Origin of the sequence: Bacteroides stercorirosoris (assembly GCF_900142015.1) — a bacterium.
GTDB lineage: Bacteria > Bacteroidota > Bacteroidia > Bacteroidales > Bacteroidaceae > Bacteroides > Bacteroides stercorirosoris.
In genome coordinates, this window is sequence record NZ_FQZN01000001.1 from 115344 (window position 1) to 173014 (window position 57671).

Annotated in this window: 43 protein-coding genes (2 of these 43 cut by a window edge); 20 read left to right on the top strand and 23 right to left on the bottom strand. The window is 47.1% G+C overall.

Translation table 11 applies throughout. The annotated features are described in order from the left end of the window. The 6 genes from BUC01_RS00360 to BUC01_RS00385 form a co-directional block, all read left to right on the top strand. Nucleotides 1-533, top strand: partial view of a TlpA disulfide reductase family protein gene (locus BUC01_RS00360; RefSeq protein WP_073312375.1) — the 3' portion only. Its footprint begins 529 nt before the window's first position; 533 of the gene's 1062 nt are visible here — the last part of the coding sequence; its start codon lies beyond the left edge, outside the window; the stop codon is at nt 531-533. 43 nt (nt 534-576) lie between these two features. Continuing rightward, nucleotides 577-2115 (top strand): YifB family Mg chelatase-like AAA ATPase, encoded by a 1539-nt coding sequence (locus BUC01_RS00365; protein ID WP_073312377.1) that lies wholly within the window; start codon nt 577-579, stop codon nt 2113-2115. Nucleotides 2116-2508: 393 nt separating this feature from the next. Beyond that, complete coding sequence (locus BUC01_RS00370) at nt 2509-5529, top strand: SusC/RagA family TonB-linked outer membrane protein (RefSeq protein WP_025831042.1); 3021 nt, start codon at nt 2509-2511, stop codon at nt 5527-5529. A gap of 22 nt (nt 5530-5551) precedes the next feature. Next, nucleotides 5552-7180, top strand: a complete 1629-nt coding sequence (locus tag BUC01_RS00375) for a RagB/SusD family nutrient uptake outer membrane protein (protein ID WP_025831043.1) — start codon at nt 5552-5554, stop codon at nt 7178-7180. 111 nt (nt 7181-7291) lie between these two features. Continuing rightward, nucleotides 7292-9565: a GH92 family glycosyl hydrolase gene (locus BUC01_RS00380; protein WP_025831044.1), complete on the top strand. Its 2274-nt coding sequence runs from the start codon at nt 7292-7294 to the stop codon at nt 9563-9565. Continuing rightward, nucleotides 9565-10122, top strand: a complete 558-nt coding sequence (locus BUC01_RS00385) for a hypothetical protein (RefSeq protein ID WP_025831045.1) — start codon at nt 9565-9567, stop codon at nt 10120-10122. The genes BUC01_RS00380 and BUC01_RS00385 overlap by 1 nt, the downstream gene beginning before the upstream one ends. Nucleotides 10123-10205: 83 nt before the next feature. Here the strand turns inward: BUC01_RS00385 and BUC01_RS00390 are convergent, their stop codons facing one another. The 9 genes from BUC01_RS00390 to BUC01_RS00430 form a co-directional block, all read right to left on the bottom strand. Further along, complete coding sequence (locus BUC01_RS00390) at nt 10206-10652, bottom strand: hypothetical protein (RefSeq protein WP_025831046.1); 447 nt, start codon at nt 10650-10652, stop codon at nt 10206-10208. Nucleotides 10653-10658: 6 nt separating this feature from the next. Next, the gene (locus BUC01_RS00395) at nt 10659-12581 is read right to left on the bottom strand and encodes a hypothetical protein (RefSeq protein ID WP_025831047.1); all 1923 of its coding nucleotides are present in this window, start codon (nt 12579-12581) and stop codon (nt 10659-10661) included. Nucleotides 12582-12610: 29 nt separating this feature from the next. Beyond that, nucleotides 12611-13342: a signal peptidase I gene (lepB, locus tag BUC01_RS00400; protein WP_034524106.1), complete on the bottom strand. Its 732-nt coding sequence runs from the start codon at nt 13340-13342 to the stop codon at nt 12611-12613. A gap of 18 nt (nt 13343-13360) precedes the next feature. Further along, nucleotides 13361-13609, bottom strand: a complete 249-nt coding sequence (locus BUC01_RS00405) for a 6-bladed beta-propeller (protein WP_025831049.1) — start codon at nt 13607-13609, stop codon at nt 13361-13363. A 185-nt stretch (nt 13610-13794) separates the two neighbouring features. Beyond that, nucleotides 13795-14355 (bottom strand): hypothetical protein, encoded by a 561-nt coding sequence (locus BUC01_RS24880; RefSeq protein WP_025831050.1) that lies wholly within the window; start codon nt 14353-14355, stop codon nt 13795-13797. After that, nucleotides 14339-15499, bottom strand: a complete 1161-nt coding sequence (locus tag BUC01_RS00415) for a 6-bladed beta-propeller (RefSeq protein ID WP_244895719.1) — start codon at nt 15497-15499, stop codon at nt 14339-14341. Before BUC01_RS00415 ends, BUC01_RS24880 begins: the two co-directional genes overlap by 17 nt. Before the next feature lie 80 nt (nt 15500-15579). Beyond that, a complete protein-coding gene (locus BUC01_RS00420; RefSeq protein ID WP_025831052.1) occupies nt 15580-15963 on the bottom strand; it encodes a hypothetical protein in 384 nt (127 codons plus the stop codon). A 31-nt stretch (nt 15964-15994) separates the two neighbouring features. Next, complete coding sequence (locus BUC01_RS00425) at nt 15995-17779, bottom strand: O-antigen ligase family protein (protein WP_025831053.1); 1785 nt, start codon at nt 17777-17779, stop codon at nt 15995-15997. Between the two features lie 164 nt (nt 17780-17943). Continuing rightward, nucleotides 17944-18339 carry a hypothetical protein gene (locus BUC01_RS00430; protein ID WP_025831054.1) on the bottom strand — a complete coding sequence of 132 codons (396 nt, stop codon included), beginning with the start codon at nt 18337-18339 and terminating at the stop codon, nt 17944-17946. Nucleotides 18340-18755: 416 nt separating this feature from the next. Between BUC01_RS00430 and BUC01_RS00435 the strand changes: the two genes are divergently transcribed. Beyond that, nucleotides 18756-19370: an HU family DNA-binding protein gene (locus tag BUC01_RS00435; protein WP_073312380.1), complete on the top strand. Its 615-nt coding sequence runs from the start codon at nt 18756-18758 to the stop codon at nt 19368-19370. Here the strand turns inward: BUC01_RS00435 and BUC01_RS00440 are convergent, their stop codons facing one another. From BUC01_RS00440 to BUC01_RS00470, 7 genes are all read right to left on the bottom strand, one after another. Next, entirely contained in the window at nt 19371-20606 is a 1236-nt protein-coding gene (locus BUC01_RS00440; RefSeq protein WP_073312382.1) for a histidine-type phosphatase, read from the bottom strand. It lies immediately after the preceding gene. Nucleotides 20607-20648: 42 nt separating this feature from the next. Next, nucleotides 20649-22058 (bottom strand): glycoside hydrolase family 28 protein, encoded by a 1410-nt coding sequence (locus BUC01_RS00445; protein ID WP_073312384.1) that lies wholly within the window; start codon nt 22056-22058, stop codon nt 20649-20651. A gap of 20 nt (nt 22059-22078) precedes the next feature. Next, entirely contained in the window at nt 22079-24406 is a 2328-nt protein-coding gene (locus BUC01_RS00450; RefSeq protein ID WP_025831055.1) for a GH92 family glycosyl hydrolase, read from the bottom strand. Beyond that, nucleotides 24407-25534 (bottom strand): acyltransferase family protein, encoded by a 1128-nt coding sequence (locus BUC01_RS00455; protein WP_073312386.1) that lies wholly within the window; start codon nt 25532-25534, stop codon nt 24407-24409. 57 nt (nt 25535-25591) lie between these two features. Beyond that, nucleotides 25592-27748: an alpha-N-acetylglucosaminidase gene (locus BUC01_RS00460; protein ID WP_073312389.1), complete on the bottom strand. Its 2157-nt coding sequence runs from the start codon at nt 27746-27748 to the stop codon at nt 25592-25594. 149 nt (nt 27749-27897) lie between these two features. Beyond that, entirely contained in the window at nt 27898-32118 is a 4221-nt protein-coding gene (locus tag BUC01_RS00465; protein WP_073312391.1) for a hybrid sensor histidine kinase/response regulator transcription factor, read from the bottom strand. A gap of 2 nt (nt 32119-32120) precedes the next feature. Further along, nucleotides 32121-34184, bottom strand: a complete 2064-nt coding sequence (locus BUC01_RS00470) for an acetate--CoA ligase family protein (protein WP_073312394.1) — start codon at nt 34182-34184, stop codon at nt 32121-32123. 513 nt (nt 34185-34697) lie between these two features. Between BUC01_RS00470 and BUC01_RS00475 the strand changes: the two genes are divergently transcribed. The 8 genes from BUC01_RS00475 (at nt 34698) to BUC01_RS00510 (ending at nt 44679) form a co-directional block, all read left to right on the top strand. Further along, nucleotides 34698-35651: a PorP/SprF family type IX secretion system membrane protein gene (locus tag BUC01_RS00475; RefSeq protein ID WP_025831056.1), complete on the top strand. Its 954-nt coding sequence runs from the start codon at nt 34698-34700 to the stop codon at nt 35649-35651. Between the two features lie 16 nt (nt 35652-35667). Further along, entirely contained in the window at nt 35668-37125 is a 1458-nt protein-coding gene (gene porK, locus BUC01_RS00480) for a T9SS ring complex lipoprotein PorK/GldK (RefSeq protein ID WP_117988173.1), read from the top strand. A 21-nt stretch (nt 37126-37146) separates the two neighbouring features. Continuing rightward, a complete protein-coding gene (porL, locus tag BUC01_RS00485) occupies nt 37147-37863 on the top strand; it encodes a type IX secretion system motor protein PorL/GldL (RefSeq protein ID WP_073312496.1) in 717 nt (238 codons plus the stop codon). Nucleotides 37864-37950: 87 nt separating this feature from the next. Then, entirely contained in the window at nt 37951-39522 is a 1572-nt protein-coding gene (gene porM, locus BUC01_RS00490) for a type IX secretion system motor protein PorM/GldM (RefSeq protein ID WP_025831057.1), read from the top strand. A 36-nt stretch (nt 39523-39558) separates the two neighbouring features. Further along, complete coding sequence (gene porN, locus BUC01_RS00495; RefSeq protein WP_025831058.1) at nt 39559-40578, top strand: type IX secretion system ring subunit PorN/GldN; 1020 nt, start codon at nt 39559-39561, stop codon at nt 40576-40578. Between the two features lie 76 nt (nt 40579-40654). Next, a complete protein-coding gene (locus BUC01_RS00500; protein WP_025831059.1) occupies nt 40655-41200 on the top strand; it encodes a porin family protein in 546 nt (181 codons plus the stop codon). A gap of 421 nt (nt 41201-41621) precedes the next feature. After that, nucleotides 41622-43247 (top strand): AAA family ATPase, encoded by a 1626-nt coding sequence (locus BUC01_RS00505; RefSeq protein ID WP_025831060.1) that lies wholly within the window; start codon nt 41622-41624, stop codon nt 43245-43247. Next, the gene (locus BUC01_RS00510) at nt 43219-44679 is read left to right on the top strand and encodes a vWA domain-containing protein (RefSeq protein WP_025831061.1); all 1461 of its coding nucleotides are present in this window, start codon (nt 43219-43221) and stop codon (nt 44677-44679) included. The genes BUC01_RS00505 and BUC01_RS00510 overlap by 29 nt, the downstream gene beginning before the upstream one ends. Before the next feature lie 24 nt (nt 44680-44703). Here BUC01_RS00510 and BUC01_RS00515 read toward each other — a convergent pair whose 3' ends face one another. Then, complete coding sequence (locus BUC01_RS00515) at nt 44704-45396, bottom strand: HAD family hydrolase (RefSeq protein WP_025831062.1); 693 nt, start codon at nt 45394-45396, stop codon at nt 44704-44706. Between the two features lie 608 nt (nt 45397-46004). Between BUC01_RS00515 and BUC01_RS00520 the strand changes: the two genes are divergently transcribed. The 4 genes from BUC01_RS00520 to BUC01_RS00535 all read left to right on the top strand — a co-directional run bounded on the left by BUC01_RS00520 (nt 46005) and on the right by BUC01_RS00535 (nt 51859). Beyond that, complete coding sequence (locus tag BUC01_RS00520) at nt 46005-47057, top strand: MAC/perforin domain-containing protein (RefSeq protein WP_073312397.1); 1053 nt, start codon at nt 46005-46007, stop codon at nt 47055-47057. A gap of 141 nt (nt 47058-47198) precedes the next feature. Beyond that, nucleotides 47199-49238 (top strand): methionine--tRNA ligase, encoded by a 2040-nt coding sequence (gene metG, locus BUC01_RS00525; protein ID WP_073312400.1) that lies wholly within the window; start codon nt 47199-47201, stop codon nt 49236-49238. A 123-nt stretch (nt 49239-49361) separates the two neighbouring features. Further along, complete coding sequence (locus BUC01_RS00530) at nt 49362-50807, top strand: lipopolysaccharide biosynthesis protein (RefSeq protein WP_025831063.1); 1446 nt, start codon at nt 49362-49364, stop codon at nt 50805-50807. Then, nucleotides 50804-51859, top strand: a complete 1056-nt coding sequence (locus BUC01_RS00535; protein ID WP_244895720.1) for a glycosyltransferase family 2 protein — start codon at nt 50804-50806, stop codon at nt 51857-51859. Before BUC01_RS00530 ends, BUC01_RS00535 begins: the two co-directional genes overlap by 4 nt. A gap of 35 nt (nt 51860-51894) precedes the next feature. On the opposite strand, the gene BUC01_RS00540 is transcribed toward BUC01_RS00535, so the two are convergent. The 6 genes from BUC01_RS00540 to BUC01_RS25340 all read right to left on the bottom strand — a co-directional run bounded on the left by BUC01_RS00540 (nt 51895) and on the right by BUC01_RS25340 (nt 56217). Beyond that, nucleotides 51895-52392: a KdsC family phosphatase gene (locus BUC01_RS00540; protein ID WP_073312402.1), complete on the bottom strand. Its 498-nt coding sequence runs from the start codon at nt 52390-52392 to the stop codon at nt 51895-51897. A 25-nt stretch (nt 52393-52417) separates the two neighbouring features. Beyond that, complete coding sequence (locus BUC01_RS00545) at nt 52418-53281, bottom strand: glycosyltransferase (protein WP_073312405.1); 864 nt, start codon at nt 53279-53281, stop codon at nt 52418-52420. Beyond that, on the bottom strand, nt 53278-54324 hold the full coding sequence (locus BUC01_RS00550; RefSeq protein WP_025831065.1) for an N-acetylneuraminate synthase family protein: 1047 nt from the start codon (nt 54322-54324) through the stop codon (nt 53278-53280). Before BUC01_RS00550 ends, BUC01_RS00545 begins: the two co-directional genes overlap by 4 nt. Before the next feature lie 39 nt (nt 54325-54363). Further along, nucleotides 54364-55116 (bottom strand): cytidylyltransferase domain-containing protein, encoded by a 753-nt coding sequence (locus tag BUC01_RS00555; protein WP_025831066.1) that lies wholly within the window; start codon nt 55114-55116, stop codon nt 54364-54366. Beyond that, on the bottom strand, nt 55113-55964 hold the full coding sequence (locus BUC01_RS00560; RefSeq protein ID WP_073312407.1) for a hypothetical protein: 852 nt from the start codon (nt 55962-55964) through the stop codon (nt 55113-55115). The genes BUC01_RS00555 and BUC01_RS00560 overlap by 4 nt, the downstream gene beginning before the upstream one ends. Nucleotides 55965-56055: 91 nt before the next feature. Continuing rightward, nucleotides 56056-56217, bottom strand: coding sequence for a hypothetical protein (locus BUC01_RS25340; protein ID WP_175560847.1), 162 nt, complete (start codon nt 56215-56217; stop codon nt 56056-56058). 182 nt (nt 56218-56399) lie between these two features. Between BUC01_RS25340 and BUC01_RS00565 the strand changes: the two genes are divergently transcribed. Then, on the top strand, nt 56400-57671 hold the 5' portion of the coding sequence (locus BUC01_RS00565) for a glycosyltransferase (RefSeq protein ID WP_025830553.1). 6 nt of this gene lie beyond the right edge of the window; 1272 of the gene's 1278 nt are visible here — the first part of the coding sequence; its start codon is at nt 56400-56402; its stop codon lies off the right edge, out of view.

Consider the following 57671-nt stretch of genomic DNA (forward strand, 5'->3'; position numbering starts at 1 on the left):
TGACCGGAGAGTTGAAAGACCGCCCGTATATGCAGGCGCTGTTAAGCCAGATCGATGAAGATGAAAAGGTAGCCGTCGGAAAAACGGCACCTTACTTCCGCCTGCGCAATGTGGAGGGCAAAGAAATAACCCGTTCCACTCTGAAAGACCAATACCTGTTAATACAGTTTTGGGCTTCGTGGGACACCATCAGCCGGGAACAGAACGCTATGTTCCGCCGCATTTATAAAAAGGAGCAGAAGAATAAAGACTTCACACTGATTGGCGTATCACTTGATTTAGATAAAGACAAGTGGAAAGAAACCATCAAAACCGATACACTGAAATGGGAGCAAACCTGTGACTTCGCCGGCTGGAACGGAGAAGTTGTCAAGCAATTCGCCATACAAAAGCTTCCTGCCAACCTGCTTCTCAGCCCTACCGGAAAGATAGAAGGAAAAGACCTGAACGAAAAGGCAATTGAAAAGAAAGTGAAAGAAATACAGGAAGAAAAAGAAAAGAAAGAAGCGGCAAAGAAAAAGAACAAACGATAAGGTCCCCGCTAATCATCAATAATTAATAATTAAAATAAGACACGTGCTAATCAAAGTTTTCGGAGCGGCTGTACAAGGCATTGATGCAACCCTCATCACAATTGAAGTAAACAGTTCGAGAGGTTGCATGCTCTATCTTGTCGGACTGCCGGACTCCGCTGTCAAGGAGAGCCATCAGCGTATCATCTCCGCATTGCAGGTAAACGGTTACCGGATACCGACCAGTAACATTGTCATCAACATGGCACCTGCCGATATCCGGAAAGAAGGTTCCGCTTATGATTTACCTCTTGCCATCGGTATGCTTGCTGCCGGAGAAGTTATCCAATCGGAGAAATTAAACCGCTATCTGATGATGGGTGAGTTGAGTCTGGACGGAAGTCTGCAACCCATTAAAGGCGCTCTTCCCATAGCTATCAAAGCCCGGGAGTTAGGATTCGAGGGAATTATTGTGCCCTGTCAGAATGCCCGTGAAGCGGCAGTAGTCAATAATATCAAGGTATATGGAGTTGAAAATATTAAGGAGGTAATTGAGTTCTTCAATGGTAAACAGGAACTTATCCCTACCATTGTAAACACCCGCGAAGAGTTTTATGCCCGGCAAAGCAGCTTTGACCTGGACTTCTCCGATGTAAAGGGACAGGAAAACGTGAAACGTGCACTGGAAGTTGCCTCGGCCGGCGGACACAATATTATTCTCATCGGTGCCCCGGGCAGCGGAAAGTCTATGCTTGCCAAACGTCTCCCTTCCATCCTTCCCCCCTTGTCTTTAGGAGAAAGCCTTGAAACCACGAAGATACATTCCGTTGCGGGAAAGCTGCAAGAGAATGCAGGACTTATCTCAAAACGTCCGTTCCGCGATCCACACCATACCATTTCAACGGTGGCCATGACGGGTGGAGGCAGTTATCCGCAACCGGGAGAAATCAGTCTTGCCCATAATGGAATCCTGTTTCTGGACGAATTGCCGGAATTTAATCGAAGTGTATTGGAAGTACTCCGCCAACCGTTGGAGGACCGAAAAATTACGATCTCCCGTGTGAAAAGCAATGTAGAATATCCTGCCAGTTTTATGTTGGTAGCTTCTATGAATCCATGCCCCTGCGGATATTACAACCATCCTACGAAAGCCTGCGTATGCAGTCCGGGGCAGGTACAGAAATACCTGAACCGTATATCCGGTCCCCTGCTCGACCGCATCGACCTGCAAATCGAGGTTGTGCCCGTTCCTTTTGAGAAGATGTCCGATGCACGACCGGGCGAGGCCAGCGCTGTGATACGCGAACGCGTGATACAGGCGCGACAAATCCAAGAAAACAGGTATGCAGATCTTCCCGGAATTTACTGCAATGCACAAATGACCAGTAAATTGCTCGCCCTTTATGCCCGCCCGGATGATAAAGGTCTCGCACTGCTGAAAAATGCAATGAACCGTCTCAATCTTTCTGCCCGCGCCTACGACCGTATACTGAAAGTGGCACGCACCATTGCTGACCTCGAAAACAGTGAGTTCATACAGTCTTCGCATCTCGCAGAAGCCATCGGCTACAGGAATCTGGATAGGGAAGACTGGGCAGGATAAACACAGAAAAAGAGCATAGTTCACTATTTTCCCCCTATTTTGCATCATTTTCTCCCTGTTTTACACTCCATTCGCTTAGTTTTGCGGTAATCAAAATCTAAAATACTATGGAGGCAAAGACATTTTTCCGTTTTTTCCCTAAGCTGGTACCTATAATTAAGGACGGCATGGAGACTCTACCCTTATTCTTTACATTACATCCGATTAAGGATTGTAATATAAAGCAAATTTCTATTTATCATCACCCTACCAACATTCTGTATATCAAAATATTACAATAAACTTGTAATATACATGAAATATATTTGCAATAGGCTAAGCCTACTTTTGCAGCCGAAATAATATTCATAAATATAGAGAAAAAGAGATTATTTATAACTAAAACTTTATTTTATGCTGAATGTACAATTAAAAAGAAAGAGAACATTTACACAAAGCGTGCTCTTTGTAGTGTTCTTGCTAAGTAGTACCTTAGCATTCGCCCAAACCAAGGTGACGGGTACTGTAACAGACAAGACAGGTGAACCGCTGGCAGGCGTCAATGTATTAGAAAAAGGTACAACCAACGGGTGTATCACCGACCTTGACGGTAAATACTCTATAGAAGCGAAAAGAGGGCAAACTCTTATCTTTACTTTCATCGGCTTTACTAAAAAAGAAGTGCCAATCAATCAAAGCACTATTAATGTGGTAATGGAAGAAGACTCCCAGACTTTGGATGAAGTGGTAGTTGTGGGGTATGGCAGCATGACACGTAAAGATGTCACCAGTTCTATTACGACGGTGAAAGCAGAAGATTTGAACGTAGGCGTCTATACTAATCCGGCGCAACTGCTACAAGGAAAAGTTCCGGGATTGACCATTGCCAATACCAGTGACCCTAATGGCTCGGCATCTATCTCTCTGCGTGGTACATCTTCTTTACGCGAGGGTGCAGCCATGGAACCATACTACGTAATTGACGGTGTTCCGGGAGTCAGTCTCTCACTTATTGCTCCCGAAGACATTGAAAGCATCGATGTTCTCCGTGACGCCAGTGCAACGGCCATTTATGGTTCAAAAGCTGCCAATGGTGTAATTATTGTCACCACTAAGAAAGGTACTAAAAATGGCAAAACCAATGTAAACTACAGCGGTTATGTAGCCATAGACAACACCTTGAAAACTCTGGATATGATGTCTGCCGGTGAACTGTTGTCATATGCCAATGCAAATAATGTCGACCTTTCCCCCTACTACGATGTAAACAACCCGGCCGACACCAATTGGCAGGATGAAGTGTTGCGTTCCGGTTTCAGCCACAATCATAATATTTCCATCAATGGTGGCAATGAAAAGACTACCTATAGTGCATCTCTCAACTATATTGATCGGGAAGGTGTTGTAAGGGGCACCTCAATGGATCGTATCACAGCCCGTTCTTTCTTACAAACCAAGACGTTGAAAGATCACCTAGATCTATCTTTCAGTGTCAATGCAAGTATTACCAACAAGCAGACAGCATCCACCGAAAACCAGGGACGCAGTGTGCTGGATGCCATGTATTACTATAACCCACTGGTTCCCGTAAAGAATGAAGATGGTTCCTGGTACGCCAACACAAGTATCTCACAAAGTTATAATCCATTGTCAATGGTCTATGAAGACCAATATAAAACGAAAGAGAAAATGTTGCAGGGTATTGCCAAAGCAACCCTCCACATCATTGACGGGCTGGACTGGAATCTGAATCTTTCTTATCAGAACGAACAGTATATCTATAGCAATTATAATACTACACAGTCTCAATTACCCAACATATCTTCCCGCCACGGACAGGCTTCACGGAGCACAAAGGAAAACATCAAGAAACAGATGGAAACCTACATCAATTACAATCACGTCTTTGCCGATAAACACAAATTAGGTCTAATGGCCGGTTATTCTTGGGAACAGAATGATGATAACGATGGATTCGGTCTGACCGCATACAACTTCTATGACGATTACCTGAAGTATTACAATATGGGATTAGCCAACAATATGGATATCGACGGCATCAACAGCGACCACATACTTTCTACTCTGCGTATGATTTCATTCTATGGCCGCGTGAACTACAGCTATAACAGCAAATACCTGTTCCAAGCCACCATACGCCGCGATGGTTCTTCCGCATTCGGTAAGAATAACCGCTGGGGTACATTCCCTTCCGTATCACTGGCATGGCGCATCACAGAAGAAGATTTCATGAAGAATCAAAAAATATTTGATGACTTGAAGTTCCGCATAGGTTATGGTGTGAGCGGTAACTCGTTGGGATTTGATGCCTACACCGCACAACAGACTTACGGTGCATCGGGATGGTTCACTTATGTGGATCCCATCACAGGTTCATCCTCCAGCTACCGTACACTGGCCGCCACAAAAAATGCCAATCCAGACCTGAAATGGGAACGCACAGGTATGTTTAATGTCGGCATTGACTTCGGATTCTTCAACAACCGACTGACCGGTACTATCGAATACTACGACAAGCGCACGAAAGACTTGATTTATGATTATACAGTCTCTACCAACCGCTATCCCTACGGCACAATGATTGCTAATGTCGGAGAAATCAGTAATAAGGGTATTGAACTGACAATCAACGCTACCCCTGTAGTAACAAGAAATTTCACTTGGAGTACTACTTTGAACATCTCGCATAACAAGAATAATGTAGAGTCATTATCCAACGATACTTACTCGGTAGATTATCGTGATTACGGTAACCCCGATTTGGGAGGTTATGCCACCACCAATGTGCAACGCCTGATGCCAGGCAGTCCTGTAGGTCAGTTCTACGTTTGGGAATGGGCAGGTTATAACGAGGAAGGCGGTTCCATTTTCAATGACTATGACGAAAACGGCAATCTGATAGGTACCACTGACGCACCTAATGACGGAGATCGCCGCAAAGCCGGTTCAGCGCAACCTAAGGTTACTTTCGGATGGAACAATACTTTCAATTATAAGAATTGGTCGTTGACCGCCTTTTTCCAAGGCATTACAGGAAACAAGATATTTAATGCTACACGTGCCTTCTACAACAACGTAACCTTGCTCAATACAGGTAAAAATGTTCTTAGTGAAGTAGCCACTATGCAAAAGGCTACCGACACCCGTGCACAAGCTCCATCCGACCGTTATATTGAGAATGGTTCCTATTTCCGTATGGCTTCACTCTCACTGGGATACGACTTTGGCAAGTTAGGTGACTGGGTGAACAGTTTAAAAGTTTATGCAACTTGCAACAACGTATTTACATTGACCGGTTATAAAGGAGTTGACCCTGAAATCAACCTGGGTGGTTTGCAGCCTGGTATTGATTGGCGTAATACAACCTATCCCCGTACCCGTACTTTTATGTTTGGTGTGAACATTAACTTCTAACCCTTTAAAAGAAGATATAAATATGAAAACAAGATATATTTTTTCCGGTGCCCTACTGGCACTTGCAACCGTCAGTTGCACCGATTTGGATGTGGATATCAAGTCTGTTTATACAGAATATCCTGCCGATTCGGAGATTGCTATAGAAGCCAGAATCAGCAATGCCTATTTCGCATTCCGTGATGCTCTTGGCCGCCGCTACGATGAAGGTATTTCATGTAATTCTGATGAATATACAGCAGTCAGTTTCGGTGGAGACTACTTAAATGACCGTGACATGGCTAACTTCTCGCTTCACAGTGTAGACCAGGATGCATGTAAAAACCAGTTAAATGTATATAGCGATATTCAAGGAGGCATTACTAAATGTAACCAGATCCTCATGGATTTAGGTGATGATAATGTATCTGTTTCAGCTCCTGTACGTGCAGCACGCGCTTTCTACACTTTTCTGTTAATGGATAACTGGGGTGATACTCCCATTATCGACTACCATCTATTAGGAGCAGACGGAGTTGTTGAACGTTCTCCACGTGCTGACGTAGCCCGTTGGATTGAATCCGAGTTATTGGCTGTACGTAATAACTGTCCGACAGAAGTTTCCACTTCTACCTATGGCACACCTACTCGTTGGATGGTAGACGCTCTTCTTGCCAAACTATACATCAACTGGAATGTCTATACGCAAGATGTCACCAGCGCCAGCTGGTCATCCACTGCTGCCAATGAGAAACTGAATGATTGTGTTGCAGCGTGTGATGATGTAATAAAATCCGGTTTGTTTGATTTGAGCGATGATTATAAGAGGAAGTTCATGTACGATAATGGCCCCCACATCAAAGATTTCATCTATGCAATGCCATTCGATGCCATTACCCAGCCAGGTATGACGTATGCTCGTTTCCGCACTTGGCGTCAAGGACAAAAGAACAACGGTTTTTACTCTGTCCCATTGGCTTCTTCCGTAGGCGGCAACATGGCTCTAACTCCGGAATTTGCAGAATTGTTCTGTCTGCCGGGTGACCGCCGTAATGACGTGATTGCCGGTGACGCAAATACAGAGACATTCGATGTTTATCAATATGATGCCACAACCGGTGAAAAGACAAATATACGCAACACTTACCAAGGCACTCCTGTCGTCTTCACCAAAAAAATCACGATTATTGCAGAATATGGAGCAGACCTTAACACTGGTAAAGATTTAAACGGATGGGTACAAGGATATAAATCCATCAAATTCTTCCCTAACGTAGAAGAAGTGAATGCCCATAGTCGTAATCAGAGCAACGACATACCTATCTTCCGTTACGCGGACATCCTGCTGATGAAGTGCGAAGCCATCGTTCGTGGCGCATCTGCCACCAATGGAGATACTCCTCAGAGTCTGTTCAATCAGATTCGTTCATATGTAAACGCACCCACTATTTCTGCGGCACCGTCCCTGCAGGATATTTTGGATGAGCGTGGTCGTGAGTTCTTAGATGAACACTGGCGTCGTAATGACTTAATTCGTTTCGGCGATTTTGAACGCGAATGGGGCTTCAAGCATCTGAACCCAAACGCCAATGCTTTGACCAATCGCTTATTACCCTTAAGCCGTGACGTATTGAATGTCAATACCAACTGGGAACAAAATAACGGGTACTAAGTAATTGTTTTCTTTTAGAGTTTCTAAACCCCAAAGCCCCGCATTGCAACCGATACACCCAAACCAGTCGGTTGCAGTGCCCGGCTTTTACCATTAAAAAAACAACAGCCAATGAAAAGCAAATTGCTCGTACTATCTGTCCTGTCACTGTTCGCTGCAAACATCTTTGCACAGGACACCGGACTTACCAATTACGTCGATCCACGCATCGGTTCCGAAGGACTGGGGCGCGTCTTCATCGGCCCTTCCTGCCCCTATGGAATGGTGAAGCCCTCACCCGATTGCACCCCACGCCCCAACAGCGGCTGGTTGCCCATGCCCGAACAAGTAGACGGTTTCTCCCAGATACACGTCAGCGGAACCGGCGGCGGACCTAAGTACGGCAACATCCTTGTGATGCCTTTTGGCGATGGTATGGACCGAATAAAACATATCGACCACCGCAAGGACGAAACCATCAAATTAGGATATTACTCCACCCGGTTCCACTCTTCCGGCATCCGTACCGAAATAACCACTGCATCCCGTGCCTCCTTCTACCGCTTCACTTATCCCGCAGACTCCCTGAAGTCATTGGCTATTGATGCCGGATTCTTCCTGGGAGAAAACCCCGTACCCGATGCACGCGAAGCGCAACAATTCGTCGGTTCCGAAGTACAAATCATCTCCGACCATGAAGTCACTGGCTATACCCGTATCCGTGGCGGTTGGAACAACGGGCGTGCCTATACCGTATACTTCTATGCGGAAACAGACCAGCCTTTCGAGCATACCGCTACCTGGAAAGCGGATAAAATCACAGATGAGAAATCACAGTACGACTCGCACCAGAAAACCGGAGCCTTACTGCGTTTCGCTTCTTCCGCCGATGTAGTACAACTGAAAGTGGGCATTTCATTCCTCAGCTCCCAGAAAGCACGCCGGAATGCACACTCCGATATTCCCCATTGGTCATTCGAGACTGTGCACCGGCAACTCTTAAGCCAGTGGGAAGACCTCTTGCGCAGAATTGAAATATCTCCCCGCACACCCGAAGCACAGAAACGCATGTTCTACACCGGCCTCTACCACACCATGATTATGCCCGTAGACCGTAGCGGTGAGAATCCGCTTTGGGCAGATGATGAACCTTATTATGATGACTTCTACGCCATCTGGGACACCTACCGCACCTCTTCCCCCCTGATCACACTGATAGACCCGAAACGCGAAACTGACATCGTCCGTTCGCTCATCAACATCTACAAGCGCGACGGCTACATGCCCGATGCCCGCAGCGGTAATTGCAACGGGCGTACACAAGGCGGTTCCAACGCAGAAATAGTAATTGCCGATGCTTTCGTAAAAGGTCTGGAAGGCATAGATTACGAACTCGGCCTGCAAGCCATGCTGAAAGATGCGACCGTTGACCCCGGCGACCGCCATGAAGCGGAAGGCCGTGGCGGGCTAACCTCTTATCTGCAACTCGGCTATATCCCCTACGGCACCCCGCGTGCCGGAAACCGTACCGTCGAGTATTCCTACTGCGACTATGCCATCGCTCTCGTAGCCAAAGGTTTAGGCAAGGAAGACCTGTACCGCCATTATCTGAAACAATCTGGAAATTGGAAGAACCTGTGGCGTGCAGACTATGAACATGCCGGAGCAAAAGGCTTCATCCTGCCCCGTGATGAAAAAGGGAACTGGCTGGACGAAATCACCTTTGGTAAATCCAATATACAGAAACCGACCTTCACCTATACCCCCGTCACCTTCGAAGGCCCGTGGTACACTCCCTGGTGGGATATGTTCTTCTACGAGGCTTCTTCCTGGGAATACTCACTGAGCATTCCGCACGACGTTCCGGGACTGATAGAAGCGTGCGGAGGCGCAGAGAAGTTCGAAGAACGCCTGGACATCTTCTTCGACCAGGGCTTTTTCAATGTGAACAACGAACCGTCTTTCCTCTCTCCTTGCCTGTATCACTGGATAGGAAAACCGCACCGGAGCAGCGACCGTATCCGTGAAATCATCGGTAAAAACTACAATGACGGACCTGTCGGACTACCCGGCAACGACGATTCGGGAGCAATGTCCTCCTGGCTCGCTTTCCACATGATCGGGCTTTACCCGAATGCCGGACAGGATTATTACCTCATCAACACACCTTTGCTGGAAGCAACCACTTTCAGGCTGGATAACGGGAAGACATTCCGGGTGTCCGCCCAGGGGGGTTCGGAAAAAAACAGATACATACAATCCATATCACTGAATGGAAAAGATTATCCCTACTCTGCCATACGCCACAAAGATATTATAGCCGGTGGTGAACTGATATTGAAAATGGGAAAGAAACCGGGTGAATGGGGTAAGCAACTATTGTCGAACGAAGAAAACAAGAAGTAATGAAGAAGTATATAATTCTATCCATCGTGCTATGCCTGGGATTCACAGGAAACCTATTGGCACAAAGCATCGTTCCCGATACGCTCCTGTTTGTATTCAAGCTGCACGGGCAGACGCGGAAGTATGAGATGTCCTTCCGCGAGAAGCAGGATTCCCTCTACCTGTATTGGGGAATAGAACGTAATCTGAAATGGCAGTCGGGCAGCTACGCCATGAGTCCGGAGTCCATCAGCTGGGGCACGCGTCTCAGCTTCCTGCAACCCGAAGACGGTAAACACGTGAAACTCTCTCCGGAAGAAACCGTTTACGTCCTCTCCCACTCGGCCTACAAGCAACTGAAAGAACAGCATTCATTCGTCTACAACCGGACAACATACTCCGTTCAGGAAAGAAATGAACAGGCTTTAGGCTATCCGCTCATTCATGTGAAAGATGCTATGGAAGGGGGTGAGATGTGGATACTGGACAATCCGAAACTTCCGCTGGTATGGAGGATGAGGGAGAATCCGTTAGGGATTAACTGGGAAGTAAGTATTCCTGAACCGTCTTCCCTATAAAAATGCTATTCATTACATAATTCCCTTATGCAAAAGGAGGTTGTGTCAAAAAACTTTCAGAATCCGTCATCCTTTCCATCCGTTCAACTGCGTGAAAGGTACTGTATATAAATATCCAGACTATCCATAGCAGATAAAGCCAATTTAGTCTTCATACGTTGTTTAGCCTTTAACACTGATCGGGGAGTTATATTAAAAAGAATTGAAATTGTTTTATTACTCAATCGGGCACGAACCAGATAACACAATTTCAATTCTCGAATATTCAATTGATAGGAAACTAAATCTTCTGACAAGCACCCACCATAAAACATATCTATAACAGTAAACAAGTGGCACCATTCTTCCTCACTTCTCACAATACCATAAGATGGAGCCCGATGAAGCCTCAGCAACTGCCCCATGGCCAACATCAAAGAAGAAGAACAGTCCGCCAGAATCAATGTCTGCTGATAATCCCTCAGTTGCCTTGTCAGTTGTTTATTCCGATGCAACAGACAAGCATTCAGATTTTTATCATAGGTATTCATAACTGATTATAATGTCACCGGCTTCGCCTGATTGCTGACAAACACCTGCACTCCATTCTCTATATGAAACACCTGTTCCTCCTCTCCTCTGGTCAGGCAATGCAGATGAAACAACGCCCCTCTCGGCATATTGTCGTAAATCAACCACGGCTCAGTCGCAGTTTTCCGACCCAGGGAGACCCAGCCCTCCTTGCCTCCGTGATAGAACAATTCATATTCATCCCCGATGCGTATAAAATTATCATCATTACGCGGCATAAATACAAAACTGTCCACCGTTGTCAACTTTCCGTAATCCAAAACGAGTACTCCTCCCTTTTCCACAGAGCTATAAAAGGTAAGCGGATTGTCGTCATAAGATTTCTGCCATACACGCCTGATGTTATCCGGCTTTGCACCACTCACAGCCTGTGGTTCCAACTTCTTCCCATTATTGTAACAGACTAACTCCGCCACTTCCAAACCTTTTTCCTTATCCGCTTTGAGACGCATATAACGGAACTTTACAGGAAGATTCAATGTAACAATATTATGCGCAATGCGCAGAGTATCTCCTATCCTGTAGCTGTATAGCACCCGCTGAAAGTCCTTCGTATCGGAGAACTCAACACAGCATCCTGCCATGTCGTTGAGCCAATCCCGCTGCCAGAAGAACAGAGGATTCTTGCGCAATAAGCACACAGTATCCCGTCGTGATAAATCTGCTGCATAGGGAATGTTTTTCTTCCCGTCAAAAAAGAAAGGATAATCAGTGGCAGAATACTTCTTGCCATGGTAACTCATCGGCACATAAATCACCTCTGACTCCACATGAGGGAACACCGCTTCGCCATCCTCTATCTCCGCCATATCAATACCTATCCAACCATGAGGATTGAATACTCCCAAGAAAGCATATTTGTCATAGTCTTTCTCCGCAACCGACATCCGTAGCGTATCCTGATAATAATTTTCGGAGACATCCTTACGGTATAAGTCCTTAAAGAATGAAGGAATCCGTTTGTCCTCCCAAATATCTTGCAGCTTCTCCCGCTGACTGCCAAAGCATTGGCGGGAAGCCTTCCCCGACTTACGTAGATCAGAGTATACCGAGTCACGTATGGCATCCTGCTCAGTAAACCAAAAACCTACATACCGCCCGGTGGTATCCTTCACCACATTCCATGTATGCCCCTTGCGGGTTTCGGAAGAATAAACATACATATCTGTGGCAATAGGGATGCCCAAGGCACGGTAGACATATAATGCGAAATCACAAGCATCTGCACACATGCCCACCCTATGCTCCATCAGGAACGAAGCCTCCAAATGTGGGAAACGGTAATCCCAGCAATAGACGAACCCTTCCTTGCGTAATGCATGTGCCACAGTATCGGTTGCCACTATCACATCACTACCCGTATAAATTGAGTCCAACAGATAAGCATACTTCTCCTCATATTTTTTTCTCCAATCATCCAACGGCTCGTTCTGTACACGGTAAGGAAGAAGCAATTCACAGAATTCATCGAAAGTAACCTCCTTATTCCAGGGACGTTTTTTCCAGGCACGGAAAGCACGTTCAATATTGTTTATCAGATATTCCGCAGTGATTACTTTCGAGTCATATACTTTCTCCATCTTCTCAAAGTTGAAACTCTTCCAGTAATCAGACTCTTCGGGAAGAGCCACCTTTTCTTCTTTATACTTCACCAAAGTCCTTTTCACCGAGTCAACCGCCTCCCCCCGGTAGGCATAGTAGTGTGGCATATTTTCTATCAAAAAACGTGCCGCAGCATACTTCTCACCATCATGCTTATAAAAATCCAGCACTTTCTCCAGTTCCCCCCGGTTCTCTCCGGCAAACTGCAAAGCCTGTTCCAGCCGCTTATTGTCGGAACAAGCCGCCAGCAAACAAAGTATCAAGCCACCAATCAAAATCTTCTTCATCACTAATTACTAATCGTTAATCACCAACTTCATAATTTCTTAAACATTCTTTCCCAACGGATTCTCCCGGTTTCCGGTTCTTTAGAAAACCATGTAAACAGTCCTACTCCCAAAATAAAGTCTTCCGGTAATATCCCCCAGAAGCGTGAATCGTAAGAATCCGCATAGTTATCACCACGCATAAAGTAGTAGTTGCATTTGAAACGGTAATTATGCATCACCGTATCAGCATGTATCACAGCATCTTTCATCAGTTTCGGCATTAGTCCTGTCTCATACTCTATACAACGATTATAGTGGCTGAAATTCGCGGAATCTATTACCAATACCTCGCCTTGATGGGGAAGATATACACTGTCCGTCCCTTCATTCCACTGCCAGCAGTAAGTATTTCCCGGCGTGGCCACACAACGTTTACAGAAGTACAGGTCGAAACTCATCATCATTCTTTCTTCTCCTTTGGAATAGGGGAAGTTAAACACCGCTACATCTCCTTTTTGCACTTCACGCGTTCCCTCCCTCCGCTGCACGATGTAATGCTCAGAACGTACGTCATCTTTCTTTATCTCCCGCCTACCAGGAATGCGCAGAGAAACGACAATGTAATCTCCTGCCGTTAAGGTGGGGGACATAGAATAAGTGGGGATGACACAAGACGTCACCAAGTAAAGGCGGATGAACACATATATCTGGAAAAGGCCGAAGCATCCGAAGGCACTCCAGCCAATCCTTCTCAATATGTGTTTAGCTTTTAAGTTCATAAGCATTCGAATATGATACTAAGATACAGGATACTCACCGAAACCATTGCCCACAGTCTGAAGCCTCGTCACTAATTTCCCAGTCTTATCAAAGACATGGATAGCCTTACTCACATTATCCGACACATAAATCAGATTATTCTGATAAACCATCTTGATCATCTCTCCAATCAGGCAATCATCACGAGTTTCTAACGATATGACCAGCACACTGTCTTCCACCATAGAGGAATAGTCTAACTCATCGCCCACTTTGTTCCAATCCAATCGGATTGAGATTATTGCTGTGTCAGACTCTCCTTTATTTCGTGTCTAACAACTTGTAAATATCAATATACAAACTTAATATTTCATGTCCACTATACATTGAGGTTTAACAATTAGTCAGCTAACAACAATATACAGCACATCCACCATTTTCAGATATTTCTTCACTATGATTTATCCCTCTATTATTTCATTTGCCTTTTTACACCGCTAAGATATATACGCGTTATATTTTGCTTGTTCTTTTGAGGAAAGAATAAAGATCTGATCCCCCCTGCTTCATCTGTATAAACAAAAAATCTTTGTTCCAATCCATTTCCTCTATGAAATGGAAACTTTATAGAATCTACAGGAATACTCATATATTTAAAGTCATGAAGCTTATTTCTATAAACTATTTGATTTGTACGACTCATCCTATATACAGGAAGCAATAGAACCCTGTCCCTTCCTATCTCTTTCTGAATTTCATATAACTCTGCCAAATCCTGATATATACATTCATCACACATATCTTCTGAGAAACAATATATCAAAACATTCTTTTCTGGAAAAACAGTCGAACTTATACCCTCTATTGACACTTGTTTTAACATATCTACAGAGTATGTTACATAAGATGATAACAATTCCATTTTTCCATATGATTTTTTTAACTCACAATCCTTCTTTACATATATATAAGCAAACAATGCAATACAGATTACAATAAATATCTGAAATGTTCTCTTAATCCTTGTATTCATAATAGAGTATAATAGGATTTGAGTCCTCATTTGATTTCTCTATACTTTCTCCATTGATCAGTCTATCTGATATATTCTTCTCTTTTATAAAATATTTCAACTCACTCAGATTCTCATTTGGGACATAATAATAAACCCCTGTTTCATTTGCCAATAAAAACTTAGGCACCTGAAAATGGTCAGGAATCACTCGATATAAAATATCATCTGTTACTAGAGAATATACAGAAGTTGTCCGTCTATTCTCATCGTATCGAACAAAACTACTAATTCGACTCATACAGTTAAAATACAACATGGAATTGTGCTCAAAAATATTTGATATCTGATAATATTTATTCTGGGCAGATAAACGAGTTAATAAAGATATCATATGCTTACTACGCAACCTTGGATTAGAGGTCGTTTCTTTTTCTTCTTCTAGAATATCTTCTTCTTGTATCAATCGCTCACTTTTTATCGCTAAAAAAGGGAATACTTCATTCTCCTTTATACACATAACAGAATCCATCAGACCTAGAACAAACAAATCCTCGTTCTCCTTTATTTTATAGAAAATATTGCCATGCATAAATTCATTATTCCAACCTTTATTATAAGATGCCGCATCCAGCCATTGGGCTATTTTTTTCCCCGACTCAACATCTATCTGGTATAATAAATAATAAGTGTTCTCCTTCTTTTCATTTCTGTTAGAGGCTTGTACTGCATATAAATACCCACCATTATAGTTAATATAATCAATACTAATACTTTGATCCACCTGTATGTTTTTCTTATAAGAACCTAAAACTATATCATATATATAAATTCTGTTCTTAATCATATCATATATGTAGATTTCACCTGCATCAGTGTTAATTGTAAAATCCCTACAACTGACATACTCACCCGGACCAACACCTAGATTACCGAATTTACGCACAAAGCTACCATCTTTCTGAAAAGCATATAGCCCTTGTGCCTTACGATCCAACAGGTATAACTTATCTTTATAAACAAGCATTTTACTAATTTCAGTCAATATAGCGTCTTTATTATCCAAAGCAATAGCTGTTACTTTTTCATAAAGGTCAGAATACTTAAATTCAGATGTACTCATACTATCCAAATCAGCAATAAATATAGTTCCTCTTTCTGCCATACGATTCTCATAACATGAAAACAAAATAATAGGCAAAATACAAAACACTATTTTTCTAATTATAGAATATGTAATTTTCATCACTGTCCACAGCTTTTAGGAGTAATATATTCATCATGTTTTATCATGCTACCTTCACAATCATAAAAATAATACTCAACTCCATCACTACAACTACCCAATTTTTTGCCTTCACATGTATAAGTAATAGTAACACGAGCATACATTTTTATACCACGGCAATCCTGCATCGATACATCGCCCACAGTAAAAGTATGACACGGAGTTTGGTCGTTTCCACCTTCTCCACTTCCTCCTTCACCCGAACCACCTTCACCAATTGCCGCCAACGATGTCATCGCCAAATCACTGGAATGCTCTGTGTCCAGCACTACTTTTACATTCAGCGCAGATACCGCGCACAACACGACCGTAAACACGATCAATTTCAGATTTTTCTTCATAATCTCTTAAAAAATTAAATTAATAATTAGTTTATTTATAACGACTTAGCAACTGCTTCATCTCCTTCCTCATCTCATCAACGGCCCTAGAATGCACTTTGGGAGATTTAGTCATGACAATGGTAGCCATTTGCTTCGCTTTTTCTTGATTCAAAAACTTAGGTTCAACATAGAGTTTTGCCAACAAATAGTAAGGATAAAGACGCTCCGGAGCCAACAGTAACGATTGCTCAAAACAATGTTCCGCTGACCGATAATAGCCTGCCGACTGATAATAGCGCCCCTGTATATTCCAAATATCAAAATTGCAACTTACCTGCTTTGCACGCTCCAATATTTTGCAGGCATCCAGAGATCTACCTTCGGAATAGAGTGAACCGGCATAGCTCTTCAAAAAATCCGGATGGTAGTTCAAACGGGAATAGAGACGTTCGTAGCCCGTGGAAGCGACATCATAAACTTGACTATAAGACAGTATATTGGCCTTATACCATTGTTCGCCAAGTTCACCCAAATTGCGTAGTTTATAGATACCGATGCCAGCACCGCCACAGAGCAATACGGAAAGTGCCAGTGCCAATAAATTCTTTTTCCCATCGGCTTGCTTTTCTTTCTCTTCTTCAGACGCACATGCTACTTCTTCCTTCGATATACATGCCGCTGAAAACACAACACCCGCTATGCCGAAAGGAAGTATTTGTAAAGGATAAGAGGAAAAAGCGAATACCGCCAGTGAAAACAATGCACCGCAAAAATCGTATCGCTTGTGGGCAATCCCCTGCCTGAAGACTGATATGCCGAACGACAGGATGAACAGCAGCAAGATGCCTCCGCCCTCCACCAAGGATTGCAGATATTCATTAAAAGTATATTCCGCGTAGCCTGCAACCCTCTTTTCGTCTACTGTTCCTTTGCCTGCCGCAAAATATGCGGCCTGCACCTTGCCATACACCATCTGGAAGCTACCCGGACCATAGCCAATGAGTGGCTGTTCCGCTATGGCGGTACAAGTGTTCTTCCAGATAAAAAGTCTTCCTCGTGCCGAATCCGCTTTCAACTGGAAAAGCAGTACACAAACCAATGCCGCAAGAACGCAAACAGAAGTTACATATCCGACCGCTTTACGAGGTGTTCGCTTTGCAAAGTTTCTAAACGCCGTCCACCAATCCTTATGCATTCCCAATACCCACAGCAGGCTAACAACTATCGCCACCCACGCCGAACGGCTCATAGCGGCAGGAATAATGCAAAGCATTAAGGCGAATGCTCCCCACCAACAATAGCGTTGCCAACCTTTAGCCAACAACAGATGGTGCAGGCAGACAGGAAGCAGCATTACCAAGTAGCCCGAATAAGGCCCGGGATTGAAGAACGGCCCGGTGATGCGATATAGGAAATGGTTGGAATGGCAAAAACCGTAAAGTTGTAATAACCCCCAACCTGCCAACAGACAACCGATTCCGACAATTCCCACCGATACCATCTTCTTTGATGCCTGCGGAGAGGAAAGAATAATGCGCGATATATACCATAATAGCAATAGCAAGGCAGCATAGATTACCTTCCAATCAGCTAAATGCAGTTGATAATCATACCTGACCAGATAATAAATAACCCCGGCAGTAATCAGTCCGTCCGGCAGTGTAAGCCGGAAACTATTTCCTTTCAGCATCGACAGCGCCAATGCCAGCAGACCCGCTATCCCCACACTTACCGTAAAAGGAAAGAGCAGGAAGAAACAATCATTTGCTCCATAATCTATAAAAGTACTGCAAAGCACTCCGCAGAGTATAATGGTTGAAATGAATCGTAACATAGCTTTCTGTTTTTTTAAATAATCTGTTGACAAAGGAAAATATGTTTGTCTGTTTATCCTATTTTCTGAGTTAACAAAAAGTTGACATTTTCATTTTAAACATACATAGAGTTTACAGCCGAGTTAACAATTAGCACATAACACACTATAAATGAACAACATAATCAAAGTGACCTTATAAACTCATCCAGCTTCTGAGGACTGCCATCTTCCCAAAAGATTTTTTCATATAACCTCCTGCGTGTTGCAGAAATGGATGCTTTGGTGTGATTTGTCAATTCTACTTGATTATTCGTGCAAAGCAAAATTTCCTTTTGCTTCCAAATCTGTTCTTCCAAAGCATTTTTCATTTGCTTAATGTCCAGCAATTCACTTTCCAGATTTGCGATTCGGCTCTCCCTTTCTTCGATGGATTGGGCACTTTTGTGCTGAAACCGATAAAAAAGGAGAACAGACAGACAGAACACAACTAAGTATGGAGTGTCGTGATAGAGACAAAGAACAAGCAGTAATACTGCCACAAGAAGATAGAATAAGTAGTAAAGTGTCTTATCTTTCATAGCTTTTTAAAGTTAACCAATTTTCAACAAAGGTAAACAATATATAGGCACCATATCCTCCCTTTTTATTCAACAAGCGGGTAGAGCAAAAGCCTCATTTCAGCAATGCACTATAAAACAAGATATTGCATTTCTGCCAAGAAAGTAAAGATGTAGTCAAAAAAGAGGGTTGATGTATATTTGATGTATTATCTCCGCTACTTTTATTTCTTTTTCTGCCTATTCTAATTACCTTTGTTGCCTAATGCGAGTTCGTTCCACTATAGTGGTCCGCAAGGGATACTATAGTGCACCTTGCGGACCACTATAGTGGAACGCAAAGTACACTGTAGTGGAACGAAACAAAAGTAGCGGATGAGCTACATCCTTACAGGCAACGGGATGCATCGGAATGCCTATATAAAACAATTACAATTATGAGCTTAGAGTACGACCTTTATGAAACGCCCGACATACAGCAAACAGGCGAACAACAACCACTTCACCCCCGTGTAGTTATCAGGGGAACCATCGGTCAGGATGAATTTCTGGACCGTGTTCACAAATTCACAGGTTTGAGCCGCAGCTTGCTTGCAGGCGCCATGCAGTCTTTTCAGGATGAATTGGGAGATTTGCTTGCCGACGGATGGATTGTGGAGATGGGAGACATCGGCTATTTCTCCGTATCCTTGCAAGGTCCTCCTGTGATGAAGAAAAAGGACGTGCATGCACAGTCCATCAAATTGAAAAACATCAATTACCGTCCGAGCAGCCAGTTCAAGAAAGAAGTGCACTGGAAAATAGAACCACAACGTGGTGAATCTTTTACCCGCCCCCACAGAGGAAAACGCGATGCGGACAAATGCCTGGAAATAATCAACAGCCATTTGGAAAAATATCCGTGTCTCACCCGTGCCGACTATTGCCGACTGACGGGATGTGACAAGAAATGCGCCCTGAAAGAACTGAACGGGTTTATCAACCGAGGGCTACTGATGCGCTACGGAACAGGCAAACAAGTGGTTTATGGGAAAGTGATGAAGCAGGAATAACTATTCCGCCTGCTTCCCCAAGAACGTCTTCACTTCTTCCCATGAGTAATAGGGAGCCTTTCCACTCTTTATCGGCAAAGTCACCTCATTCTCATTCAACAGGAACTTCACTAATACATCGTTTTTCTTGTTACGATAGAAGACGAGTTGCAGGTTGGCCCCCATCGGAGAAACGCGATAATCCTGCCACGCCAGATGAAACTTCTCCATATCCGTCTCCCGGTTGCTGCATCCTTCTATTTGCATCAAAGCCAGCAGACGGATGAGATGGGTGTCGTGCCCGAAACGGAGGTCTGCCGCAGGAGTTCCCTTCCGGATAGCGGCATCCGCACTTTCAAGGATATTGCGCAGCAAAGGCACAGCCTGGCGGGGCATCAGACCGCCATTCAGCGGAGCGGCAGCGTTGCAGACGTACATACGGGCATTCACTGTCTTCCAGACGCCTATCAGTTCTTCATACTCAAAGATATCATAAAAGGACAAATCCAGTTCAACATTCTGCATATCAGCTGCAATCCAGTAAAGGCTGCGCATCATGGCATCGGGATCGGCTATGGCGGAGGGATTTGTAAACAGGGAGGCCATCAGACGTTCCGGACGGACATTCTTCTTTTCAAACTCCCGGAAATCACTCCGCCACGGGGCTTTCTCGGAAGCGAATTTTTCTCCTTCGGGAGAAGTGTAGGCGATATAGTCCATATAACGGTGGTAAGCTCTCCGGTCTACGCGCAAGGCGGGGTTCAACTCTTTCAGGCGTTCGGTGAAGTAGCTCATACTCAGGACGCAGCGCACGGAGGTGGATGAGCGGGCGTCGATACGGGCATCGGCACGGAAGACTTGCGGGAAGTTGCGGAACATCCGCCCGGCTATCTCGCGGTGCTGGCGCTCGCCAAGCGGGGTGATGCTGCCGCTGCATCCGCGGGCGTCTTCCCAGACTTTGTGCAGGCGTCCGCGGACATCTATTCCGAGGGGAGTAAGCCCGGAGCACCGGTAAAGGGAGTCGAAAACGGAGACTACTTCCGTATAGCGTTCGTCCGCTGTCATCCAACGGGAGCCGTGGCGACCGTAGTGGCTGATATAGAAAGGCTCATATCCTGCCGGGGCGGGAGTGGAAACTTCCGGCGGAGTGGGGTAAGCATAGTAGATGCTTCCGGCCTGCTCGGGGGTCGGTGCGGACTGGGAACGGGCGGAGAGGCCGCAGAATAAACATAGGATGGTAATGATATATTGTCTCATAATTGATGATTATCATTTATTATATTCACAAAAGAACCCGTCTCAGTTCTTTACTTTCAGATTCGTCACATTCTTCTGTCCGATACCTTCAGCCGCAAGGTCCGGCCGGATATCTCCCCAGATTACCGCACAATCATCTATCACGATGTCAGATGCCGTATCAATATAAAATCCGTACGTCTTGTCATGTACGAAACCTTCGCCCACGCAGGGGCGCTTATCGTAAATGCCACCCTCATAAGCCGTACGTTTCTGCAACAGCAGGTTCACATCTTCAAAATAGATATGGTTCACTTTATCGGGTGTATCACCGCCTACAAAGATACCGTTCTCGCTGGTACACTTGATGTTCGTGAAGTAGATGCGGCTCACCTCTCCGCAACGTCCCTCGGTGGCTCCCTTCGGGAAACGCCAGCCGGCATCTTTATGATTGCCCACGGCGCGCGGATAGGAAGTTACGTAAATCGGTTCCGCCTTTCCCCACCATACATCGGAAAAGAACATACAATCCACTATCATGTTGGAGAATATCACATTGGTCACCGTCCCTTCATCACGGTTCTGAATACCGATGCCCCGGTTGCTGTTCTTGATGATGCAGTTATTGAACAGCACATTATTAATCTTATCCATATTCTCCGACCCGATCTTGATGGCGCAGGAGCGGGAAACCATTGTGCAGTTCGTCACCACAACATCCTCGCACGAACCGTATTCCTCAAACTCACGGCGGTTTTTCAGACAGATGCAATCGTCGCCCGACTCAATGTGGCAGTTGGCTATGCGGACATTCTTGGAATGGTCTACGTCGATGCCGTCGCCGTTGCGTATTTTCAGGTTGTTCAGAATGGAGATGCCGTCGATGGACGCATCGTTGCAGCCGATGAGGTGCACAGTCCAGTAGGCACTGTTGCGGATGGTTACATCGCGAATCACCGTTTTTTCAATGTTGATAAGCGTCAGCACGTGCGGACGGGGATCGAAATCGGTCACCGGCTTCAACTCATAGGAGTCTTCCAGTTCCTTGCCCATAAAGGCAACGCCGTTCCCGTCAATGGTACCTGTCCCGGTGATGGAGACTTGTTTCAGATCTTTACCGTAAATCCACATCATGCCCTCGCCGCGGTTATCGCGGAAAGCGCTCTGCGTATACACCGCCTCATCGGGGTTGGCAATCAGGCAGGAATTAGGCTCCAGATGAAGATTCACAAAGGAAGCCAGCGCAAAAGGACTGCACATGAAAGTGTGTCCTGCCGGAACGAGCACTGTTCCACCACCCGATTTGGAGCATACTTCAATAGCTGTCTGTATGGCGGCAGCGTCATCGGTCTTGCCGTCGCCTTTGGCTCCGTAATCCATAATATTATAAATGTTCCCCCCGGTCTTCGGGGCGCTGCAAGCTCCTGACAGTAAGAGACTGCATAAGGCAAACAATAATGCTTTTACTCTCATAGATATATCTATTATATATTTTATTTCATCACATCCGGCGGACAGTCTTCCGGCCGTGCACCCCACTCTTTATTGGGTTCGGGCCCCATCACAAACTCCATCACTCCACCGTTCAGGATATCCTGATGGGTGATGTAATTACGTGTATAAGGCTTCCCGTTCAGCATTGCCGACTGGATATAGATATTCTTTTCCGATGCATTCCCGGCTTTTACGGTAAATACATTCCCATTCTCCAGGTTCAGCGTGAGGCTGGGGAAGGAAGGGCTGGCAAGCATATAATAAGGCGTACCGGGACAGACGGGATAGAATCCCATAGCGGCAAACATATACCAGGCCGACATCTGTCCTGCATCATCATTGCCCGAAAGCCCACCCGGAGCATTCAGGTATTCCGTCTCCATGACGTGACGGACGGCACGCTGGGTTTTCCAGGGCTGCCCCGCATAGTTGAACATGAAAGCAACCTGATGGCAAGGCTCATTCCCGTGCCAGTAGCGACCTTCGCTGAACATGGAGTCCAGTTTGGAGATAAATTTGTCCTTGCCTCCCATGCACTCCATAAGTCCGTAGGGATCTTGCGGTGCATACCAGGTGTAGTGACAGGGAGCACCCTCGGTGATGAAGCGGGCGAAGTTGAACGCATTGTCGTCATCGAGGAACGTGCCGTCGGCATGGCGGCCCTGCGCATATCCGGTGCGGGGGTCGATGACATTGCGGTAGTTGGCGGCACGCTGCATCAATATCCGGTAATCTTCCGGTTTGTCAAGAGCCTTTGCCACTTGTGCCAGAACGAAGTCGTCATAAGCATACTCCAAAGTGCGCGACACCTGTTCCTTCGTATGGAATGCATCGGGCACACCGTCTTCAAGAGGAATGTAGCCATATTCCAGATAGGAAGTCAGCGCACGCCGTCCCATGCCGTCTTTGTATTCGGCAGGATTGGAGGGAGTTTCAAAAGCATTCTTTCTCATACCCTCATAAGCCTTTGCGACGTCGAAGTTACGGATGCCTTTGACGTAAGCATCACCGATGGCGGCTATGCAATGGTCGCCTATCATGGCTGCGGTATAGCTGTTCCAGCAGGGGAAGATGGGCAGCCAGCCGCCCTGCTCGTATTTATGCACCAAAGACTGCATCATATCTCCCCCTTTGGTGGGGAAAAGCAGATTGACGAGCGGATGCAGGGCCCGATAGGTGTCCCACATGCTGTAATCCTCGTAATAAGTTTCCCCTGCGGGCAATTGCTGTATCGGGGTGCCTTTGGCAAATGCCGGATAGCTTCCGTCCACATCATTGAACGTGTGAGGCAGGAAAGAAGCACGATAGAAAGCGCTGTAAAACTTCTCTTTATCAGCAAGATTATCCGTCTCCACCAATATGGAGGACAGATGCCGTTCCCAGATGCCGTTCAGCTGCTGATGCGTCTGTTCAAAGTCCCAATGGGAGATTTCGGCAGCCAGATTCTGCATCGCCCCTTCCTGACCGGTGAAGGAGGAAGCTGCTTTCACCAGCACCTCTTCGCCCGCTTCCACATCAAACTCGATATAAGCGCCGATCTGTGCGCCTTTCTCCATCCGGACGGTACGGGGAAGCAGGGAGTCGCCCTTAAATGTCCCGAAATCCGTAATCTTCTTTTGGAAACGGACAACAAAATGCCCGCTGTATCCGGCAGATTTTCCCCAGCCCTGGTAAATGCGGTGAACGGGGTTGTAGCCATAAATCCGGTTGCCCACCGTATCTACGGCAATGTATCCCTCGCCTTCGTCACTATTGGGATTGACCACCAGATAGCCTTTTCCGGCCTTATCATACGTGAAGCGGAAGATAGCGGAACGGCTGCGGGCGGTCATTTCCGCCTGAATGCCTTCATCCGGCAGGGAAACGGCATAATAGGCCGGAGTCGTCTTTTCCTCCTGATGGGAGAAACGGGTGGCGCGGGCCTCGGGCTGCAAGCGCAGGGTGGCGGAAAGGGGCATAAGCGTCATCGAACCGTAGTCCTGCGTACAGCCGCCCACAATCCAGTGGGAGTTGCGGAAGCCTTGCAGCAAGGTGTCCGCATAGTAGTAAGGGGCTATGCACTTCTGTTCCGTATCCCGCGTTTGTGGGGTCCAGAAGTTCATCCCGTTGGGTTCGAGTACAGCGGGAAGCGTTTGCCCGTATTCTTCGGTACTCTTGCCGAAAGTGCCGGCGGTATGGGTGATGCTGGGAGCTGTGCCGACACGGGTTTCAACATATTCTAACAGCGTTTTTGTCCCCTTCCCGTTCGGAGCAGAACAGGATGCGATGCAAGACAGCGATGCAACCGCCAACAGCACAGAGCAACATGTATTAACAGTTTGTCTCATTTATATTTTTATATAGATTTTCTTTTTATAAAGCGGATAACCGCATGCACCCATTATCAGCGTAAAAGCAACGGCATAGACCGCAGAAGCCAAATAGGGATCGGTTATCAACGAGTGTATTCCTTCATAAACGACGGGCTTGCTTCCGGTAGCTCCGATAACGATAGCCGCCACCTCGCTGAGTACGTAAAGAAACAACGGATTCACCCCGAATATCTCGAAGAAACGACACCAGTTTTTCTTCTCTTTCATGTCGATGAAGTAAATCAACAGGGCTTGCAGCATAGCCGCCAATCCACAGGTGACCAGCACGAAGGAGGGTGACCAAATGCGTTTATTCAGCGGCAACGCCTCCGTCAGACAGAAACCGCATGCCATCAGCATGAAACCGGCTACAAAAAGTTTCAGTGTTTTCTGTTCCAAAGGTTCCCTGGCCAGGATGAGCTTCCCACAACAGAAGCCTATCAATGTATGGGCAATGGCGGACAGGGTGCTGGTGAGTCCTTCCGGGTCTATCGGGCTTTTATGATAAAGGTGGGCGGCTCCCAATACATTTCGGTCAATGATTGCCAGCAGGTTCGTGCCGTCCAGTGCATATCCGTTGCCTACGCAAAGCAAAAGGGCATAGCCTGCCAGCAAGATACCAACGAGCCAGCCGATATATTTATGATTGACATACAAAGCTATAAAAGAAGCGGCACAATAACACAGGGCTATGCGTGGCAACACTCCCGTAAGCCGGAGATGGGCAAAAGGAAAGAAATCTCCGTCACAAATAAAATCGAACCAGTGAATGGCCCAACCGATGCATAGAATAATGAAAGTACGCTTCAGTATCTTACGAACCACTGAGCCTGATGCCTGAAAATGAAATTTGCTCAAGGCAATATAAGTGGAAATTCCCATAATGAACAGGAAGAACGGAAATACCAGGTCGCAAAGCGTCAGCCCGTTCCATGCGGAATGTTTCAGGGATTCATAAGACAGCTTCCCACCGGAATTATTGACGAGAATCATCCCGACAACGGTGATTCCACGCAATACATCAAGCGAGAGCAAACGCCTTTTCAATTGACAATTGACAATTGACAATTGACAATTATCGGTGCCATATTCGGAACTGTTCATTTCATTGTAAGCTTTAATCTTTAATAATCCTTATTCAACCCATTGCGCAGCCAATTGTCAATTGTCAATTAAAAAAATCGTCTCTTTCGCCACATCGACGCTGTTTCCTTCAGGAGCTGCTCCATACGGGTTCTTTGCCAATGTCCAGGGTTCTTCCATTGCATAATAATCCAGCTTGACTTCGGGCTTGCCGTCCAGTTGGTCCTGGAGGGTCTGCCAGTAAGCTGCCCAGCGTTTATAATAGAAGTCACGCAGGATACCGTTCCACTCCTTATGGGCATAGTCGCGCAGACCACCATCGTCGGCACATACACGATTGCCCCAGGTGGTTATCTGCACACGGGCATTCCACTCGTACAGGTCTTTTTCTTCGGGAGTAGTGCCCAGGTTGCGCGCCTGTTCTATCCAACGCCCCACACGGAACTCGCTACGGGTGCCCAAAAGGCGGTCTTGCATCAGCAATAGCTCCAGGAATTTCTGAGAATCACGGGCGAAACTGTGCTTGTCAAAGCTCTTGAAGTCGGCAATAGCCCGGTTATAGACAATGCGGCCTTTATCGGAAAGGGACTGGCGAACGATGTCTACCAGGTCGTATTCAAAGTTATTGTTGCCACGATATTTGTCCGCCACTTCCAGCATGAGTCGTGCAGCCTCTTCCGTAACAGTAGGATCGTAATAGTTCTTCATCTTTGACCAGCTTGATGCCTGGAAGTTATTCATCGAGGGACGCCCGCAGAAGATGGATTCGTGAGGCCCCTGCTGATTGTTTCCGAAAGGACAGTTATAAATGGAGTTGGCAAGCAGCAGCCATGCTTTTTCTATTTTCTCGTCTCTCACGCCATAGCGGGCAAAGAGATAATCCTTCAGCCACTCCTCTTTAGTAAATTTCTCGGGACGCCAGGGAAGTTCGCACATCAGCTCGAACATGACCGGGTTATTCTCCGATCCCTCCATCGTCAGGCCAATCCCTTTCAGATGGGCAGCCAACGGATTGTCTTTAGTTTGATAGAAGTTGTCGAGCAACTGATCCATGCGGCCGTGCAGACCTACATTACCACCAAAGTTCAGCAACATGCAGAAAAGCCAGTCGTGCTGTTCGTAACCTTTATCACGCTTCCAGATAGAAGGAATTCCCCACATGGGACGGCACTCACTGAACAAATCCAGTATCAGCAAATCTCCGTTCTTCATATTCTTTATCATCTCGGGACGCGGGTTCTCCGTCCAGCCCTGCACCACCCAAGTAGCTTTAGGATTGACGCGCTTCATGGCAGTCATGATGGCTTTGCCTGCCGCGTCGAAATCTACCGAAGCGGCATTCTCGGCTTCATGGAAAGGGTCCATCGAATAATAATCGGCCTTACCGAACAGTTTTTCCTGTTCACGATAGTACAAATCGGCTATCTCGGCAAAACGGGTATCGGTGGGCTGCAGGAAAGCGGGACGCGTGAAGCCGTTCCACAAATCGGACTTAGTCAGGTTCAGACCTAACTTCTCGTCGGCATCATGGGGCACCATGCCCGAATATCCGGGGAAGACAGGCTTGATGCCATATTCACGCATACGTTTCAGGATTTTCTTCTGCAAAACTTCTTGTTGTGCATACCAGGAGTCGGGATTAGGACCGCCCCATCCTTCCAGATTATTCATAGCCCACCAGGCCAGGAAAGCGGGGCCGGCAATGAAACGGTTTATCTCTTCTTTGGTATAACCCAGTTTCTGGAGCATATTCCGCCAGATGCACTCCTGTCCCACTGCCGCCAAAGGCATGTTGATGCCATGCAGGGCCATCCAGTCGAGCTCACGTTCCCAGCGCTCCCAGTCCCAGAAAGCCATAGTGTAGGAGTAAGTGCAATAATTGAAATCGTAACGTAATGAAAGGGAGGTTTCATGACGTTCTTTTTGGGAAACAGGCGGCAGTATTCGGGGAAGTTGTGCCTGCATACCGTTCCATGAAAGGTGGATACCGGCGTAATATTTCAGATACCAGTTGATGCCGGTTGCTATGTTCACGTAATTATTGCCGCGTACGACGACTTTATTGCCTTTCTGATCCAGTTCGAAAAAGTCTTCCGTACCTTTATTAAGCTCAATGATGAATTTCTTCGATGCGCCCCGGTCTATTCTTTCAAGCAGACCATTGATTGGGTTGGCAGACAAATGAACCGACAGGACGGTTGCAAACAGAATAAATAAATAGAGTTTGATTTTCATGGTATTCTATATTCAGGATGATATGCAAAAGTAGGCGTTTCTTTCCAAAAGTAAGGAGAAAATAAGAAAGTTTGGGACGAATATAGTAAAGAACGAGACGATATTACAATCTACAAGCGGCTACGCTATACTTATAGCCCGTAGCCCTCTCACTTCTTCCCCAGCTTTGAACTTGGCAGGTACCCGAAGAACTCTTTGAAACATTTCGTAAAATATTTAGGGTCGTTGAAGCCAACGGCATAAGCTATCTCGGAAACATTCACATCGCCCGGACCTTCCTGTATCATCCGCTGCGCCACATTCAGACGATAGTTCTTCATAAACTGGCCGATGGGTTGCCCCGTCAGATCCTGCATCTTCTTGTTGACTAACGTCTTGCTATACCCCATATCGCGTACAAACCTCTCCAGGTTATATTCCGAATCGGCATAGTTTTCCTTCATCAGACTGACGGCATTCGTAATAAACGTCTTGTCTCTCGACTCCTCTTTCACATGCAGTTCCTCTACGTTACTGCTCGCCGAGAACATCTTCTTATATTTCCCCCGCAAGTTCAGGATATTGCGGATACGAAGCCGGAGCACTTCTTCATCAAAAGGCTTGCAGAGATACTCGTCTACGCCTATCTCAAAACTTCTTTTCTCCTGTACATCCGAACGGAGCGCCGTAAGCATCAGGAACGGAATGTGCGAAGTCGCCAGATTATCCTTGATGCGGCGCGACAACTCTATACCATCCATCACAGGCATCATCAGGTCGCTCACTATTAAATCAACCGTATGCTTCTGAACGATTTCCAGCGCCTCCTGCCCGTCTCCCGCTTCAAACAGACGGTAATCACCCACCAGCAACGTGCGGATGTACGAACGCATATCCCGGTTATCCTCCACAATCAGAATGGTTTCTTTCTTCTGTCCGTCATCGGTTTGTGTCAAATCAGGCATATACCCGTCATCGGACAGTTCCACCACTTCCCCGCCCGACTCTACGCTCTCACCGGGAATCAGCGGCATCAGTATGCGGAACGAGGCTCCCGGTCCACGGTTGTTGTGGGCACAGATTTCCCCTCCATGCAGTTCCACAATCTTCCGGCAAAGGAACAGGCCGATACCCGTACCACTCTGCCCGTAAACGGGATATTTCGTACTCTTCTTGGATTGATAGAAACGGTCGAATATCTTCTCCATGTCCTCCGTCACCAGTCCATGCCCTGTGTCGCAGACACTGATATAAAGCATCTTTTCCCCGCTTTCTCCCTTGACGGAAGCTACAAAAATATGGATGCACCCGTTGTCCGGTGTAAACTTGATTGCATTGGAAACCAAGTTCACCATCACCTTGCGCATATACCCGGCGTCAACCACCAGAAAAGGATTATCCAAACGGAAATAAGTGGAGATGTCAATCTGCCGTTCTTTGGCAAAGACTTTAAAAGGTATGAGCAGCTCGGACAGAAACTCGATGAAGTTCGTCGAGCGCCGATCCAGTACCACCTTGTCCATATCCAGTTTCCGGAAATCCATCAACTCGTTCACTAACGAAAGCAGATAGCGGGAGTTCCGTTCGGCAATCTGCAATTGTGCCTTCACATCCTCGTCTTGCGTTTCTTTCAGCGCATGCTCGATAGGGCCATGGATAAGCGTGACAGGTGTCCGGAACTCATGGGTGATATTCGTGAAGAAAGCAATCTTCTCCTCCGTTATCTCCCTGACGTGCTGAGCCATTGCTTCCAGTTGTTTGTTTTGGACAGCCAGCTCCTGCGTACGCAATTCCACTTCCTGCTCCAGCCGCGCTTTTTGTTCCCGGTAGCTCCGGGTTTTCCTCTTATAGAACAGATAGACGGCAAGACAGGCAAGCACCACCAGCAACAGATAGAACCAACCGGACTTATAGAAATAAGGTATTATGCTTACTTCTACCTCCGTCGTCCGGTCCGACCACCGTCCCAGTTCGTCCGTGGCACGCACCTGTAACGTATAGTTGCCAGGAGGTACAGAAGCATAGCGTGCCATGCAGTCGCCCGGCTGGGTTTCATTCCATTCGTCCTCATACCCTTCCAGGCGATAGGCAAAACGTATACGGCTGCTGTTACCATAATTCTGCGTAGTGAAACCGATGGAAAAGCGGTTCTCCTTTTCGTGCAGAGAAATCCGGGGCGACAGGGTGATCACCTTCTTAAAGTAATCGCCGCTGGAAGGATAAATGGTATTCCCGCCAATTGCCAGCGAAGAGAGCTTCACATACGAAGCGGAAGGCAGTGAGGTGTCATTGTCGGAGTAAATAATGACCAGCCCGTCTATCGTAGCCAGATAAATGAAATCATGCTTTGCCGAATAATGGATGCCGTTCCAGTAAAATTGGGTAGCGGGTAAACCATCTGCCTGCGTGTAGTTGCTGAACGTCATCGACTGGAGGTTCAAACGCGAAAGGCCGTCATTCGTTGTCAGCCACAAGTTGCCCTGTCCGTCTTCCGCCATACCAAGAATGGTGTTATTGGGTAGGCCGTGGCGGGTGGTGTAGCACTTAAAGACGAAATGATTATTCTTATCGCTCGTCAGCTGATAGAGTCCGCTTCCGTTGCCACCCAGCCAAATGGTGCCGTTCCTGTCTTCGAGAATACTGTTTATCTTTTCCAGTTGCGTAGACTCCGGGTTGTCCAGTTTATATCGCAGGTATTTATAGTCGAAACGCTTGTTCGATTTGGCAAAGGAGGGCAAGTCTACAATAAACACCCCTTGCGTGGTACCTACCCACAGGCGTTTCTTCCGGTCTATCAAGAGTGCATAAACAGCCTCGAACTCATTATCGGACTGGTCGAACAGCACTCTGGTGAAAGTATCTTTCCGCTTGTCATAGAAATGTATCCCGCGCGTGGAGCCGAACCATATCCCATGATTAATCATATCTTCGCAGGCACTGTTGATGAAGTCACCTTCCAGTTCGGGAATATTCTCGCAGGTATAACGTTTGAAAGTACGGTTATTGGGGATATTCAGATTCAGTTCGTTGATACCCACGCCCCAGGTATATGCCCACAGACGATTGTCCGAGTCTATCAGAATCCCCATCAGGGTGTTGTTGCTGATGGAAGTGATGTCATTGGGTGAGAAAAGATGGTGGGTACAGTACTTGCTTTCCCGGTTCCACTTCATCAAGCCGCGCTCCACAAGTGCAACCCAGAGGTTGCCGTCCTTGTCTTCGTCTACGGCATTTACGGGTGTAGGAGCGTCAGTTGCGGGTGTGGAAGTACCGGCTGTTACAGAAACATCTCCGCACGTCCACAGTTCGGTTTGCAAGCGCTTCGGAGAGAGAAGGTTGACGCCGCCGGTTTCCGTACCGAGCCAGATGGTTTCTCCATCAGTGAACAGGCAGTTGATGGCGTTACAATTGATGGTGACGTTACTCCGGTCGCTGGTCTGGCGGATAAAGGAGAAAGTATCCGTATCTTTATGGTAAACGTTCAGGCCGTTGAGGGTAGAGACAATCAGATGCCCGCGTTCTGTAAGTTTGATGTCCGTTATGTAAGCCTGGCTCAACATTCCGGGGCGATGGGTGGAGTATCGGTATCGCTTCAGACTGCGTTCGGGATGGTTGTATTTAAAAAGTCCGCGGTTAGAACCAATCCACAACACGTCGCCATCCGCCTGCATACAGGAAATGCGCCAGTCTTCACTGAAAGACACCAGGCTGTCGGAAAGGATATCCGCTTTCAGGAGGTTGCCGGGTTGTTTCTCAACGCGACACACCTGATTGTCGATACCTGCACAAATGGCCCAGCCGATATCAAGAATAGCATGTACAGGCGTGGCAGAAGCATTTTTCAGACAATAATAGGTTTTAACACCCCCTTTATCATCCAACTCTATACACCACAAATCCTTGTTACCGGAAATCCATAAATCACCTTGCTTATCCCTGTAGACAGTACTGACATATTCATCCATCAGTTGGCGTAGCGGACTATCCGCAGGAAGGGACAATGTGACCGGGGAGTAAGTATCCAGATCAAGAATATCGATTCCTCCTTCGGATGCAATCCACAACCGCCGGAAGTTATCTTCACAAATCTTGTGAACAAAATCGTTCTTCAGACGTATCGGCTCGGTCTGCGTGCCATAGTTCAGAAATTGATAGCCGTCGTAACGTCCTATCCCGTAATGCGTGGCAACCCAAACGTATCCTTCGGAATCTTTAAAAATATCACTGACAAAGCTATAGGGAAGCCCAGCATTCTCCGTAATAAACTTAAAGTTGTACTGGCTGAAAAAACGCTCTGTGCTTTGAGGAAAAAGCAACAGAGCCTGCATTACAAAGACAAGGAACAGCAGGAGACGAGAACAGCGAGTTAACGAGTTGGCAAGTTGACTCATCTTTACTTCTTCTCTATCCGGATACGTGCATCCACAGCAATCACATGTTTTTCCGTAGCCAGTAGCGGGTTGATGTCCATCTCCTTAATCTCCGTCGCAAAGCGCAGCAAAGTGGAAAGGCGTACGATAATCTCCGCAAACTTATCCTCATTCACTCCCTTCTGCCCGCGCGTTCCCTTAATAATCTTATAGGCGCGGAGAGAATGAATCATAGAATAAGCCTCTTCATAAGAAAGCGGCGCCAGACCGGAAGAAACGTCTTTGAGCACTTCCACAAAGATACCGCCCAGACCGCAAAGCACCACGTGTCCGAACTTCGCTTCATACTTGGCACCGACAAACAGTTCCGTACCTTTCAACATGGGTTGTACCAGGATGCCGGTCACTTCGGGAATCTGCATCATGCGCTCAAACTCGAATGCCAGGTGCTGTTCTCCTTTTATATTAAGCACCACGCCGCCGACATCGGACTTATGAACAGGCCCCACTACCTTTGCCACGACAGGGAAACCTGTGCGGCGGGCAAAAGCAAGCACTTCATCTTTATTGGCGGACACGAATTCTTCGACTATGGGAATACCGGCGGCATGAAGCAACGCCTGCACATAATGCGGCTGAATATACCCCTCTTCGGGAATGGAGTCGATAATGCGACGGATGCGCGGCACGTCCACACCGAAGAGTTCTATCTCGTTGGCGGCAGGCCGGGGGGCATTCATAATGCGGGAGAGTGCCGTGCCCAAAGTCACTTCATCGGCAAAGTTCACATGACCCTTGGCAAGGAAAGCGGCCACTTCTGCTCCGGCGGTATTGATGGAAGGCAGAATGGGGAATATCGGTTTGCTGCACGTCTGCATCTTCTCGTGCAGCACATCGTACATCTCGAACATGGTGACCAACCCCGGCGTACCGAAGATGGCCAGCACAGCATCTATATTCTCAAATTTCTCTTCGCAATATTCCAGGCAGAGGCGCAGATGGTCGGGAGTTCCGGTGGCGAGAATATCAATCGGATTACCTACAGCGGCACCGGGGAAAAGTTTGCTTTTCAGCTCATCGGCAACAGGGCCTTCCAGCTTGGGGACGTTCAGTCCGCCTTTGCTCAGTGCATCGGTCAGCATCACGCCCGGACCTCCGGCATGGGTGATGATGGCGAAATTCTTTCCTTTCAGTTCGGGCAGGGTAAAGATACAGCCTACGGTCGTCAGTTCTTCACGCGAATAACAACGCACAATGCCCGCCTTGCGGAACAAAGCTTCTACAGCCGAATCGCTACTGGCAATGGCACCCGTGTGCGAAGAAGCAGCACGGCTGCCACTCTCACTACTGCCTGCCTTGATAGCGGCAATCTTGCAACCTTTCTTTATCAAAGAGGACGCATGGAACAGCAAACGGTCGGGGTCGCCGATGCTTTCGATATAGAGCAGTTTGATTTTAGAGTCTTCTTCCGGCCGGAAGTTCTCGTCCATATATTGCAGCACGTCTTCCACGCCTATCTGCTTCGCATTGCCCACGGACCAGACAGAGTTGAACTGCAAGCCTTTGGTTACGGCACTTTCCAGAATGAAAACGGCTGTCGCACCGGAACTTGAAATAAGGTCTACGCCCTGCGGGTGCAGTTGGGGAATGGGTTGGCTGAACACACTATGATGCCAGGTATTCATCAGACCGATGCAATTGGGACCAATCAGGGAAGCACCATACTTATTCACTGTTTCCAGAATGCGGTCTTCCAGCAGAGCACCCTCATGCGTTTCTTCACCAAATCCGGCGGAAAGGATGATGAACGCCCGCACTTGCTTCTCCGCCGCAAGCACTTCCACGGCATCGGGACACATCTGGGCAGGAATGGCAAGTATGGCAAGTTCTGTTTCGGGAAGGTCCTTCACGTCGGCATACGCCGTTACTCCTTGCACTTCTGTCTCTTTCGGATTTACGGCACGCAGTTCTCCGGTATAGCCACCGTTAATAAGATTACGCAGGATAGCGCCTCCCGGTTTGTGCACGTTATTGGATGCTCCCACCACTACAATGCTGGCAGGACGAAGCAATTGGTTTGTTATCATAGTTCGTTAACTTTAAATTCATGATACGACGTCACAAATATACGATTTTTATGCAATTCTACAACCGGGTAAGGAAAAAGAAAGGCAGGTATAAGAAATTGGCATACTCGTCGATAATGAGGTAAAGACTGATGCCCAAAGCATGTGCCTGGATATCACTTTACATCTTCCATATTCATTCTGATTCTCCTATCAATTCAACAGTACCACAAAGATAGAAAAAGTCCCTGTAAATAAGAGGAGAAGACACCGTATTTCCTATCTGTACATCACTGAAACGCTCGTGTCAGCGTAGTAGTCTCTTCTTTTCCCAAAGCAACCACAGCAAAAGAAAAGTCCTTTCCCGGGCGGTTATGAATTAATTCACCACAGAGTAACACAGGGTATCACAGAGTTTTATCAATTTGAAATCAAAAGAATAGAACTCCGTGATACTCTGTGTTACTCTGTGGTGAAAACTCATTTCTTATCAATTCTACACAATTTTTTTTCGTTTTATCAGTTCTTATATTGATGAAACATTATTGCATCCTGAAATGCTTAATTCTTATTTGCCTTCCTTTCTGTGCGGCAGGAGTGCAGGCACAGTTTGACGCGCGCTTTAGTCAATACTGGGCGGTACCGGGCTATTATCATCCCGGATGGGCAGGGCAAACGGATAATAAACTGAACATCTATGGCTCGTATGGCATGCAACTGATGGGCTTCACTCGTGCTCCACGGGTGATGTATTTCGGCGCGGATATGCCTTTTACCTTGTTCAAGAAACAACAGGGTGCCGGTGTGGGATTTTTTAATGAAGCCATCGGCCTGTTTCGTAACCAGCGTTTCTGGGGACAGTATGCCTATCAAATGAAAATCCGTAAAAGTAAGTTGGGCATTGGCTTTCAGATAGGTATGCTGAACGTATCTTTCGACCCTTCCGACATCAATCTTGGTGATGATACTGATGACGAAGCTTTTCCGACTACAGCGGAAAGTGGAAATGCCGTCGACATCGGATTGGGAGCTTATTACTCACATCCCAAATTTTATGCAGCCTTTTCCGCCCATCACCTCACTGCTCCCCGCATCTCCCTGGGAGAAAAAAGCCAGATTAAAATACATCCTATCGTTTATTTGACAGCCGGATACAATATTCAGACACGTAATCCGTTAATTTCCATACAGCCCTCGATGCAGTTGCAAAGTGATTTTATTTCTACACGACTGGACGTGACGGGGCGGTTGTTCTATACCTATCGCTCTAAAGTGCTTAGTGGGGGGCTGACGTACTCGCCCGATACTTCGGTGACGTTCAGCTTCGGACTGACGGTGCAGGGCGTGACACTGGGATATGCTTACGAGTGCTTTACCTCGAAGATTGGCGCTGCAAGCGGTAGCCACGACCTGATGGTAAGGTATGCATTGGACTTGAATGTATTTAAGAAGAACCGGAACTTGCATAAGAGTGTACGGATTCTGTAGAAGAGATATACGAACGATGAAAAAGAATAAAGGAATGAAAGTGATTCATGCATGGTACGGGGCGGCATTATTATTGTTCGGCTCATTGGCTTCGTGCATGGGAACGGTGGGAAACACTTCCATGAGGGGCGGTGAGGTGATAGGCGCCAGTGCTGTGGCATGGAATGAGCCTGCACCATACGGCATGGTGCTGGTGAAACGCGGTTCGGTGAAAATGGGACCTGACAAGCAAGACAGCTTGTGGGGAACAGTCGTTCCTTCGCGGGAGATTTCGGTAGAGTCTTTCTGGATGGATGATACGGAAGTGACCGTTGCCGAATATAAGCAGTTCGTCAACTGGGTGCGCGACTCCATCATCCGCGAACGCCTGGCAGACCCGGCCTATGGCGGCAATGAATTGTTCAAGATAGAGGAAGACCGCGAAGGGAATCCCATAAAGCCTTATCTGAACTGGGCGAAGCCTATTCCCTGGAAGCGGGCGACGGAAGATGAGCAGATGGCTATCGAGAGCGTATACAAGCGGCATCCGATTGATGGCACGCTGATGCTGGATGGCGCTCAACTGAATTATTATTATGAGATTTATGATTATACGGAAGCGGCCAAGCGTCGTAACCGTCTGAATCCTGCCGAGCGGGTTAAGAACACGGATATAGAAGTGAATCCCGAAGAGGTGGTGATGATAACGAAAGATACGGCATACATTGATGATGAAGGGCGGATTGTGAACCGTACCATTACCCGTCCGCTGTCCAGCGAGTGGGATTTCCTGAACAGTTATATCGTAAATATCTATCCCGATACGACTTGTTGGGTGAACGACTTCCCGAATGCGAATAATGAGCAGTATATGCGCCTGTATTTCAATCACCCCAGTTATAATGAGCATCCGGTGGTGGGTGTCAGCTGGGAACAGGCCAATGCCTTCTGTGCCTGGCGTACGAACTATCTGCTTGCCGGTCTGCGTGGACAGGCGAAGTATATTCAGCGTTACCGTCTGCCGACTGAGGCGGAATGGGAGTTTGCCGCACGCGGACGTGAAGACAACAAGTATCCCTGGAAAGACAGCGAAGAGACAAAGGATGAGCGGGGCTGTTACAATGCGAATTATAAACCCGGTAAAGGAAATTATACCAAAGACGGTAATCTGATATCCACCCGTGTAGGAGCTTATTCGCCGAACTCGAACGGGTTGCATGACATGGCGGGTAATGTGGCTGAATGGACTTCGACGGCTTACACTGAGTCAGGTGTATTGCAGGCAAGTGACATCAATCCCGATATCCGGTATAATGCTGCGCCGGATGATCCGTATGCGATGAAGAAAAAAGTGGTTCGTGGCGGTTCGTGGAAAGATGTGAACGCATTTATCCGTTCGGATGCCCGGACGGCAGAATATCAGAACGAGCAACGTTCGTATATCGGCTTCCGCTGCGTGCGTACACAGGTGGGATATAATAAGAAGGGGAAATGATAAGACGCTAAAATGGTAGAAATGATGGAAAAAGATACTGTAAATAGAAAGAGGGGCTTGGGACAAAAGTTGCAGGACTTTATGGCGAGCTATCGTGGCAAGGTGGTTATGAACTATGCTTATAGCTGGGGGGCTGCTATTGTTATTGCAGGTACGCTATTCAAACTGACTCATTTGCCGGGTGCCAATCTGATGTTGTGGATTGGTATGGGAACGGAAGTGCTGGTGTTCTTTATTTCTGCATTTGATTTGCCGAACAAACAGGTGGGAAGTACCGCGGGGGGAGTGATTGTGGTTGGTGACGCTGCAACCCTACAAGCAGGTCAATCGCGAGGAAATCATCTGCAAACCAATCAGTCTGTGGCATCTGTCCCGAACCAGCCAATGCCGGTGACTGTAGGTGCGACTAATTATTCGCCCGCCAACACAGCCCCTGCCTTTACCCCTGAGATGGAAGAAACCACCCAAGCCTATATCACGCAGTTGAAAGAAATGACGGAAATGCTTTCGCGCTTCACCGCCCAGGCAGAGTCCCTATCACATGATGCCGAGCAAATGAGTGCCTTGAACCGTAATCTTGCGGGTATCAATGCCATTTATGAAATGCAGCTTCGTAGTGCCAGCACCCAGATAAATACGATAGACCAGGTGCACGAGCAGACCCGCAAAATGGCCCGGCAGATAGAAGAACTGAATGCTGTCTATGCCCGTATGCTGCAAGCGATGCAGGTGAAGTAGAAAGGTGGTAGATTGATAGAGTGCTTCCTTTCCGAAACCACCGCATCATAATTAATAATTAATAGTTTATAATTAATAATTGATTCCATGTCTCTGAATACCAATCCGGACTCTCCGCGCCAGAAGATGATAAATCTGATGTATATCGTCTTGATGGCGTTGTTGGCACTGAACGTTTCGTCGGATGTGCTGAACGGCTTTTCATTGGTAGATGAAAGCCTTTCACGTACAACGGTAAACTCGACCGTGCAGAACCAGTCATTATATGACGGGCTTGCCGGTGCAAATAAACGTAACCCGGAAAAGGTGGGACCCTGGTTTGAGAAGGCGGTACATGTGAAAAACAGTTCCGATTCGCTTTATGCTTACGTCAACGAACTGAAACTGCGCATCGTGCAGGAAGCGGACGGAAAGGATGGAGATGTTGCCGATATCTCCAATCGGGAAGATTTGGAGGCTGCTTCTTTTGTCATGCTTGCACCCGGAAGAGGGCAGGGCAAGGAGCTGTTCAACCGTATCAATCAATATCGGGAAGAAATACTGGCTTTGGTTACCGATCCGGTGCAGCAGAAGATTATCCGTGATAATCTGGGTACGGAAGTTCCGCGCAAGGCATCGGCAGCGGGGAAAAACTGGCAGGAATATATGTTTGAAAATACTCCGGTAGCGGCAGCCGTTACCTTATTGACTAAATTGCAAAGTGACGTGCGCTATGCCGAAGGCGAAGTGCTCCATTTACTGACACAGAATACCGATGTGCAGGATGTGCGTGTGAATCAGCTTCAAGCCTATGTGATCCCTACCTCACAGAATGTGGTGCGTGGCGGTATGTATAGTGCCCGTGTCATTCTGGCGGCTGTGGACTCCACACAACGTCCCTCCATTTATATAGCCGGTGAAAAACAACCGGATAATGCGGAAGGCTGGTTTGAAACGGTTTGTAACCGTACAGGAGAGTTCTCTTTGGACGGTTATCTGGAACTGGCACAAGGAAACGGAGAGGTGCTCCGCCGGGATTTTTCTCAGAAGTACACGGTAGTAGAGCCTACCGCTACGGTATCTGCAACCATGATGAATGTGCTTTACGCCGGATATGATAACCCTATCAGCGTTTCTGTTCCGGGAGTTCCGGCCGGACAGGTGCAAGCAAGCATTGTCAATGGAAACGGTACGTTGAACCGTTCCGGAAATGGATATATTGCACATCCTACGGTTATTGGCAAAGATGTGGTGATTCGTGTGACGGCATCTGTCGGTGGACGTACACAGTCGATGGGGGATTATACCTATCGTGTGCGCCAATTGCCCGACCCCTCGCCGTTTATTGAATATACAGAAGATGGAACACCGAAGCGTTATCGTGGCGGGCGCGGATTGTCCAAAGCTATTTTGATGAATACTCCCGGCATAGTGGCTGCCATTGATGATGGGCTGCTGAATATCAATTTCCGGGTTTTGGGCTTTGAAACGGTCTTCTTTGATAATATGGGAAATGCCGTACCGGAGGTGTCTTCGGGAGCCTCATTCTCTGCACGTCAGAAAGATATGTTCCGGCGCCTGTCCCGTGGAAAGCGTTTTTATATTTCCAGGGTGCGTGCGGTTGGTCCGGACGGAGTGGAGCGTTTGCTGCCTACTACGTTGGAAGTGATTGTGAATTAAAATTAGAAATTGACTATAATAATAAGGTATAAGACTATGAAACTTTCCTTGAAACTCATGATAGCTGTCATCCTGTGCGGGCTGAACTTGTCGGCAGGGTGGGCACAAAGGCAATATCCCGGTTCGGCAGGCTTGCCGGATGATGTGGTGTGGATGCGTGAAATCTATCGTACACTGGATTTGACCAAGGACACCAATGGTGCCCTGTACTATCCTGTGGAGCCGCAAGGGGATAAGATGAACCTCTTTGCCACCATGTTCCGTTTGCTGGCACAGAAGAAAATACCGGCTTATGAATATCAGTTGGACGGCACGGAACGTTTTCAGAAAGATGCCGAAGTAACTTTTCGGGATGTGCTGGACCGCTTTCAAATCTATTACGAACTGAAGAAAGTGGCAAATCGTCGCGATAGTGTCCTGTCCATTAGTAACAGTGATATACCTTCTGCGGATGTATTGAGTTATTTCGTCAAAGAAGTCTGGTATTTTGATCAGCGCACTTCAACTTACGGTTCGGTGATAACGGCTATTTGTCCGGTGCTGCACCGTTCGGAGGAATTTAGTTCGGAAAAAGTAAAGTTGCCTATGTTTTGGGTGAACTATAAAGACCTGATGCCTTATCTGACCCAGACAAAAATATCCGTCAGCAATTATAACAATGCGGCAAACAGCACTTGGGATGATTTCTTTACGGCACGTCTGTATAAGGGGGATATTTATAAAACAACCAATCTGCAAAACCGTGTCTTGTCGCAATACTGTCCTACGGATAGTGCTATGGTAAAGGAGCAGAAACGCATTGAGAAGGAATTGGTGGATTTTGAAAAAACATTGTACGGCAGGGATCTTATAGAAGAAACGGATTCGGTTTCTACGGTTTCGGGAACGAAAGTGGCGAAGGCTAATTCCAAGAGGAAAGGGCGTGACAATGCTGTTACGGCAAAAAGTAAATCTTCTTCCTCATCAAAGTCAAAATCTGCGGCAAGCAAGTCGCAGTCGGTATCTAAGAGGGAAGCGGCAGCTCCTAAAGCGTCAGTGCGTCGACAACGTCGCTGAACAAATTTGTTTCTTTTTTGTTCTTTTTAAGAATAAATCCATATATTTGTCCCGATAATTTAAACAAAAAAGAATTATGAAGAAGATTTTTAGTACTTTCATTATAGCTGTATGCTGTATGTTTATGGCTATGCCGGCTCAGGCGCAACTCATTAAGTGGGGTGTAAAAGGTGGTGTCAATATGACGAAGATAGACTGGGATGGAGGATATCCAGGAAACAAGGATAACTCTGCCGGTTTCTTTATTGGTCCGATGGCCGAGATTACGATTCCTATTGTTGGTCTGGGTGTTGACGGTGCTTTGTTATTTTCACAAAGAGGTAAGGGAGACGTAAGACAAACCGGAGCGGAAGTTCCCATCAATCTGAAATATACGATTGGTTTGGGTAGTCTGCTGGGTGTTTATTTTGCTGCCGGTCCTGATTTTTTCTTTGATTTCAAGAAGAAAGATAATGTTGACCGGAAGACTCAGGTAGGCCTTAATCTGGGAGTCGGTGTGAAGCTGATTAAGCATTTGCAAGTGGGTGTCAACTATCAGTTCCCGATGGGAGACAGCTTTAAATGGAAGAATATTGAAGCGAAGAATAAGACCTGGCAGATATCTGCTGCTTATCTTTTCTAAAAGAAATTATAGTTATAATATAGCGGGGATGAATTCTATTGAAGAATTTATCCCCGCTATTTTTGTAATAAAAGTGTTTGGTTTAGAAGGAATGTTTGATTCCAATCTGAGCGGATATGAATGAAATGATGATTTATCAGTCCGCTTTTGATGGTCAGTAGTATCTGCCTCCTTTTTGTAGGGTTTTGATGCACCACAGATTACACAGATTTACACAGATTAGGGAAGAAATCTCTGATTATTAATAAATTAAATCTGTGCTAATCTGTGTAATCTGTGGTGAAATAATTCATTTCTTATCAGTTTTGAATTAAACTTTTGATGCAGTTCCCCTGTTCTTTTCTTTCTTCATGGCATTTCTCAATAAAGATTTCATATATTTGAAGCCGTTTACCAAAAAGCAAAGCATACGGAAAGAATTATGGACATCAGAAAGAGAATACAGCGACTATTGACTGCCATCAACCAGGGAGTTTATGAAAAAGATACGGAATTGGGTTTATCATTATTGGCTGCACTGGCAGGTGAAAGCGTACTCTTGTTAGGCCCTCCGGGTGTAGCCAAGTCTATGGTGGCACGCCGGTTGAAAGCCGCATTCAAGGAAGCGAAAGCCTTTGAATACCTGATGTCACGCTTCTCCACCCCCGATGAGATATTCGGCCCCATCAGCATCAACCGGCTGAAAGAGTTTGATAAATACGAACGCGCCGTCGAAGGATATCTGCCCACGGCAAGTGTCGTATTTCTGGATGAGATATGGAAAGCAGGCCCCGCCATACAGAATTCATTACTCACCGCCATCAATGAGAAAATCTACCGAAACGGAGACAGTGAAATCCGGCTGCCGCTCAAGCTCCTGATTGCCGCCAGCAACGAACTGCCCGCACATGGCGAAGGACTGGAAGCCTTATGGGACAGATTCCTGCTCCGCATCATCTGCACCTGTGTTCAGGATGAAGACACTTTCCACAGTATGTTGCTCGACGACAGCGACAAAGAGATAAACGTCCCCACAGACCTGCAAATCAGTGAAGAAGAATATGCGGAATGGCGCAAACAAATCGGACAAGTGTCAGTCCCCACCGGCATATTGCAATACATCAGCAACGTCCGTCGCCAACTGAAGCGGCTTCCACTGGACGATGAAGACACGGCGCGCAACATATACGTAAGCGACCGCCGCTGGAAAAACATCGTACAACTGCTGAAAGCCTCAGCCTTCATCAACGGACGGCCGGAAGTTAATCCCGCCGACCTGCTCCCCCTCTATCATTGCCTTTGGAACGAAGCTGATGAGTGCGAGCCTATCCACCAGTTAGTGCTCCGCGAATTATTCACCTCCTGCCTGGAAGAGATGGAAGAAATCACAGAGTCCATAAAGGCCGACATCCGTATAAGCCGGGTGCGCCAAGCCCTGGAAGACTTCAAGAACAACACCTCCCCGAAGAACAACCTGCAACTGACTGATTACTTCTACTATCACGTAGAGGAGCATGGGACAGGCCACACCTATATCTTTGCCGTAGACTACCTCGCGCTGAAAGAACAGAAAAGGGAAAACTCTCCCCGGCAAGCCCTCATCTATCCCGACCCACTGAATCCGGAACGTTCCATCATCCGGTGCTATCCGGGCACAGGTCCGTCCTCCGTCCCGCAGCAACGGGTGAATCTGTACCGGGAAGGAACGGAATTTCTGCTGATAGACGGCGTGCGCTATCCGATGACGCAAAAGAAAAAAGAAGCGGGAAACCTCCTCCCGGCCCCAAAGAGCACTTCCTCCTCCAATAAAGAGCCGCAGATATTCGACAACGTCCCCCGCATAAACACCCGCGACTACCGGAACGAACTGAACCGACTCTCGCAGCGCCTCCTCGACCTCACCGGCACCCTGTGCACGGATAATATCTTCACGCACCAAGCGGATAAAGAACTGGTCAGCCGCTTCTCCGACGAAGTGCGGAAGAAACTGCGGAACGTAGAGATTGAAGAGGAAAAGTTACAATTCAACTTGCAGCAATATGGCGGGACTGATCAAAAAGAAGTATGACATAAACTTCTATGCAAAGGTAGTAGAGAAGTTCGTACAGACCGGAGAGTGTGCCGAGAACGCATACGGTGAGACGGAAGATCCCCTGTACCTTTATCTGCTGTCCATCATGAACAACCCTTCCATCCGGCTGCAAGTGCTGGAAGATGAAGTCCGCGCACGCATATTCTATGACATCACCACACAGTTTGTCTGGCAATTCCTCGAACAGGAAAAGTTCCAGATGCAACGGGCGCAATCCGAACTCGGAGAAATGGAAAGCGCCCTCAACTGGATAAAGGAAAAACGCGACGGCTGGCAGGCCCTTCTAAGAAAAATCAAAGAAGACTATAAGGAAAACGCTTTCGACGAACCCTTCTACGAGCATCTGTTCGGCGACAAAGAACAGCAGCACGACCCTTCTGTCTGGGAGAAAATGTTGAGCGACTGGGAAGATTCTTTCCAGCAGAAGCAACAGGAACAGAAAGAGAAAAACCTGAACGCCCGGAAAGACTTCCTGGAAAAGAAACTGACGACCAGCCTGAGCAAGATACCGGAGTATCTGGAAGAGCATCAAGTGGAACAAGAAGAATTCTTCCAGGCATGGAGCATGATGAACGGACTTTGGAATACCATCGACTTCGAGAGTATCCGCAAGATTGTGAAATTGCAAAAAGAATATCCCGAACTCCTGAAAGTAGCCAACCGCATGGGCCGGATTGCCGACGACGAAGGCAGCAAACAGGTATACGTGACGGAGGGCAGCATCTACAAACTATCGCATTCGCAGAAAAGCGACATCCTGGGCGTCACCACCGGCAACGACCTGAACGCCCTGCTTCCCTCGGAACTGCTTTACTACTCGGACAGTGAACTGCAAGATGTCTTCATGCTGAAATACTTCACGCAGAAGTTGCAAACCTTCCGCTACAAATCGGAAATCATGCAACCCTCCCGGCGGCTGGAAGCGAAACCCGCCGTGCTGAAAGGTCCGATGATAGTCTGTCTCGACACGTCGGGCAGCATGACGGGCAAACCGGAACGGATGGCGAACTCCCTGCTGATAAAACTCATTGAAATAGCGGAACTTCAAGACAGGGAATGCTTCCTCATCTCTTTCTCCGTGTCCACCCGGACCATCGACATACGGCGTGAACGGCAAAAACTGATGGAGTTTTTCAGCCACCCTTTCATCGGCGACACGGATGCCACGCAGATGCTGAAAGATACCTTCAGAATGCTCGACCAAAACCGCTATATGAATGCGGACGTCCTATTAATCAGCGATTTCCGCATACCGAAATGCAAACCGGAGTTAATAAGGCAAATACAGGCAAACCGGGAGAAAGGCACTTTCTTCTACGGTCTGCAGATAGGTATTGCCCCCAACGATTGGGTGGAATACTTCGATCATATGTACAAAGTGGAATACCAGGTTTCGCGGCGTAACTGACCACACGCTCCGCCCGCCGTCCAATCAAAGCCAGTCCAGCAATTCCGCCGGACTTTTCATCTGTTTCAGCCTGGGATGTGTAAACGTCTCCACCACCTCATGCTGCCACATCACCTCAAAAGGAATATGTACACCATATCCGCCAATTGCCAGCACAGGCTGAATATCCGATTTCAATGAATTTCCAATCATCAGGAATTCCTCAGGAGCCACTTGCAGGACTTGCAACAAACGGTTATATTCTTTCTCCGTCTTATCGGACATGATTTCAATATGGTCGAAATAAGGAGTCAGTCCGGAGCGTTTCAACTTACGTTCCTGGTCCAGCAGGTCGCCTTTCGTTGCCACTACCAGCCGATAACCGCCTTGCGCTTTCAGTGCTTTCAATGTATCTTCCACACCGGACAGCAACTCAATCGGCATTTCAAGCAAAGATTTACCCAAAAGAATTATCTCCTGTATCTTCTCTGCTGTAACTTTCTGAGCGCTAATCCGCAAAGCCGTCTCAACCATTGAAATGGTAAATGCTTTGGCACCATAACCCAGACATTCCAGGTTACTCATTTCCGTCTTAAACAATTCTGCCGAAATCTCCTTCGCGCTGCCGTAATCGCTCAGTAACTCCGTATATTTCCGTTCCACTTCCTGAAAGAAAGGCTCATTGCTCCAGAGAGTATCATCCGCATCGAAAGCGATGACTTTAATGTTGTGTCTCATTTCCTATTTTTACGTTACACATTTTATATAATGCAAAATACGGAATATATTTTGTGTAAAACAAAAGAGCATGAACTTTTAACGTCTCTTACTTTATCCCCTCCCCTTCCACCTTCTTCAACCTCCTTATTCATCGGCTTTAGCTGGTGGAAGGGGTTGGAAGACATACACAGGAACATCGCTTTACAGGCGTTTAAAAGATATAATCATCATTCTTCTATATGTACGAAAATGATACTGCTTTTATATCTTTATTACTAAGCAATCGTGCGTTAAACGAGAAGATCTACAATCGACCTACTCGAGTTGTTCACTTGAACAACTCAAGTTATTCAATCGAATGACTTGAGTCGGTTGAGCGAACAACTCCAGTTGGTCTTCCATAATGTGAAGCGAAATGCCATCGAAATAAGCAGGGATAAATGACAATCGTAAATCCCCCTTCCACCCGCTAAAGCAGATAAATAAGGAGATTGAAGCGGGTGGAAGGGGGAATATGCAAAAAAACAAATAGATACACGACAACAAGAAAATAGGTTTTAGCCTTTTACCTTAACAAAAGTTTATTATATTTGTACTTCATTACTATCAGTATAAAAAACTAAAGCATGAGACTGAACTACTCTTTATTCTGGATATTATTATTACTTTGGAGTGGATGTGATTCTTCAGAAACAGAAACCAAAATAGAAATTGAGCCGCCAATAGTAGTAGATAAAGACCCTGTTGATATACATGTATTTATAGAGACAGTGCCGGACGATACAGTTTATAATTATAAAGACTTGTTAGGTAGAGGGTTTGATTGTAAAAAGAGTACTATTAAGGGATACGCAAATGTAAAAGGCAAAGTCATTGATGTAGACCGTCTGTTGAAAGGTGATGGATATGATTATGTAAAGCAGGAGCCCCCAAAATTATATCCTTGTTCTATAGAAGTATCTTTACTATACAATGGAGGTAACTGGATTATAAATGAGAATCGAGATTTAAATAAATATATAGATAACATTTATTTAAACAGCCATGTGGAAACGAGAATAGGAGATGATATTCTTGAACTATTTACCGAAGACATAGGAGATATTAAGGAAAATTCTCAAGGGAACTATTTTTATAAAGTGGAATGTGTTCATCCTACCAGCAGATATACCCTCCCCCATGTTTGGCCGGAGCCTTTGTGTTTTTTCTTATCCGAAGAATTCTTGAATGACTTAGAGAAGAGTAGCGGAGACGAGATAGTGCAGAAATATGGTACTCATGTTCTTACTGATGTACTCTTAGGGGGATATGCCTCTCTCTCTTATGTTGCTCAATATACTTATATGCTATCTGACGTGGACTTTAGAAAGCGAGTCCAAGTTTACACCAACTACTTTAACGTATCCCGTTATCCTTTGGATGTAACCCAAATCTTTGAAGAATGCAGTAAAGTGAATATTCATTTTAAAGCAAATGGAGGGAATCCGTCGCATTTTGTTGCTGAAGGTGATAAAATCATAGGCTTTGACAAATGGATTAGAGAAATTAATAATCAAGTGGGAAGTTTAATCGGAATCGGACATTCCACTACTCGTGTATTTTTAATTAGTGATTTTGTGAAAGATGAAAAGAAGAAAGTTGAAATAGAAAAAGCCATTCTGCGGTATTGCAACCAATAACCTCGATACATCCCTACCTTTTTGTCTGTTCTTTTTAAATGTACTATGGATATTTCATTGTCTTCTCTTTTTCTTTGAGTAGAAAACCGCTATCTTTGCGCATCAAAATGCGCTCATAACAAAAGACATAGATATATCACAATGGAAAAGAAATTCAAACGCACTACCGTTACGTCCGCACTGCCCTACGCTAACGGCCCGGTTCATATCGGACATCTGGCAGGAGTTTATGTACCCGCCGATATCTACGTCCGCTACCTGAGACTGAAAAAGGAAGATGTAATCTTTATCGGTGGTTCGGACGAACACGGAGTACCCATCACTATCCGTGCCAAGAAAGAAGGCGTGACGCCGCAGGATATCGTAGACCGTTATCATACGCTTATCAAAGACTCATTCAAAGAGTTCGGCGTGTCATTCGATGTATACAGCCGCACTACTTCGAAAACGCATCATGATACAGCTTCCGAATTCTTCCGCAAGCTGTACGAAAAAGGTGAATTCATCGAAAAGACCAGTATGCAATACTACGACGAGGAAGCCAAGACTTTCCTTGCCGACCGTTATATCACAGGCGAATGTCCCCACTGCCACGCAGAGGGCGCTTACGGCGACCAATGCGAGAAGTGCGGCACCAGCCTTAGCCCCACAGATCTGATTAATCCGAAAAGCGCCATCAGCGGAAGTGCACCCGTGATGCGCGAAACGAAACACTGGTATCTGCCACTCGACAAGCACGAAAGCTGGCTCCGCCAATGGATTCTGGAAGATCACAAAGAATGGCGTCCCAACGTATACGGTCAGTGCAAGAGCTGGCTCGACATGGGTCTGCAACCCCGTGCCGTAAGCCGCGACCTCGACTGGGGTATTCCTGTACCCGTAGAAGGTGCCGAGGGCAAAGTGCTGTATGTATGGTTTGATGCTCCTATCGGCTACATCAGCAACACGAAAGAATTGTTGCCCGACTCTTGGGAAAAATGGTGGAAAGACCCTGAAACACGCCTTGTCCACTTCATCGGCAAGGACAACATCGTGTTCCACTGCATCGTATTCCCTGCCATGCTGAAAGCGGAAGGCAGCTATATCTTGCCGGACAACGTACCGAGCAACGAGTTCCTGAACCTGGAAGGCGACAAGATTTCCACTTCACGTAACTGGGCTGTATGGTTGCACGAATATCTGGCAGACTTTCCCGGCAAACAGGATGTACTGCGCTACGTGCTCACTGCCAATGCTCCGGAGACTAAAGACAACGATTTCACCTGGAAGGATTTCCAGGCACGCAACAACAACGAGTTGGTAGCCGTTTACGGCAACTTCGTGAACCGTGCCCTACAACTCACCAAGAAGTATTTCGATGGCGTGGTGCCTGCCGCCGGCGAACTGACGGATTACGACCGCGAAACACTGAAAGAATTCTCCGACGTGAAAGCGGAAGTGGAAAAGCTGCTCGATGTATTCAAGTTCCGCGATGCACAGAAAGAGGCTATGAACCTCGCCCGCATCGGTAACAAATACCTGGCAGATACCGAACCCTGGAAGATTGCCAAGACGGATATGGACCGCGTAGCGACCATTCTGAACATCTCCCTGCAACTGGTTGCCAACCTTGCCATCGCTTTCGAACCGTTCCTGCCGTTCAGCAGCGAGAAACTGCGCAACATGCTGAATATGGAAAGCTTCGACTGGGCAACTTTGGGAAGCACTGATTTGCTGTCTGCCGGACATCAACTGGGCACTCCCGAACTGCTCTTCGAAAAGATAGAGGACAGTGTAATCGAAGCACAGGTACAGAAGTTGCTCGACACGAAGAAAGCCAACGAAGAAGCTAACTACAAGGCAAATCCTATCCGCCAGAATATCGAGTTCGACGACTTCATGAAGTTGGATATCCGTGTCGGCACCGTACTGGAATGCCAGAAAGTGCCTAAAGCCGACAAGTTACTACAATTCAAGATTGCCGACGGACTGGAAAACCGTACCATCGTAAGCGGCATTGCGCAGCACTACAAACCGGAAGAACTGGTAGGAAAACAAGTATGCTTCGTAGCCAACCTCGCACCGCGTAAGCTGAAAGGGATTGTCAGCGAAGGTATGATTCTTTCTGCCGAGAACTTTGACGGTTCACTCTCTGTGGTTACTACCATGAAGGAGGTGAAACCGGGTAGTGAAGTGAAATAAATACAAATGCGGCTGCCCCGCTTTCGGTGCAGCCGCATCATTTTATTCTATTGAACGCAGTCGGAAGAAAAAGACAAAAGGATAGCCGGAATAACTTTTGAGATAGCCTTTTTAAACAGACAGATGGGAACATCACTAAAAGAAAAAACAGCCAAAGGATTATTATGGGGCGGCATAGGCAATGGTGCCATGCAATTGCTGAACCTCATCTTCGGGATATTCCTTGCCCGCCTGTTGACCAGTACCGACTACGGTATGGTAGCTGTATTAACTATCTTTTCCGCCATGGCCGGAGTCTTTTCAGAAAGCGGTTTCATCCTGGCTCTTGTCAACAGGAAAGAGGTAAAGCACGAAGATTATAACGCTGTATTCTGGTTTAACATCAGCGTCGGCGCATCACTCTATCTGATACTCTTCGTCTGTGCCCCTTTCATCGCCGACTTTTATGATACCCCGGAACTGACACAGTTGGCACGTTTCCAATTCCTCAGTTTCTTCATCGGAAGCTTCGGTACCGCACCCACAGCATACTTCTTCCGCAATCTTATGGTGAAAGAACGCAGCCAGATACAAATAGCCGCCATCATCATTTCGGGAGTCACAGGTGTCACTTGCGCCTATCACGGCTGGGGATATTGGGGAATTGCCCTGCAAACAGTCCTGTACGTAAGTATCAATACCATCCTGCTCTGGATATTCTCGCCCTGGCATCCCACACTTTCATTCAATATGCGTCCGCTACGGGCATTGTTGCCGTTCAGCAGCAAGCTGCTTTTAACTTCGCTGTTCACACACGTCAACAACAACATCTTCTCCGCCCTGCTGGGGTATTTCTATACCATCAAACAGGCGGGTTACTACTCGCAAGGAAGCAAGTGGACCACCATGGGCTACTCCACCATCTTTGGAATGATAAACAGCGTGGGGCAACCCGTATTCAGAGAGGCCTCGGAAGACTTGCAACGCCTGCAGAACATATTCCGCAAGATGATGCGCTTCACCGCTTTCGTCAGCTTTCCCGCCATGCTGGGACTGGGCATTGTTTCACACGAATTGATTGTCATAAGCATCACAGAAAAGTGGTTGCCTTGCGTGCCCGTCATGCAAATCCTATGCGTATGGGGAGCTTTCATGCCGATTGCAACCTTATACTCCAATCTGATGAACAGCCTCGGACGCCCGAACATCTACATGTGGAACACCATCGCACTGGGCATCTTCCAACTGCTATGCGTATGGGGCAGCTATCCATACGGACTGAATGTCATGTTAATAGTTTATACTGCTGCCAATATCCTCTGGCTACTGGTGTGGCACTATTTTGCCCACAAGCATATCGGAATTTCCCTGTTCAATACATTGAAAGATATTGCTCCCTACCTCATCATCTCCGTAGCCGTAATGGCTTTCACGTATTGGGTGGCAAGTTATATAGAAAATATCTATCTTTCCCTACTGGTAAAAATAACCTTAGCAGCTTCCCTTTACATATTTCTTATGTGGAGCCTGAAGTCCATCGTATTCCGGGAAAGTCTTCAATATCTGTTTAAAAAGAAAACCATAGAATGATGACACTGCAAAATGTAACCGTAATCATCCCTGCACACAACCGCCCCGAGCGCCTGCGCAGACTACTCGACTACTATAGCCATACAGACATAAAGATTCTCGTCCCCGACTCATCCGACCAACCGTTTGCCGATGCCGAGAAGTACCCGGACATGACATATCTGCACCGTCCCAAACTGCATTTCCTGCTGAAACTGAAAGAGGTGCTCCCGATGATTTGCACTCCCTACGTGCTGTATTGCGCCGATGACGATTTCACCGTGCCTTCAGCAATCGCCCGAATGGCAGAGTTTTTGGACACCCATCCCGATTATAGTACGGCGCAAGGCCATTACCTCACCTTTACGCCTAAAAAGGGAAAGATTTCTTTTTACCCCCGGTATATACGCTATTTCGACAAACAGATAACGGGAGAAACGCCCCGGGAAAGACTTTCCCAAGAGAAGAATATGTACGCCTCGCTGCTCTATTCCGTCATCCGGACAGAGGCTTTCCAAAGGATGTATGCAGCTTGCTTCAACCCCGACGGCAGTCTGCGTTTCCGCAATCTCTTCCTGGCTGAAGAGTTCTTCAATCATGCGGCACTGATTTTCGGCAAATATGCCACACTGCCCTGTTTCTACAGTGCCCGTGAGCGCATTGCAGGTTCGGCTACGGAAACCACCGTACCCGTTTCCATCATCAAGACGTCTCATAAATATCAATCGGAATATCAAGGTTTCCTGTTGGCGCTGGCCGAATTGCTGGAAGCGCAGGAGGGATGCAGACTTGAAGAGGCTTTCTCCTTTATCTGCCATATCAGCGATATGCCCAGAGACACCGCTAAGATTTCCGGTAAAAGGAGAATCATGGAGTTCACACAGAAATATCCTCCACTGCGCTGGGTAAACAAGTTAGGCGACTGGAGATATGCCCAGAAGGGACTAAAAGCCGTAAAAGGTATGCAGAGTTACCCCTGTACATTCTCTACTCCTGAAAAAGAAGAGATTATCCGGGCTATATTCACCACAGAGGATACAGAGGGCACAGAGGGTTTATATTTTACTGTATAGATAATTACAGCCTCTGTGTCCTCTGTGGTGAAAAATCACATGAATTTCTGAAGCACCGTCTCCAGCATATCATTGTCCACCAGTATCTTCTCTACAAACTCACGGAATGCGCCGAAACCGCCATGAGCCACCGTCACGTAGTTCACTTCGCGCTTCACATAATCGGGCGTATTGCAGGGGGAAGCACTGAAACCCACGGCACGCAACAAGTGTATATCATTCAGGTCGTCACCGATAAAGGCAACATCTGCCAGGGTAATTCCCATCTCTTCGCAGACCTCTTTCGCCTTCGTCAGTTTGTCACCCACATGCAGGTAGCAGCGGGAAATCTTCAATTTGTCGGCACGCTTCTGCACCAGTTGGGAGTTCTCCCCTGTCATGATGGCTACGGGGATGCCCAGTTCACGAAGAAAGATAACGCCCCACCCGTCCTTTACGGAGAAACGTTTCATTATATCACCTTCGGCCGAATAATACATTCCGCCATCCGTCCAAACACCGTCGATATCTGTAATAACTAACTTGGGTAACATAAGAGATATTTTTGAGTTATGAATTTTATTTTCTTTCGCCCAAGCGGTTGCGCTTGCCATCCCGATAGCCCTCCCAAAGTGCTTTCCACTTGGCGAACTTCTGTTGCTCGTAAAGCAGGACAAAGACAATCCGCTTATAAAGATGATAATGCAGATGGGCTTTCAGATTCAGGCAGTCGGGGTAAAGCCGGTGAAGAATGATACCATTCCGCACATTATAATAGGTACGTTGGGGAGGATACTCATTCGGAAACACTTCTTTGCCAAGCAAACGGTGTTTCTTCTTCTGATAGCCCAAATCGTGCTGCAAGAGGATGCTTCTGAAACAATAAGTCGGAATCTGCCTCCTGCGGGCACGCCAACAGAACTCACAGTCGATGCCCCAGACGAAGAGTTCTTCCATGAAGTTACCCAACTTTTCGAAGAGTGCCACGGGATAGACGGTGCCGGAAGTCATGGCAGAAGTAACCTCTTCTACACTCTCCGTCACCGGATAGGAGGAAGTCTGCTGGGAAACGATGAAGTAATTGGTAGAAAAGATGGCTTCCGCATCTTCACCGTAAGCACGGATGTTTTCCAGATACCGCCGGAAGTCTCCTTCCCGGAAATAGCTATCCTGATCCAGCGTCAGCAAATGCGTAAAACCATTATCGCGGGCATAGGCGACAGCCTGGTTCAATGCAGCGCCGATACCCACATTCCGCCCGCATCCCATATATTCCAAACGTTCCGGATGACAGACACCGGATAAGGAAAGAGGAGCTGATTTCTCCCCTTCGGGCGTATTGTCCCACAAGACTAGGGTATCCACCTGCGGCAGATAACTGTTTATATTGCGGACCAGATTCTCGTCCGGATGATACAGCACAACGACGGCAACTAATTTCATGATTCTATCAATGAAGAATAGATAATTTCATTGCGGGGAATCTCTTTCAGCACCTTATGCCCCACCACCTTGTCGCGCTCCGCCCACTTGAAACCGTCACCGGGACTCAGCAGATGAATGTCATTCTCAGTAACGACATCACCGGGATGCAAGGTTTTATTGGTAGCGATGGAGCGTTCCAACTTCACCTTTGCCGAAGCCACGGAAGCGTCGATGTACAGTTCCTCTTTTCCCAGCCAACGTTCGGCTATGCGGATGTCACGTATCATACGGTTCACTCCGTCGGGGCCGAGCGAGCCTTGCTGGTCGGTTCCTTTCATGCGACGGTCGATGGTGACGTGCTTCTCTATCATTTCCGCACCCATACCTACGGCAACAATAGGAGCGGCGATACCGATGGTATGATCGGAAAAGCCGATGGTGTACTGGCCGTAATGCTGTTTCAGATAGCCGATAGTCTTCAGGTTCAGATTATCGGGATGGGTGGGGTACTGGGATACGCAGTGGAGGATGGAAATATCATCGTGATAGCGGGTGATCACTTCAAGGGCATCATCCAGTTCCTTCCTGCCAGCCATGCCGGTGGACAGGATGATGGGTATCCGTGTCTCCGCCATCACTTCCAGCAATGGCAGATTGGTGAGGTCGCGGCTTGCCACTTTCAGGCGGTCGGGCGTGAAGAGTTTCAACAGGGAGAGGCAGCCTTTTGAACAGAGCGTTTCTACAAAGTCGAGTCCCAAAGACTTGGCATGCTTATAGACTTCAAAATGTTCCTCGTCCGTCAGTTCCAGGAAAGCGCGGTGCTCGCCGTAGGTGCGTCCGAAAGAATGGGGAGAGTCGTAGGGACGATTCATCTGCGAGTCTGTCAGTTCCTCATTCAAATCACGTTTGGTCATCTTCACGGCATCCATCGGACGAAGTTCTATGTTGAACACTTCCTCACGCACGGGACGGGACACCAGGTCTACAATCAACTTGGCTATATCGACGGAACCGTTATGGTTCTGGCCGATTTCTCCTATTATATATGTACTATTACTCATTGTCACATCAGATTAAAAGGAATTTAACGAAGCTATCTGTCATTTTTCATTTCTTGCAATATTCTCCAGCATCTTGGCGCGGTATTCGGGATGCGCTTCCACCAGCCGCAAGAGGGCATGGACGCTATGGTCGGTCTTCTCGTAGAAGGTGGCATAAAGCTCCTGCAACAAGGTGAAGTCTTCCATCGTATCGAGCGTGAAGCGGAGGTCGAAACGGCCTTCCAGTTCAGCGGGCAACGGCAGAAGACGCACGTTGAAGGCTTCGGGATGCGTATAGAGATAGATGGTGACATGCTCCACATAGAGTTTTTCTTGCGTGGAGACAGCGGCACGGCGCAAGGCATCCGTAGTGGTCAGTTCAGCATACAGCCCCAAGTGCGATTTGATGGTGGGGCGTCCGTCGGCAAAGCCATAGGCGATGTAATCAGCCGGAGAGAAAGTGTGCTCCGCAAAGAAGGCATTGAAAGTTTCGGGACGCAGGAAAGGATTGTCCGAACAAACACGGATGAAACGGTCGATACCGAAGACCTCGGCGGCACGGATAAAGCGGTCGAGCACGTTGTCTTCATCACCGCGAAAACTAAGAATACCCGACTGATGGGCCACTTCCGCCAATACATCATCCTGCGGACGGTTGGTAGTGGCAAGTACGATACATTTGTCCGGACAGGCCTGTTTGATATTGGCTATCAGGATGTCGATAATGCGCTGTTCGCCATAGAAAGGAAGCAGAATCTTGTTGTGCAGCCGGGTAGAACCGGTGCGCGCCTGAATGATTATTCCATCTTTCATAATTTCATCCGTTTAAAAGCGTCGATATAAGAGCCGGGGGTGACGTTGATAACTTCCTTACCCAAGCGGCGGGCGTAGGCTTCGAGTATGAAGTAAGACTTGAAAGCTACGTGCATATGATAGAGTATGGTGTAGAGGCGCGCGCTGTTCAGGTTCTCCTGTTTCACGGTGTCGGCCTGCGATTTATTCTGGTCGTAGAAGTGCTTCTGATGCATCAGCACTACGTTATCGTCCGTTACGGTGATTTCCGGCAGCCAGGAATGGTCGGCACCTGCCAGATAAATCTTCTTGAAAGGCAGACGCAATCCCACGGCAATGGAAGGTATCAGCACGTTGTGCGGACGCGGAACACCCCAGCCCCGGCGGAATATCCAGTTGCAGAAGCCCTGAAAGCCTTCAATCGGGGTGGTGTTGTAGATATAGAGTTTGATGTGGGGATTGCCTGCCAGAAGCGGTTGCCAGTCCTTGTTCTTCAAGGCGCGGGCGGGGACAAAGAAGTTCATATCCCATGTGGTCTTCTCGGCCATTGTCTTGAAGAGTTGTATGCGCTTTTCGGGAACAATCCAGAACAGCGGGTCGGCAATCAGATAAATTTCGGGACGGAGGCGCTCGAACATGGGCGAGGTGACACAGAAGTTCACTGCCAACAGGGTTTTCCCCTTGATGAAGTCTGCCGAGTCTTCTACCGTGCGGTTCAGCGAGGGACCGTTAGCCAGTATCAGCAACTCATCCGGATTGCTGAAAGAAGACGGCAAGCGTGTGCCCCACTTAGACTGTAACAGGATTTTCACGACGCTGAGGAAGCACTGCCAGAGCTGCTCCAACCATTTCAAGCCTTTTTCTCCCATATTTATTCTAATTATAATATTTCGGTTATAGTTTGAATTATAAATGATAATTTACCAGCGTAGCGCTGGATCAAGGTTTCCTTTCGGCATACTAATTGACGTGATAGTACCTGGTAGGCTGAAAGCCTTTTATCTTATAGCCCAGGGCAACGCCCTGGGGGATTGCCATGTGTTTCTCTTTGCGCCCTGTAAGGGCATAACAGCACACATAGGCTTTTGCCCTTACAGGGCGTAAGATTGTGGGAGCATCCATTACCCAGGGTGTTACCCTGGGCTATAAGATAAAAGCCTTTCAGGCTTAGGGGATGCACGCCGATAAATTATCATTTATATCCCTTGCAAAGATAGATACTTTCGCCTTTACTGGCTAAAAAAACCGCGAATTTGTGGATAGAAAGCGGCAAAAGCTGTACTTTTGCCAAAACATTCCGCAACATGAGAGTACTTATAATCAATACGTCCGAAAGAACAGGCGGAGCCGCCATTGCCGCCAGACGCCTGATGGAATCGCTCCATACAGCGGGAACAGAGGTAAAAATGCTCGTTCTGCACAAAGAAAGCCAGTCGGACTTAGTGATTCCGGTGGGCAGGAACTGGCAGAAGAAATTCACTTTCCTCTTCGAAAGACTGGTCATCTGGACGAACAATCTTTTCAGCCGGAAGAACCTCTTCACCGTCTCCATCGCCAACACCGGCTTCAACGTAACCCGACTACCTGCGTTCCGCGAAGCCGACATCATACACCTTCACTGGATTAACCAGGGCATGCTCTCTATCCGCAACATACAGGAAATCCTGCAATCGGGCAAACCCGTCGTCTGGACCATGCACGACATGTGGGAATGCACGGCCATCTGCCACCACGCCCACACCTGCACCCGCTTCAAAAGCGAATGCCGGGACTGCCGCTTCCTGCGCTTCCCCGGCCGGAACGACCTGGCACATCGTGTATTCAAGAAGAAACAGCAACTGTTCGCCCATGCCGACCAACTGAATATCGTTACCGTCAGCACCTGGCTCTCCTCGCAAGTCCTCCAAAGCACCCTGCTCAAGGAAAAGCCCGTTTCCGTCATCCCCAACACACTCTCCCCCACCGACTTCCGGATGGTGGACAAGATAGCATCCCGAAAAGAACTGGCATTGCCTTGCGACAAACACATCATCCTCTTCGGCGCCGCCCGCATCGACGACCCCATAAAGGGAGTGGAATATCTGCTGCAAGCCCTCCGCCTGCTGATTGAAAAAAAGCAGTTCCGGCAGGAAGAACTTCATCTCGCCCTGTTCGGAAGAATCAAGCATCCGGAAAAACTGTTTGCCGCCATACCAGTCAGCTATACCTGGTTCGGAAGAATAGGCGACACCGGCAAACTCTCGCAATTGTATTCCGCCGCAGACGTCACCGTCTCCGCCTCCTTCTACGAGACGTTCGGGCAGACGCTCATCGAAGCACAAGCCTGCGGTTGCGTCCCCGTATCCTTCGGCAACAGCGGACAGGCAGACATCATCCGGCACAAAGAGAACGGTTTCCTCGCCGATTATCTCTCTGCCGAAAGTCTGGCGGAAGGCATCCGGTGGGGAATGACCGAAGCCCAGGACACCCTGTCGAAGAAAGAGATGCGAAGCCACGTCTTTGAACAATATTCCAGTGAAGTCGTTGCAAAAGAATATCTCACTCTCTATCAAAGTTTAAAAAAGAAAAAGGTGACA

Bases quoted from the DNA above. Each gene is read 5' to 3' on its own strand.
- BUC01_RS00415 (WP_244895719.1), bottom strand. From the start codon at position 15,499: ATGGCAGAAAGAGGAACTATATTTATTGCTGATTTGGATAGTATGAGT.
- BUC01_RS00545 (WP_073312405.1), bottom strand. From the start codon at position 53,281: ATGAAATTAGTTGCCGTCGTTGTGCTGTATCATCCGGACGAGAATCTG.
- BUC01_RS00420 (WP_025831052.1), bottom strand. From the start codon at position 15,963: ATGAAGAAAAATCTGAAATTGATCGTGTTTACGGTCGTGTTGTGCGCG.
- BUC01_RS00445 (WP_073312384.1), bottom strand. From the start codon at position 22,058: ATGAGAGTAAAAGCATTATTGTTTGCCTTATGCAGTCTCTTACTGTCA.
- BUC01_RS00375 (WP_025831043.1), top strand. From the start codon at position 5,552: ATGAAAACAAGATATATTTTTTCCGGTGCCCTACTGGCACTTGCAACC.
- BUC01_RS00505 (WP_025831060.1), top strand. From the start codon at position 41,622: ATGGACATCAGAAAGAGAATACAGCGACTATTGACTGCCATCAACCAG.
- porK (WP_117988173.1), top strand. From the start codon at position 35,668: ATGAAAAAGAATAAAGGAATGAAAGTGATTCATGCATGGTACGGGGCG.
- BUC01_RS00465 (WP_073312391.1), bottom strand. From the start codon at position 32,118: ATGAGTCAACTTGCCAACTCGTTAACTCGCTGTTCTCGTCTCCTGCTG.
- BUC01_RS00475 (WP_025831056.1), top strand. From the start codon at position 34,698: ATGAAACATTATTGCATCCTGAAATGCTTAATTCTTATTTGCCTTCCT.
- BUC01_RS00550 (WP_025831065.1), bottom strand. From the start codon at position 54,324: ATGAGTAATAGTACATATATAATAGGAGAAATCGGCCAGAACCATAAC.
- metG (WP_073312400.1), top strand. From the start codon at position 47,199: ATGGAAAAGAAATTCAAACGCACTACCGTTACGTCCGCACTGCCCTAC.
- BUC01_RS00520 (WP_073312397.1), top strand. From the start codon at position 46,005: ATGAGACTGAACTACTCTTTATTCTGGATATTATTATTACTTTGGAGT.
- BUC01_RS00530 (WP_025831063.1), top strand. From the start codon at position 49,362: ATGGGAACATCACTAAAAGAAAAAACAGCCAAAGGATTATTATGGGGC.
- BUC01_RS00430 (WP_025831054.1), bottom strand. From the start codon at position 18,339: ATGAAAGATAAGACACTTTACTACTTATTCTATCTTCTTGTGGCAGTA.
- BUC01_RS00425 (WP_025831053.1), bottom strand. From the start codon at position 17,779: ATGTTACGATTCATTTCAACCATTATACTCTGCGGAGTGCTTTGCAGT.
- BUC01_RS00395 (WP_025831047.1), bottom strand. From the start codon at position 12,581: ATGAAGAAGATTTTGATTGGTGGCTTGATACTTTGTTTGCTGGCGGCT.
- BUC01_RS00370 (WP_025831042.1), top strand. From the start codon at position 2,509: ATGCTGAATGTACAATTAAAAAGAAAGAGAACATTTACACAAAGCGTG.
- porM (WP_025831057.1), top strand. From the start codon at position 37,951: ATGTCTCTGAATACCAATCCGGACTCTCCGCGCCAGAAGATGATAAAT.
- lepB (WP_034524106.1), bottom strand. From the start codon at position 13,342: ATGAACTTAAAAGCTAAACACATATTGAGAAGGATTGGCTGGAGTGCC.
- BUC01_RS00455 (WP_073312386.1), bottom strand. From the start codon at position 25,534: ATGAACAGTTCCGAATATGGCACCGATAATTGTCAATTGTCAATTGTC.
- BUC01_RS00440 (WP_073312382.1), bottom strand. From the start codon at position 20,606: ATGAGACAATATATCATTACCATCCTATGTTTATTCTGCGGCCTCTCC.
- BUC01_RS00380 (WP_025831044.1), top strand. From the start codon at position 7,292: ATGAAAAGCAAATTGCTCGTACTATCTGTCCTGTCACTGTTCGCTGCA.
- BUC01_RS00500 (WP_025831059.1), top strand. From the start codon at position 40,655: ATGAAGAAGATTTTTAGTACTTTCATTATAGCTGTATGCTGTATGTTT.
- BUC01_RS00450 (WP_025831055.1), bottom strand. From the start codon at position 24,406: ATGAGACAAACTGTTAATACATGTTGCTCTGTGCTGTTGGCGGTTGCA.
- BUC01_RS00555 (WP_025831066.1), bottom strand. From the start codon at position 55,116: ATGAAAGATGGAATAATCATTCAGGCGCGCACCGGTTCTACCCGGCTG.
- BUC01_RS00385 (WP_025831045.1), top strand. From the start codon at position 9,565: ATGAAGAAGTATATAATTCTATCCATCGTGCTATGCCTGGGATTCACA.
- BUC01_RS00470 (WP_073312394.1), bottom strand. From the start codon at position 34,184: ATGATAACAAACCAATTGCTTCGTCCTGCCAGCATTGTAGTGGTGGGA.
- BUC01_RS00510 (WP_025831061.1), top strand. From the start codon at position 43,219: ATGGCGGGACTGATCAAAAAGAAGTATGACATAAACTTCTATGCAAAG.
- BUC01_RS00560 (WP_073312407.1), bottom strand. From the start codon at position 55,964: ATGGGAGAAAAAGGCTTGAAATGGTTGGAGCAGCTCTGGCAGTGCTTC.
- BUC01_RS24880 (WP_025831050.1), bottom strand. From the start codon at position 14,355: ATGAATACAAGGATTAAGAGAACATTTCAGATATTTATTGTAATCTGT.
- BUC01_RS00390 (WP_025831046.1), bottom strand. From the start codon at position 10,652: ATGAATACCTATGATAAAAATCTGAATGCTTGTCTGTTGCATCGGAAT.
- BUC01_RS00540 (WP_073312402.1), bottom strand. From the start codon at position 52,392: ATGTTACCCAAGTTAGTTATTACAGATATCGACGGTGTTTGGACGGAT.
- porN (WP_025831058.1), top strand. From the start codon at position 39,559: ATGAAACTTTCCTTGAAACTCATGATAGCTGTCATCCTGTGCGGGCTG.
- BUC01_RS00515 (WP_025831062.1), bottom strand. From the start codon at position 45,396: ATGAGACACAACATTAAAGTCATCGCTTTCGATGCGGATGATACTCTC.
- BUC01_RS00535 (WP_244895720.1), top strand. From the start codon at position 50,804: ATGATGACACTGCAAAATGTAACCGTAATCATCCCTGCACACAACCGC.
- BUC01_RS00435 (WP_073312380.1), top strand. From the start codon at position 18,756: ATGAGCTTAGAGTACGACCTTTATGAAACGCCCGACATACAGCAAACA.
- BUC01_RS00460 (WP_073312389.1), bottom strand. From the start codon at position 27,748: ATGAAAATCAAACTCTATTTATTTATTCTGTTTGCAACCGTCCTGTCG.
- BUC01_RS25340 (WP_175560847.1), bottom strand. From the start codon at position 56,217: ATGGATGCTCCCACAATCTTACGCCCTGTAAGGGCAAAAGCCTATGTG.
- porL (WP_073312496.1), top strand. From the start codon at position 37,147: ATGATGGAAAAAGATACTGTAAATAGAAAGAGGGGCTTGGGACAAAAG.